General features: G+C 72.7%; 53 protein-coding genes, 1 tRNA gene and 1 pseudogene (2 of these 55 cut by a window edge). 25 read left to right on the forward strand and 30 right to left on the reverse strand.

All coding sequences use genetic code 11. From position 1 onward, the window contains the following. Window positions 1-1,097, forward strand: partial view of an FHA domain-containing protein gene (locus IE239_RS00235; protein WP_190147139.1) — the 3' portion only. It extends 727 nt beyond the left edge of the window; the window shows 1,097 of its 1,824 coding nt (coding positions 728-1,824); the start codon falls outside the window, past its left edge; it ends in the stop codon at window positions 1,095-1,097. 24 nt (window positions 1,098-1,121) lie between these two features. Here IE239_RS00235 and IE239_RS00240 read toward each other — a convergent pair whose 3' ends face one another. Then, window positions 1,122-2,132 carry a methyltransferase domain-containing protein gene (locus tag IE239_RS00240; RefSeq protein WP_190147140.1) on the reverse strand — a complete coding sequence of 337 codons (1,011 nt, stop codon included), beginning with the start codon at window positions 2,130-2,132 and terminating at the stop codon, window positions 1,122-1,124. A gap of 156 nt (window positions 2,133-2,288) precedes the next feature. Between IE239_RS00240 and IE239_RS00245 the strand changes: the two genes are divergently transcribed. Next, complete coding sequence (locus tag IE239_RS00245) at window positions 2,289-2,702, forward strand: globin (RefSeq protein ID WP_190147141.1); 414 nt, start codon at window positions 2,289-2,291, stop codon at window positions 2,700-2,702. A 78-nt stretch (window positions 2,703-2,780) separates the two neighbouring features. Here IE239_RS00245 and IE239_RS00250 read toward each other — a convergent pair whose 3' ends face one another. From IE239_RS00250 to ettA, 3 genes are read right to left on the reverse strand one after another with little or no spacing between them, the layout of a single operon-like run. Further along, window positions 2,781-3,461, reverse strand: coding sequence for a DUF8010 domain-containing protein (locus IE239_RS00250; RefSeq protein WP_190147142.1), 681 nt, complete (start codon window positions 3,459-3,461; stop codon window positions 2,781-2,783). Continuing rightward, window positions 3,458-3,880, reverse strand: coding sequence for an acyl-CoA thioesterase (locus tag IE239_RS00255; protein ID WP_190147143.1), 423 nt, complete (start codon window positions 3,878-3,880; stop codon window positions 3,458-3,460). Before IE239_RS00255 ends, IE239_RS00250 begins: the two co-directional genes overlap by 4 nt. Before the next feature lie 6 nt (window positions 3,881-3,886). Then, entirely contained in the window at window positions 3,887-5,551 is a 1,665-nt protein-coding gene (ettA, locus tag IE239_RS00260; RefSeq protein WP_190147144.1) for an energy-dependent translational throttle protein EttA, read from the reverse strand. Window positions 5,552-6,768: 1,217 nt separating this feature from the next. Between ettA and IE239_RS00265 the strand changes: the two genes are divergently transcribed. Next, complete coding sequence (locus IE239_RS00265; protein ID WP_373308027.1) at window positions 6,769-7,995, forward strand: serine hydrolase domain-containing protein; 1,227 nt, start codon at window positions 6,769-6,771, stop codon at window positions 7,993-7,995. 356 nt (window positions 7,996-8,351) lie between these two features. On the opposite strand, the gene IE239_RS00270 is transcribed toward IE239_RS00265, so the two are convergent. The 4 genes from IE239_RS00270 to IE239_RS00285 form a co-directional block, all read right to left on the reverse strand. Next, entirely contained in the window at window positions 8,352-9,770 is a 1,419-nt protein-coding gene (locus tag IE239_RS00270; protein WP_229877627.1) for a TQXA domain-containing protein, read from the reverse strand. Between the two features lie 326 nt (window positions 9,771-10,096). Beyond that, entirely contained in the window at window positions 10,097-10,579 is a 483-nt protein-coding gene (locus tag IE239_RS00275; protein WP_190147146.1) for a single-stranded DNA-binding protein, read from the reverse strand. A 295-nt stretch (window positions 10,580-10,874) separates the two neighbouring features. Continuing rightward, complete coding sequence (locus IE239_RS00280) at window positions 10,875-12,764, reverse strand: GTPase (RefSeq protein WP_373308028.1); 1,890 nt, start codon at window positions 12,762-12,764, stop codon at window positions 10,875-10,877. Window positions 12,765-13,196: 432 nt separating this feature from the next. After that, window positions 13,197-14,804: a dynamin family protein gene (locus IE239_RS00285; protein WP_190147148.1), complete on the reverse strand. Its 1,608-nt coding sequence runs from the start codon at window positions 14,802-14,804 to the stop codon at window positions 13,197-13,199. 320 nt (window positions 14,805-15,124) lie between these two features. On the opposite strand from IE239_RS00285, the gene IE239_RS00290 reads away from it, so the two are divergent. The 4 genes from IE239_RS00290 (at window position 15,125) to IE239_RS00305 (ending at window position 21,069) form a co-directional block, all read left to right on the forward strand. Beyond that, window positions 15,125-15,197 (forward strand) — tRNA-Arg (locus tag IE239_RS00290). A gap of 552 nt (window positions 15,198-15,749) precedes the next feature. After that, window positions 15,750-15,974 (forward strand): cold shock domain-containing protein, encoded by a 225-nt coding sequence (locus tag IE239_RS00295; protein WP_190147149.1) that lies wholly within the window; start codon window positions 15,750-15,752, stop codon window positions 15,972-15,974. A 658-nt stretch (window positions 15,975-16,632) separates the two neighbouring features. After that, entirely contained in the window at window positions 16,633-17,412 is a 780-nt protein-coding gene (locus tag IE239_RS00300; protein ID WP_190147150.1) for a calcium-binding protein, read from the forward strand. A gap of 273 nt (window positions 17,413-17,685) precedes the next feature. After that, the gene (locus IE239_RS00305; protein WP_229877628.1) at window positions 17,686-21,069 is read left to right on the forward strand and encodes an ATP-binding protein; all 3,384 of its coding nucleotides are present in this window, start codon (window positions 17,686-17,688) and stop codon (window positions 21,067-21,069) included. Here the strand turns inward: IE239_RS00305 and IE239_RS00310 are convergent. The 4 genes from IE239_RS00310 to IE239_RS00325 all read right to left on the reverse strand — a co-directional run bounded on the left by IE239_RS00310 (window position 21,050) and on the right by IE239_RS00325 (window position 24,994). Beyond that, complete coding sequence (locus IE239_RS00310; protein WP_190147151.1) at window positions 21,050-21,688, reverse strand: hypothetical protein; 639 nt, start codon at window positions 21,686-21,688, stop codon at window positions 21,050-21,052. The two genes, IE239_RS00305 and IE239_RS00310, sit on opposite strands and share 20 nt — an antisense overlap. Window positions 21,689-21,812: 124 nt before the next feature. Further along, window positions 21,813-23,693 (reverse strand): serine/threonine-protein kinase, encoded by a 1,881-nt coding sequence (locus IE239_RS00315; RefSeq protein ID WP_229877630.1) that lies wholly within the window; start codon window positions 23,691-23,693, stop codon window positions 21,813-21,815. Between the two features lie 378 nt (window positions 23,694-24,071). Next, entirely contained in the window at window positions 24,072-24,320 is a 249-nt protein-coding gene (locus IE239_RS00320) for a hypothetical protein (RefSeq protein WP_190147152.1), read from the reverse strand. A gap of 188 nt (window positions 24,321-24,508) precedes the next feature. Continuing rightward, on the reverse strand, window positions 24,509-24,994 hold the full coding sequence (locus IE239_RS00325; protein WP_190147153.1) for an SHOCT domain-containing protein: 486 nt from the start codon (window positions 24,992-24,994) through the stop codon (window positions 24,509-24,511). A gap of 560 nt (window positions 24,995-25,554) precedes the next feature. On the opposite strand from IE239_RS00325, the gene IE239_RS00330 reads away from it, so the two are divergent. Further along, entirely contained in the window at window positions 25,555-25,743 is a 189-nt protein-coding gene (locus IE239_RS00330; protein ID WP_190147154.1) for a hypothetical protein, read from the forward strand. 225 nt (window positions 25,744-25,968) lie between these two features. On the opposite strand, the gene IE239_RS00335 is transcribed toward IE239_RS00330, so the two are convergent. The 8 genes from IE239_RS00335 to IE239_RS00370 form a co-directional block, all read right to left on the reverse strand. Then, on the reverse strand, window positions 25,969-26,532 hold the full coding sequence (locus tag IE239_RS00335; protein WP_190147155.1) for a Pycsar system effector family protein: 564 nt from the start codon (window positions 26,530-26,532) through the stop codon (window positions 25,969-25,971). Further along, window positions 26,529-27,443, reverse strand: coding sequence for a hypothetical protein (locus IE239_RS00340; RefSeq protein WP_190147156.1), 915 nt, complete (start codon window positions 27,441-27,443; stop codon window positions 26,529-26,531). Before IE239_RS00340 ends, IE239_RS00335 begins: the two co-directional genes overlap by 4 nt. Further along, entirely contained in the window at window positions 27,440-29,827 is a 2,388-nt protein-coding gene (locus IE239_RS00345) for a hypothetical protein (protein WP_190147157.1), read from the reverse strand. The genes IE239_RS00340 and IE239_RS00345 overlap by 4 nt, the downstream gene beginning before the upstream one ends. After that, a complete protein-coding gene (locus tag IE239_RS00350; protein ID WP_190147158.1) occupies window positions 29,824-30,759 on the reverse strand; it encodes a hypothetical protein in 936 nt (311 codons plus the stop codon). Before IE239_RS00350 ends, IE239_RS00345 begins: the two co-directional genes overlap by 4 nt. Window positions 30,760-30,885: 126 nt before the next feature. Then, entirely contained in the window at window positions 30,886-31,581 is a 696-nt protein-coding gene (locus IE239_RS00355; RefSeq protein ID WP_190147159.1) for a Crp/Fnr family transcriptional regulator, read from the reverse strand. 143 nt (window positions 31,582-31,724) lie between these two features. Continuing rightward, entirely contained in the window at window positions 31,725-32,279 is a 555-nt protein-coding gene (locus IE239_RS00360; RefSeq protein ID WP_190147160.1) for a hypothetical protein, read from the reverse strand. 22 nt (window positions 32,280-32,301) lie between these two features. Continuing rightward, window positions 32,302-33,135 carry a 4'-phosphopantetheinyl transferase family protein gene (locus IE239_RS00365; RefSeq protein ID WP_229877633.1) on the reverse strand — a complete coding sequence of 278 codons (834 nt, stop codon included), beginning with the start codon at window positions 33,133-33,135 and terminating at the stop codon, window positions 32,302-32,304. A gap of 35 nt (window positions 33,136-33,170) precedes the next feature. Further along, window positions 33,171-33,551, reverse strand: coding sequence for an S-adenosylmethionine decarboxylase family protein (locus IE239_RS00370; protein ID WP_069773010.1), 381 nt, complete (start codon window positions 33,549-33,551; stop codon window positions 33,171-33,173). A gap of 431 nt (window positions 33,552-33,982) precedes the next feature. On the opposite strand from IE239_RS00370, the gene IE239_RS00375 reads away from it, so the two are divergent. From IE239_RS00375 to IE239_RS00390, 4 genes are all read left to right on the forward strand, one after another. Then, window positions 33,983-35,815 carry a GNAT family N-acetyltransferase gene (locus IE239_RS00375; protein ID WP_190147161.1) on the forward strand — a complete coding sequence of 611 codons (1,833 nt, stop codon included), beginning with the start codon at window positions 33,983-33,985 and terminating at the stop codon, window positions 35,813-35,815. Continuing rightward, window positions 35,812-36,894 carry an HAD-IIIC family phosphatase gene (locus tag IE239_RS00380; RefSeq protein WP_190147162.1) on the forward strand — a complete coding sequence of 361 codons (1,083 nt, stop codon included), beginning with the start codon at window positions 35,812-35,814 and terminating at the stop codon, window positions 36,892-36,894. Before IE239_RS00375 ends, IE239_RS00380 begins: the two co-directional genes overlap by 4 nt. After that, window positions 36,891-37,169 carry an acyl carrier protein gene (locus IE239_RS00385; protein ID WP_190147163.1) on the forward strand — a complete coding sequence of 93 codons (279 nt, stop codon included), beginning with the start codon at window positions 36,891-36,893 and terminating at the stop codon, window positions 37,167-37,169. The genes IE239_RS00380 and IE239_RS00385 overlap by 4 nt, the downstream gene beginning before the upstream one ends. Before the next feature lie 139 nt (window positions 37,170-37,308). Then, complete coding sequence (locus IE239_RS00390) at window positions 37,309-37,602, forward strand: chaplin (RefSeq protein WP_190147164.1); 294 nt, start codon at window positions 37,309-37,311, stop codon at window positions 37,600-37,602. A 93-nt stretch (window positions 37,603-37,695) separates the two neighbouring features. Here IE239_RS00390 and IE239_RS00395 read toward each other — a convergent pair whose 3' ends face one another. The 6 genes from IE239_RS00395 to IE239_RS00420 form a co-directional block, all read right to left on the reverse strand. Then, a complete protein-coding gene (locus IE239_RS00395; protein ID WP_190147165.1) occupies window positions 37,696-38,562 on the reverse strand; it encodes a tyrosinase family protein in 867 nt (288 codons plus the stop codon). Next, window positions 38,546-39,046: a tyrosinase cofactor gene (locus IE239_RS00400; RefSeq protein WP_190147166.1), complete on the reverse strand. Its 501-nt coding sequence runs from the start codon at window positions 39,044-39,046 to the stop codon at window positions 38,546-38,548. Before IE239_RS00400 ends, IE239_RS00395 begins: the two co-directional genes overlap by 17 nt. 245 nt (window positions 39,047-39,291) lie before the next feature. Then, on the reverse strand, window positions 39,292-39,882 hold the full coding sequence (locus IE239_RS00405) for a vitamin K epoxide reductase family protein (RefSeq protein WP_190147167.1): 591 nt from the start codon (window positions 39,880-39,882) through the stop codon (window positions 39,292-39,294). Between the two features lie 4 nt (window positions 39,883-39,886). Continuing rightward, a complete protein-coding gene (locus IE239_RS00410) occupies window positions 39,887-40,387 on the reverse strand; it encodes a DUF5949 family protein (protein ID WP_190147168.1) in 501 nt (166 codons plus the stop codon). A 292-nt stretch (window positions 40,388-40,679) separates the two neighbouring features. Further along, a complete protein-coding gene (locus tag IE239_RS00415; protein ID WP_190147169.1) occupies window positions 40,680-40,967 on the reverse strand; it encodes a hypothetical protein in 288 nt (95 codons plus the stop codon). 244 nt (window positions 40,968-41,211) lie between these two features. Continuing rightward, complete coding sequence (locus tag IE239_RS00420; RefSeq protein ID WP_190147170.1) at window positions 41,212-41,451, reverse strand: chaplin; 240 nt, start codon at window positions 41,449-41,451, stop codon at window positions 41,212-41,214. Window positions 41,452-41,908: 457 nt separating this feature from the next. On the opposite strand from IE239_RS00420, the gene IE239_RS43215 reads away from it, so the two are divergent. Genes IE239_RS43215 through IE239_RS00465 form a run of 9 tightly spaced genes read left to right on the forward strand, consistent with a single transcriptional unit; the run spans window position 41,909 to window position 51,753 of the window. Next, on the forward strand, window positions 41,909-42,118 hold the full coding sequence (locus IE239_RS43215) for a hypothetical protein (RefSeq protein WP_373308029.1): 210 nt from the start codon (window positions 41,909-41,911) through the stop codon (window positions 42,116-42,118). Window positions 42,119-42,170: 52 nt separating this feature from the next. Then, window positions 42,171-43,346, forward strand: coding sequence for a glycosyltransferase family 4 protein (locus tag IE239_RS00430; RefSeq protein WP_190147172.1), 1,176 nt, complete (start codon window positions 42,171-42,173; stop codon window positions 43,344-43,346). Then, window positions 43,343-44,758 (forward strand): exopolysaccharide biosynthesis polyprenyl glycosylphosphotransferase, encoded by a 1,416-nt coding sequence (locus tag IE239_RS00435; protein WP_190147173.1) that lies wholly within the window; start codon window positions 43,343-43,345, stop codon window positions 44,756-44,758. Before IE239_RS00430 ends, IE239_RS00435 begins: the two co-directional genes overlap by 4 nt. Window positions 44,759-44,766: 8 nt before the next feature. Further along, window positions 44,767-46,254 carry an O-antigen ligase family protein gene (locus IE239_RS00440; protein WP_229877636.1) on the forward strand — a complete coding sequence of 496 codons (1,488 nt, stop codon included), beginning with the start codon at window positions 44,767-44,769 and terminating at the stop codon, window positions 46,252-46,254. Next, window positions 46,251-48,131 carry a murein biosynthesis integral membrane protein MurJ gene (gene murJ / locus IE239_RS00445; RefSeq protein WP_229877637.1) on the forward strand — a complete coding sequence of 627 codons (1,881 nt, stop codon included), beginning with the start codon at window positions 46,251-46,253 and terminating at the stop codon, window positions 48,129-48,131. The genes IE239_RS00440 and murJ overlap by 4 nt, the downstream gene beginning before the upstream one ends. Continuing rightward, entirely contained in the window at window positions 48,118-48,858 is a 741-nt protein-coding gene (locus tag IE239_RS00450; RefSeq protein WP_229877639.1) for a polysaccharide deacetylase family protein, read from the forward strand. Before murJ ends, IE239_RS00450 begins: the two co-directional genes overlap by 14 nt. After that, window positions 48,855-50,018 (forward strand): glycosyltransferase, encoded by a 1,164-nt coding sequence (locus tag IE239_RS00455; protein WP_190147174.1) that lies wholly within the window; start codon window positions 48,855-48,857, stop codon window positions 50,016-50,018. The genes IE239_RS00450 and IE239_RS00455 overlap by 4 nt, the downstream gene beginning before the upstream one ends. Then, window positions 50,015-50,662, forward strand: a complete 648-nt coding sequence (locus tag IE239_RS00460) for a YveK family protein (protein ID WP_190147175.1) — start codon at window positions 50,015-50,017, stop codon at window positions 50,660-50,662. The genes IE239_RS00455 and IE239_RS00460 overlap by 4 nt, the downstream gene beginning before the upstream one ends. Beyond that, entirely contained in the window at window positions 50,659-51,753 is a 1,095-nt protein-coding gene (locus IE239_RS00465) for a GNAT family N-acetyltransferase (RefSeq protein ID WP_190147176.1), read from the forward strand. The genes IE239_RS00460 and IE239_RS00465 overlap by 4 nt, the downstream gene beginning before the upstream one ends. A 48-nt stretch (window positions 51,754-51,801) precedes the next feature. On the opposite strand, the gene IE239_RS00470 is transcribed toward IE239_RS00465, so the two are convergent. Together IE239_RS00470 and IE239_RS41665 are read right to left on the reverse strand one after the other, a co-directional pair. Beyond that, on the reverse strand, window positions 51,802-53,244 hold the full coding sequence (locus IE239_RS00470) for a glycoside hydrolase family 26 protein (protein ID WP_190147177.1): 1,443 nt from the start codon (window positions 53,242-53,244) through the stop codon (window positions 51,802-51,804). Between the two features lie 347 nt (window positions 53,245-53,591). Then, window positions 53,592-53,708, reverse strand: coding sequence for an LPXTG cell wall anchor domain-containing protein (locus tag IE239_RS41665; RefSeq protein ID WP_229877682.1), 117 nt, complete (start codon window positions 53,706-53,708; stop codon window positions 53,592-53,594). 900 nt (window positions 53,709-54,608) lie between these two features. On the opposite strand from IE239_RS41665, the gene IE239_RS41670 reads away from it, so the two are divergent. After that, window positions 54,609-54,761 carry a hypothetical protein gene (locus IE239_RS41670; protein ID WP_229877696.1) on the forward strand — a complete coding sequence of 51 codons (153 nt, stop codon included), beginning with the start codon at window positions 54,609-54,611 and terminating at the stop codon, window positions 54,759-54,761. 39 nt (window positions 54,762-54,800) lie between these two features. Here IE239_RS41670 and IE239_RS42885 read toward each other — a convergent pair. After that, window positions 54,801-55,001 (reverse strand): annotated as a pseudogene (locus tag IE239_RS42885) (chaplin); the annotation flags it as partial. Window positions 55,002-55,128: 127 nt separating this feature from the next. Then, the gene (locus IE239_RS00480; RefSeq protein WP_190147178.1) at window positions 55,129-55,356 is read right to left on the reverse strand and encodes a chaplin; all 228 of its coding nucleotides are present in this window, start codon (window positions 55,354-55,356) and stop codon (window positions 55,129-55,131) included. Between the two features lie 343 nt (window positions 55,357-55,699). Here IE239_RS00480 and IE239_RS00485 point away from each other — a divergent pair, with 343 nt between their 5' ends. The 3 genes from IE239_RS00485 to IE239_RS00495 all read left to right on the forward strand — a co-directional run. Next, window positions 55,700-56,104: a rodlin gene (locus tag IE239_RS00485; protein WP_190147179.1), complete on the forward strand. Its 405-nt coding sequence runs from the start codon at window positions 55,700-55,702 to the stop codon at window positions 56,102-56,104. A 106-nt stretch (window positions 56,105-56,210) separates the two neighbouring features. Continuing rightward, complete coding sequence (locus IE239_RS00490) at window positions 56,211-57,260, forward strand: LCP family protein (RefSeq protein ID WP_190147180.1); 1,050 nt, start codon at window positions 56,211-56,213, stop codon at window positions 57,258-57,260. 129 nt (window positions 57,261-57,389) lie between these two features. Further along, window positions 57,390-57,671 carry the 5' portion of a rodlin gene (locus IE239_RS00495; RefSeq protein WP_190147181.1) on the forward strand. Its footprint extends 117 nt past the window's final position, so the window shows 282 of its 399 coding nt (coding positions 1-282); it begins with the start codon at window positions 57,390-57,392; the stop codon falls past the right edge of the window.

Raw genomic sequence — 57,671 nt, forward strand, 5'->3', positions numbered from 1 at the left:
GCCCGCCCACGGACCCCTTCGGACGCGAGCCGTCCGGCCCGCCCACGGACCCCTACCGACGTGAGCAGCCCGGGCAGTCCTCCGACCCCTTCGGACGCGAGCCCGCCGGCGACCCCTTCGGACGCGAGCCCTCGGGCCCCGGCGGCCGTGCCCCCGGCCAGGGCGGTCCCGGTCAAGGAGGTCCCGGCCAGGGCGGTCCTGGTCAAGGCGGTCCTGGTCAAGGCGGTCCGTCCGGCTTCGGCGGCGCCCCCTCGCGGCCCGTTCCGCCGCCGCCCGGCCCCACCCCCGCGGGCGGCCCCGGCTTCCCGGGCCAGGGCGGCCCCGGCAACCCCGGTGGCCAGGGCGGTCAAGGCGGTCCCGGTGGGCAGGGCGGTCCCGGTGGCCAGGGCGGCTTCGGACAGGGCACCGGTCCCGGAGGCCAGGGCGTTCCGCAGGCCTTCCAGCCGTCCGGTCCGTCGGCCCCGTCCGGCTTCCCCCAGGAGACCGGCCGTCCACAGCCCGGCGGCCGGCCCTTCGGCGGCGGTGACGACGACTGGGTGCTCTCCCCGCCGTCGAACCGAGGCCCCGGCCAGGGCGACCCCAGGAACCCCGGCCCGGCCCAGGGCGGCGGTGGCTACGGCTACCCGCAGCCCGGCGCCACCCAGGCTCCGCCCCCGCCCGGCCCGTCGTTCCCGCAGCATCAGCAGCAGCCGACGACCTGGACGGCGACGATCGGCCCGGACCGCGCGTACTTCATGGCGATGATGCACCGCTCCGGCCCCGAGGCCGCGGGACTGAACCTGCCTTCGTACTCGCCCGAGCAGCAACGCACGCTCACCGGCAACCAGATCACCATCGGACGCCGTCGTCACTCCACCGGCGAGACCCCCGACATAGACCTGTCGGTGCCGCCGGAGGACCCGGGGGTCTCGCACCAGCACGCGGTGCTGGTCCAGCAGCCGGACGGCAGCTGGGCCGTCGTCGACCAGAACTCGACGAACGGCACCACGGTGAACGGCTCGGAAGAACCGATCCAGCCGTTCGTCCCGGTCCCCTTGCAGGACGGCGACCAGGTACACGTCGGCGCCTGGACGACGATCACGATCCGCCGCGGCTGAACGCGGCCCGTCCGGGGTCTGTTGTCAGGCCTGCGCCGCGGCGGGACCCGACGAACCCGGCAGGGGCCACGCGTACGGCCCCTCCGGCGCGTCCAGCCAGGCCCACGCGTGCCCGGGACCGACCGTGATGCCGTAGCGCTCCCGTCCCGGCATGCCCTCGCGCTCCCACAGGACGTACGCGTCCCGCGGGTCGAGGGCGTCCCGGGTCAGGGCCAGCAGGAAGCGGAACCGGTCGCTGTGCCTGGCCCGGTGCGGCACCCCGGCGAGCGCCACCGGTTCCGGATCGTGCCGGTCCGCCCCGCGCAACGGCACGAAGAAGGCGGCGGTGCGCAGGAAGCGTCCCTCGGCATGTCCGGCGTCCCGCACGGTCAGCACGATCAGACCGGTGGCCAGCGGCGCCAGGACGAGCGCACCGGGCGTGCACTGGGCGAGCCAGGCGGACGGAATCGACCCCGTCATGCAGGTCGCGATGATCCGGTCGAAGGGGGCGCGTCCGGGGACACCACGCGCCCCGTCGCCGGTGACGACGGCCGGCCGGTATCCGGCGTCGGCGAGGTGTCTGCGGGCGGACTCGGTGATCTCCGGATCCAGATCGACGGTGGTGACGTTCGCGTCGCCGAGCCGGTACGACAGCAGCGCCGCGTTGTAGCCGGTGCCAGCGCCGATCTCCAGGACCCGGGCACTGTCCTCGACCCGCAGCTCGGCCAGCATCAGCGCCATCAGCGACGGCTGGCTGCTGGAGGAGAGCAGGGCGCCGTCGCGGATCCGAGTGGCCAGCGGGACGTCCTCGTAGGCTCCGCGCAGCCACCGTTCCCTGCTGCGCGGGTCGGGGCTCTCGCACCAGCGCCGTTCGTAGCCGCCGGCGCCGCTGACGTAGTAGTAGGGCACGAAGAGGTGACGGGGCACGGTCGCGAAGGCCTCCCGCCACCGCGGGTCGGCGGCGAGGGCGCCGCTCGCGTCGATCTCGCGCACCAGCGCGGCCCGCTCCGAGACGGCGAGGTCCGCGAGTCCGCCGCCGAGTTCGTGCTCACCCATGCCACCACTGTGCGGGGCGGCACACTCCGAGGCGAACCTGGCCGCACGTGCGCGTGTCGGCGGCCGGTGATCGCGACCGGACGCCGGTGATCGGTGATCGGGGTCCGGTGGCACCGGTCCTGCGGCCTTGCGTCCTCCGTCCTCGCGTCTGAGACCATGGGAGGCGTGAAAGAGATTCGGCGCGGCACGCTTCAGGAGCAGACCTTCTACGAGCAGGTCGGTGGGGAGGAGACCTTCCGCCGGCTGGTCCACCGCTTCTATCAGGGAGTCGCCGAGGACCCGGTCCTGCGGCCCCTGTACCCGGAGGAGGACCTGGGTCCGGCCGAGGAGCGGTTCGCGCTGTTTCTCATGCAGTACTGGGGCGGTCCGACGACGTACAGCGAGCACCGCGGCCACCCGCGACTGCGCATGCGGCACGCGCCCTTCGTCGTGGACCGGGCCGCGCACGACGCCTGGCTGAAGCACATGCGCGAGGCGGTCGACGAACTCGGCCTGTCCGAGGAGCACGAGCACACGCTGTGGAACTACCTGACGTACGCGGCGGCTTCGATGGTGAACACCCCGGAGTGACCCCCCGAGGGGCATCCTCGACGTCGCCGGACGCCGGCGTGAACCGTCACATCGCCCGGGCCGACGGGATCCGTGAGGTCAGCGGACGCTGACGTCGAGCACTCCCAGGCTGCCCGGCCGCCGTACGGCGATCGCCCCGTACGGTGTGCGCAGCCGCAGCCACGCGCCGCGCGAGAGCAGCGCGAGGTCCCCGGAACGCGTCGAGGGCCGCAGGAAACCCAGCGACCGGGCCGCGTGCACGGCCCGCACGGGAAGGCCGGTGTCGCCGACCGTCCGGGACCAGATCTCCCGCCCGATCCGGTCGAGTTCGGCTCGCGTCCGCAGATCGGCGGCCAACTCCTCGGTGCGCGAACGGAATTCGGCAACGGCCGCGCCGACCGTCGCCGACAGCGCGTCCGGCGGGGGCAGCGCCGGACCGGTGCGCCAGCCGCCGCGCGGCGGCAGCACACCGGCCCACGGTGGCCCGGTGACGGCGGCGGGGACGGCGGCCGTGGCGGCGTTCTCGTCGACGGCCTCCAGCAGCTCACCGGCCGACACGGTCACGTCCAGCGTGACGTCCAGGCCGTTCTCGTAGGGCTTGGCCAGCCGGACCGCGCGGACGGCGAGCACCTCGAAGGACGGCGGCCGGCCGAAAACGGCGAGCGCAGTGCCGGCCGCCTGCAGCCGCACGGCCGCCCCACGGTCGTAGTGGAGCAGCCGGGAGAGGAAGGCCGCGAGGTCCGCCGCCTCCCCCTCGTCGGCGAGGTGGAACGCCGTCATGCGGCGACGGCCTCCTTGCCGGCCTCCTGGGCGTCGTCCCGGTACTCCGCCAGGAACTCGCGCTCCTCCGCGGTGAGCCGGCGCGGACGCTCGGCCTCGAAGTCGAACGGCACGACCACCGTCGAGGCCCGGACGTAGACGTGGTCGCCGTCCTTCACCTCGGAGGTGATGGTGAAGGACGCGGCCCTGATCTCCGTGATCCACAGCTCGATGTCCACCGGCGTGTGCCGGTGGACGAGCTGCCGCTTGTAGTCGATCTCGTGGCGCGCCACCACGGACCCCTGCCGGAAGTCCTTCTCCGGACGGAACAGGAAGTCGATACGGGCTTCCTCCAGGTAGCGGATGAAGACCGCGTTGTTGACATGGCCGTAGGCGTCCATGTCGGACCAGCGCAGGGGACAGCGGTAGAGGTGGCGCAAGACCGATCAGCCCCGGGTCAGCTTCTTGTAGGTGGCGCGGTGCGGACGCGCGGCGTCCGGTCCCAGCCGCTCGACCTTGTTCTTCTCGTACGACTCGAAGTTGCCCTCGAACCAGAACCACTTGGAGTCACCCTCGTAGGCGAGGATGTGCGTCGCGACCCGGTCCAGGAACCACCGGTCGTGGGAGACGACCACGGCCGCACCCGGGAACTCGAGCAGCGCGTTCTCGAGGGAGGACAGGGTCTCGACGTCGAGGTCGTTCGTCGGTTCGTCGAGGAGGAGCAGGTTGCCGCCCTGCTTGAGGGTGAGCGCGAGGTTGAGGCGGTTGCGCTCACCACCGGAGAGCACACCGGCCGGCTTCTGCTGGTCCGGGCCCTTGAAGCCGAAGGCTGAGACGTACGCGCGGGACGGCATCTCGACCTGTCCGACGTTGATGTAGTCCAGCTCGTCGGAGACGACGGCCCACAGCGTCTTCTTGGGGTCGATGTTCGAGCGGCTCTGGTCGACGTACGAGATCTTGACGGTCTCGCCGACCTTGATGGATCCGGAGTCCGGCTCTTCCAGGCCCTGGATCATCTTGAACAGCGTGGTCTTGCCGGCGCCGTTCGGGCCGATGACGCCGACGATGCCGTTGCGCGGGAGCGTGAAGGAGAGATCGTCGATGAGGACCTTCTCGCCGAACGCCTTCGAGAGGTTGTTGACCTCGACGACGATGGAGCCCAGCCGCGGGCCCGGCGGGATCTGGATCTCCTCGAAGTCCAGCTTCCGCATCTTGTCGGCCTCGGCCGCCATCTCCTCGTACCGGGCGAGACGGGCCTTGGACTTGGCCTGCCGCCCCTTGGCGTTGGAGCGCACCCACTCCAGCTCTTCCTTGAGCCGCTTGGCGCGCTTGGCGTCCTTCTGCCCCTCGACCTTGAGACGGGTCGCCTTGGTGTCGAGGTAGGTGGAGTAGTTGCCCTCGTAGGGGTGGGCGCGACCGCGGTCGAGCTCCAGGATCCACTCGGCGACGTTGTCGAGGAAGTACCGGTCGTGGGTGACGGCGACGACGGTGCCGGGGTACTTGGCGAGGTGCTGCTCCAGCCACTGCACGGACTCGGCGTCCAGGTGGTTGGTGGGCTCGTCGAGCAGCAGCAGGTCGGGGGCCTCCAGCAGCAGCTTGCACAGCGCGACGCGGCGGCGCTCACCGCCGGAGAGGTTGGTGACGGGCCAGTCGCCGGGCGGGCAGCCCAGGGCGTCCATGGCCTGCTCCAGCTGGGTGTCCAGGTCCCACGCGCCTGCGTGGTCGAGGTCCTCCTGCAGCTTGCCCATCTCGTCGAGCAGCGCGTCCGAGTAGTCGGTCGCCATCAGCTCGGCGACCTCGTTGAAGCGCCTGAGCTTGCCCATGATCTCGGCGGCGCCGTCCTGCACGTTCTCCAGAACGGTCTTGGACTCGTCGAGCGGCGGCTCCTGCAGGAGCATGCCGACGCTGTAACCGGGCGACAGGAACGCGTCGCCGTTGGAGGGCTGCTCGAGCCCCGCCATGATCTTGAGAACGGTGGACTTACCGGCGCCGTTCGGCCCGACCACACCGATCTTCGCGCCGGGCAGGAAGCTCAGCGTTACGTCGTCAAGGATGACCTTGTCGCCGTGTGCCTTGCGCGTCTTGCGCATGGTGTAGATGTACTCAGCCAAGAGAAACCGTCCGGCAGCTTGAAATCAGGCAGTGGGCAGATACACCCCATCTTGCCGGACGGCTACCCCTGGGGGGAAACCCGTTCGGTCGAGGCTCTGTGACCTGGGGTTTCACTGTTGACAGGTGCGGGACGTCTGCGGCGGTTGCTGTCGAGTGGCCTCGGGGAACCTCGGACGGCCCGGAGACGGCCCAGGATTGATCACCACGGTCCGGCCGGTCGGCCACGACGGCGGGCGCGCCGACCGACCACGCACGCGTGTGCCACGCCGCACCCCCACCGGCCTCAGCCACGCTGCCGAGCCGTCGACCAGGGCAAGCCCCGCCGGCCGGGTCGTGGGACGCCCCGATGTCCACCAACCCAGAGCTCTCAGTTTGGGAAGCTGAGGGCATTTGGGACTCATACAGGCGTTGACCTGCAACGGAGCTGCGGCAGACTCCTACGGGGAGGCGACTTGCCTCGCCGGTGGTCCCCGTGGTTCCCCGCACAATCCGGCACGTGTCCGGCACGCCCGATGCCGGACACGTGCGGCAGGCCCGGAGTCGCTGGCATCCTCCACGTCGAGGAGGAGTCGTAGCACTGGTGGGCAAGGGCGCAAGGCGCATCGTCGTCGACGGTACGGCGTACCGCTGGCGGCTGCGACGGCGGCCAACCTACTTCCAGGGCCTGGCCTGGACACCGTGCACGTTCGCGGTCGAGCATGCGGACACTCCGGGGACAACGCTCGTTGTGGCCACAGACCAGCCGCACTTGAGTAACTGGATCGGACGCGAAGCCAAGCCGGTACTGCCGTCCGACGTTGCCCAAGTCATCAAACAAACCTGCTGGTCAGAGCACGGTCTTTCGCCCTGGCGGCGAAACCCCGCTCCCTGCCCTGCTCCGCAGGAGTCCGTTTCCTTTCCGCCGTGAACGGCGGAGCATCCACGGAGGAACTCGATGACCGACAGACTGCCGAGTCGGCCAGATGAGACGACTTGGAGGTGACTGGTACGGAGGCTGACCCCCTCCCGTGTTGGGTGGTTGTCCTCATGGCACTCCCGGGGCGTCAGCGACAGAGTTCTCCTTGTCCGGCAGCGCCCCGGTGAGAAACCGGACGGTTGTCAATCATCAGGCCCGTTCGGGCCGACCTTGCTTTCGGGAGTTCACATCATGGGTACACACACGTCGTCGACGCGTCGGCGTTTGCGAGCGGCACTGGCATTGGCGCTTGCCACTGCCGTGACCGCGACGGTCGCGGCTACGGCTTCCGCCACCCCCGCCGGCGCGGTGGGAGCCGGTCCGGGCGTCGACACGACACCGCCGGCGATGCAGTTGGCCAAGCTGTCCCAACAGGCCGCGGACGCCGGTTCCCTGGGTGTGATCGTGCGGGTCGACGGGGGCAGGGGACCGGCCGTGGAGATCGCCCGACAGGCCGCCTGGACCAAGGCCGACCACATACTCAAGGCCAACGACCAGTTCCGGATGGCTTCCAATACCAAAACCCTGACGGCCACCCTGATCCTGCAACTGGTCGCCGAGCGGAAGGTCGGCCTCGCCGACCCGGTCGAGAACTGGCTGCCCGGCGTAGTCCCGGGTGGGGAGGCGATCACCATCAAGATGCTCCTCAACCACACCAGCGGCCTGAACGACTTCCTCCTCCACCCCGACTTCCTGCCCTCACTGCTCGGTCTGGACCGGCGCCGATGGACGCCCGAGCAGTTGCTGGCTCTGACCACCGCCCAGAACCCCCCGGGTGAGCAGTGGTCCTACAGCAACGCCAACTACCAGGCACTCGGCCTGGTGCTGGAGAAGGCCACCGGGCAGCGTCTTGCCGACCTCATCGAGCAGCGGATCACCCGGCCACTGGGCATGACGCACACTTACCTGGCCACCGACGCGGGCTGGCGAGCCGGCCATGACCACGCGACCGGATACGAACCCGACGCCGAGCACCTCGCACCGATCCTGCCTCCCGGCACACCCGAAGGAATCGGGTTCGCCGGACCGGAACGAAACGACCACGTCAACACCACGGACATGGATGTGAGTTCCTGGACCGGGGCTGCCGGCGGCATGGTCTCCACCGCCCAGGACTGGGACCGTTTTCTGACCGCTCTGATGTCGGGCAGACTGCTGCCCCCCGCCCAGATGAAGCAGATGCGGACCACCGTCGCACAGGACCCGGCGGACCCGAAGGGCGACCGTTACGGGCTGGGCCTGATGGAAGTACGTACCCCCTGCGGGACCGTGTGGGGCCACACCGGCGGCCTCCCCGGCTACTCCAGCGAGATCTATACCGACGGCACCGGCCGCCGCAGCGTCACCGTCCTGAACTCCACCAACTTCGGCGTCCAGCTGCCCGCAGCCGCCACCGCGAACAAGGCCCTGGTCAACGCCGCAGCCTGCACCATGCTCGGCAAGCCCGTCCCCACCACGACCACCACGACCACCACGCCAACCCGCTGAGCCCTTCCCCCTTCTGCGACACACGGCGGCACGGGACGGGGGCCTCCTCGACCGTGTCACCTGCAACGGCGCCACCGATCGAGACCGAAACCGACTCCTACCGCCTCGCCGATGCCCGAGCCGGAACCAGAGAACCCGCCAAGGCGGCGGGCGGACCTGTGCCGCGGCCGAGCCGACGGCCTGCCGCCCTCTCGATCGGCGGCCCATCGGGCATACCGCCGGTCCGCTCGCGTCGTGGACGCCGACGGCGCAACCTCGGAAAGCTCCATGCCGGCAAGGCCACGACAAGCTCTCCGGCAGGCGAGCCGGCGACGTCCGGGGGGCGGTCGGGCAGGGGGTGTCAGGCGGAGGTCGGGTCAGTCGTGGGGGTGTGCGTCCTTGCGGCCGATCAGGACCAGGGCCGCTCCGCCGATGATCACCAGGCCGATGGCGGTGCCCGCGATGAGGGGGGTGGCGCTGGTGCCGCCCGTCGCCGCGAGGTCGACGCCGTTTCCGGCGGAGACGCCGCCCACCGTGGCCGGGCTCGGCTCGCTGAGGGTCTGGGTGGTCAGGCCCGCGGTCTCGTCGGCCTGGGTCCTGCAGTCCAGGACCCCGGTGAAGCGGTGCTCGACGCCTTGCGGGCCGGTGATCGTGAAGTCGTAGGCCTGATCCTCCTGGAGCGGGATCGTCACCGTCCGGGACGCACCGGCCGGGACCACGTGGTCGACGCCCATCAGCTCGAAGACGAAGGTCTCGTCGCCCCGGTTGACGGCGGTGAGGTCCACGCCTGTCTTCGCACAGTTCTTCACCGCGGACAGGACGGGGAGGGCGCCCTGCCGCGCCCAGACCGCGCTCGCCGTCGCCGACACGGTCGACTCGCTGGAGCCGGCCAGGATCTGGGTCTGACTGCGGCTCTCGGAGGTGAAGGCGCGGCCGACGGGAACGGTCGTGGAGGCCTGAACGGTCAGCTCGGCCGAACCGGGTGCCGCGTCGGCGGGCACGTCGAAGAACAGCTGGCCGCCGTCCGTCACGGAGGTGACCACCGTGCCGTCCTTGCCGACGATCCGGACCCCGCTGGTGGCGGCGTTCAGCGGAGGCGCCACCGTCACGGCTGTCGCCCCGGTGTGCACCGTCACCGGGCCGAGCAGCTCACCGGGCCGGCCGGAGACGGCGGGCACGTCGAGGGTGAGGGATGCCTGGGGCTCCGCCACCGGGCGGGCGGCCTTCTGGAGGTAGTCCGCGAGCCGCTCGGCCTGCGGGTCGACGGCGTCGACGTCGGCGACGTCCGTGTAGCGCCAGATGGCCACCTGGGTGCCGGCGGCGGCGTCCTGCTCCGTGAGACCGCCCTCGATGCCGGCCCTGTGGGCGAGCGAGGCGAGGTCGTTCACCTGGGGGTAGGAGTTCTGCAGGATCCAACGGACGCGGCCCGCGTTCTTGTTGGCGCCGAGCGAGGTACCGCTCCACGAGGTCTCGTGGTATCTGGCGTCCCGCTGGGTGGGGTTGTAGAGGTCGACGCAGTAGGTCTGCAGGGTGCCGCCGCCCTCGACGGACATCTCGAACAGGCCGGCCGGGACCTCCTGGTCCCCGCCCTCGGCGTGGATCACGGCCGCGCCATAGGTCTTGAGGCCGCCTATCGTCGCGGTGGCCCCGCCCTGACTCTGCGTCATCTCGGCTGCCGTCGCAGAGCCCGCGCCGGCGACGACGCCCGCCGCGACGAAACCGGACACCAGCGTCGCCATGGCGAGACGGACCGCGCCTCGTCCGCGCGAGAACCGCGCGGAGAACGAAGAAATCACACAATTCCCCTTCGAGCAGGACCCGTTGACGTGGGGGGCACGGTCCTACCTGCAGAATCCGAAGCTCCGTGAGCCACGTCCGGCATCCTAGAGAGGCGGCGCACCTCGCTTACCGGTCATCTCAACGGATCAGCGATCCGACTCGGAATCGTTATCCCCAAGATCGCCGACCCGGCCGGGCTTATCGACAAATACACTCGACGGTCCGGAGCGCATTCGCCGATAAGCCGCAACCCGGTCAGCGCCCGCACCCACGCTTCCCTGACACTGCGTCACCGTTCCGTTCCCCCACGCAGCCGCCGTCCCGGGCCGCGCCGGACCTCGGCTCACGTCACCCCCGCCGGCTCGCGGCGCCGTGAGGTGTCGGGCTCCGGCTGCGCGGGCTCCGCGGCCGGGGTCTCCCAGTCGGGCTCGGGTCGCGGCGGCGTGCCGCCGACGGCAGGCTCAGGGCGGCCCGATCGCCGGAAGGCCGACGTGCCCCGGGCGAGGTCATGGCCGATCGCCACGGCGTCGATGTCCGCCGATGTCCAGCCCTGCTGTCCCTCGCGCGACTCCGTGCGCACCTTCAGCCTCCCCTGCACGACGACAGGGTCGCCGACGTTCAGCGAGGCCATCGCGTTCGAGGCCAGCTGCCGATTGGCCCACACCGTGAAGAAGTTGGTGTGCCCGTCGGTCCAGGCGCTCTTCTCGCGGTCCCAGTAGCGCGAGGTCACCGCCAGGCGGAACCTCGCCGACGCGCCCGCCGCCAGCTCGCGGAAGACCGGCCGCGTCGCCACATTGCCCACCGCGCAGACCATCGTCTCGTTCACTCGAACCCCTCCCTCACCGGGCGGTCGCGCCGCCCGGATGCGCCTACGGGCCCGTCCCGTACGGCTGCGTCCGACGCGACGGTTGTGGCTCGGTGAGCCGCGTCCCGTCGCCTGTCTCACGGCGACCGCGTCCGTCGCGATCGCCGCGAAGCCAGACTGCCTCCGTCGAGCCGGGCCCGCCGAACGCTGTGGATCACCCCCGGCCTGTGGATATCCCGGTCACCCGGACGAGGGACACAGGTCTTTCATCGGCGGATCGCACCCGGGGAAGACCTGACGTCATCGCGCCCTGACGTCATCGCGCGGCGGCCTCCACCTCCGTGACCCGTGTGTACTGCTCCCGGACCTCCCGGTACCGCAGCAGTTCCGAAGCGACGGGATCCAGCACACGTGCCCGGCCGCACCCGGCCGCCGCCTCCCGCAGCCGGCGTTCGGCGTCCTGTCCGTAGCGCCGGGCCGGGCCGCGAGCCGCCATCCGGCAGCACCACTCGACCAGCGGGCCGCCCACGATGCCCAACACCATCAGCAGCACCGGAACCCCGAGATTCGGCGCGAGAACACCGACGATCTGCCCGACCAGCCACAGCCCGCCGACGACCTGGAGGAGCGTCATGGACGCCTGCGCCATGACGGCCGCCGGCCACCAGCCCGGCCGCGGCGGCCGTCCGGGCGGCAGTCCGGCCCGCGCCGCCAGCTCGTCCAGCGCTTCGGGCAGACCCCGGGCGCCGCGTACGGCTGCCTCCCGCACCGCCTGAGCCCAGGGTGTGGGCAGTCCCGCCGAGGCCCGCTCGGACAAGGCGCGCACCGCCTGCTCGACGCGTTGCCGTGCCGTGATCTCCTCGTCGGGCTGAGGGGTGACCGCCAGCCGTCCGGTGGGAGGGTCGCGCCGGTCCTGGTGCCAGCGCCACAGCCGCAGCCACGGCGTCCCGCACGCGCGCCCCGCGTTGCGCAGCCAGGCCCGCTCGGCCGCCTCTCCGGCCGCGATGGCGCCCACGGCGTCCGCGAGACGGTCGGCGAACTCGTCCCGCGCCTCCTCGCTGAGCCCGGTGCGCCGCCCGGTGGCGTAGACGGGACGCAGCCCCCAGGCGGCGGTGTCCAGGTCGGCCGAGATGCGGCGGGCCGCCGCGCCGCGCTCCGCGACGAACTGGCCGAGCAGCTCGCGCAGTTCCGGGAGACCTTCGCCGGTGAGCGCGGACAGCGCGAGCACCGTGGCGCCGGGCTCGCCGTACTCGCCCAGGGCGACGCCGTCCTCGTCCAGGAGGCGCCGCAGATCGTCGAGGACCAGCTCGGCGGCCTCGCCGGGCAGCCGGTCGACCTGGTTGAGGACGATGAACATGACCTCCGCGTGGCCCGCCATGGGGCGCAGATAGCGCTCGTGCAGGACGGCATCGGCGTACTTCTCCGGATCGACGACCCAGATCACCGCGTCGACGAGCGCGAGGACACGGTCGACCTGCTCGCGGTGCTGTACGGCCGCCGAGTCGTGGTCGGGCAGGTCGATCAGGATGAGCCCACGCAGCTGTTCCTCCGCGTCCGGGCTCTGCACCGGCCGCCTGCGCAGTCGTCCCGGGATGCCTAGCCGGTCGACGAGGGTCGCCGTGCCGTCGCTCCAGCTGCAGGCGATGGGCGCCGAGGTCGTCGGCCGGCGTACGCCGGTCTCCGAGATGGCGACTCCGGCGAGGGCGTTGAACAGCTGCGACTTCCCGCTTCCGGTGGCCCCCGCCAGGGCGACGACCGTGTGCTGCCCGGACAGCCTGCCCCGGGCCGCCGCCTCGTCCAGGACCCGGCCGGCCCGGGCGAGCGTCTTGTTGTCGAGACGGGCGCGGGAGAGCCCCACGAGCTCGCGCAGGGCATCGAGGCGGGACCGCAGATGCCCGTCGTACACGAGCGGGGTCGTGGGCAGGGACCCTCCCCCTCCGCCTCCCGCGCCCCCTCCGCCTCCCCCGCCGACGCCACCGACACCGACACCGCCACCGCCACCGCCCCGGGCCTGCCTGACGGCTGCCTGTTCGGCGGCGGACGCCTCGGTCGCCCGACGGGCGATGAGACCGTCGTCCCAGGGCGCCCCGCCCTCCGCGGAAGAGTCGGCAGAGGAGCCCTGACCGGAGCCCGTGCGGGCGGGTGCGGCCGCGGCCGAGGCGCCCTCCCCGGCGCCTGCGTCGGCGACGGCGTCGTCGCCGGGCACGCGCGTGTGGCGGGCGGCCTCACGTTCCGCGCGGCCGATCCGACCGGCGCGTCCCTCCCGCGCGAGGGAGCGGTCATCGGCCGTGTCGCTCTCCTCGTCGTCCGGATCCGGACGACGGCGGCGGTCCCGTGGCTCTTGCAGATCCCGCAGATCCCGCCGGCCTCGGGAAGCCTCAGGATCCTCGTCCCGAGTCTCCGCAGCAGGGCTCTCCGTCTCCCCCGAACCGCGGGCCTCCGCCTCCCTCTGCGCCTGATCGCCGCGGCTCCCGCCGTCCCCGGTTTCGCGGTCGTCCTGGTCGTCTCTGTCACCCATGTGATCCGCGCGTTTCCCGTGATCCGTGCGATCCGTGCAGTCCGTGTGATCGCTGCGATCGTTGTGATCTGTGGGGCCCGTGCGATCCGTGTGGTCCTGGTCAGCGACGGCGGTCACCGGTCACCTCTCCTTCTGCAGTACGGACAGCGCGGCGATGAGTTCGGCCTGGGGTTCGGGGTGGACTTCGAGTCCGTCGAGGGGGGCGAGGCGGCGCTCGCGCTCGGTGAACACGACGCGGTCGAGGTGCTCGGTGAGCAGCCGTCCGGCCCGGTCGCGCAGCCGCAGCGCCCCGTGGGCGCCGATCCGCTCGGCGAGTCTCTCGCCCGCGGAGCGCGCCCTGCGGCCGCCCAGCAGGGCGGTGGCGACGAGGGCGGCGACGGCCTCGGGATCCGGCGCGACACCGCGTTCCAGGCCGCGGACCTCGTCCTCTGCGTACTCGTCGAGCTCGCGCCGCCACCGTCGTACCGCGAGGCCGATCCGGTGCTCGACGCTCTCCGGGTCCGCGTCACGGTCCGCCAGCTCGGATGCCTCAGCCGCGGGTTCACGCCGCCACGCCGCGTCGACGCGCTCGTCGGCGGCGGCTACGGCGCACAGCAGGAGCGCGGCGAGGCTCTCCGACAGGGCGTCGAGGAGTTCACCGGCGGTGCAGTCCAGGGGGAAGGCGCGCCAGCGTTTGAGGGCGTCGCCGGCGAGCACGGCGCCGCTCTGCAGTCGGCCCCGCAGGCGGGTGTACTCGCTGTCGTACGCCACTTCGACAGCCGAGGTGAGGCGCAGGGCCGCGGCGTACTGCGCGGCGGCGGCGCCCGCGAGTTCGGGCATGCGGGCCTTGAGGGAGTCGAGGACGCCATGGGCCGTGCGGGTCAGGGCATGGCGGCGGGCACCGGAGTCCTGGGTGTGATGGACCAGCCAGTTCCGCAGCGGCGCCACCGCGGTGGCCGGCAGCAGCCCGCCGCCCCAGGCCGACTCGGGCAGTTCGGGGACCGTGAAGCGCGGGACGGCACCCAGACCGGCCTTGGTGAGCAGGGCGCCGTACTGCCGGGACACCTCGGCGACGACCTGGTGGGGCACGCGGTCGAGGACGGTCACGAGCATGGCGCCGTACTCCTTGGCGGTACGCAGCAGATGCCAGGGCACGGCGTCGGCGTAGCGGGCGGCCGTCGTGACCATCACCCAGATGTCGGCGGCGCAGATCAGTTCGGCGGCGAGGACGCGGTTGTCGGCGACGAGGGAGTCGATGTCGGGTGCGTCGAGGAGGGCGAGGCCGGGCGGGAGCGTGTCGGCGGTCTCGATGCGCAGCACGCGTCTGCCGTCCTCGCCCGGGAGCAACAGGTCCTCCATGGACTCCTGACGGGGCGTCCACACGCGGGTGAGGCCGGGCAGCACGCGCATACCGCTGAACCAGTGCTGGTCCTCCGGGTGGCACACGAGCACCGGAGTCCGCGTCGTCGGCCGCAGCACGCCCGCTTCGCTGACGCGGCGGCCCACCAGCGAGTTGACGAGGGTGGACTTGCCCGCGCCGGTGGACCCGCCCACCACCGCGAGCAGCGGGGCCTCCGGTTGCCTGAGCCGGGGCACCAGGTAGTCGTCGAGCTGCGCGAGGAGTTCGTCGCGGTTGGCACGCGCGCGTGGAGCGCCCGCCAGGGGCAGCGGAAAGCGTGCGGCGGCGACACGGTCGCGCAGGGCGGAGAGTGCGTCGAGCAGCTGAGGCCGTACGTCCAAGGTCACCACACGCGAAGAATGCCCAATTTCAGGGGATTTATGAAGCATATAGGCATGTCTGCGCGCCGATAGGACACAACGGACGGAAGGTGCGACTGGGACAGAGGCGCAGGCCAGGCATAACGAGTGCACAACACCCGAGTCGCGGGACGCCAAAAGCGATGCACGATTCGCACCTGCCTGCGATTATCAGGACCGCTTCACCGAACCTCCACATTGAGCCACGGAGGCGAAGCAACCGGGACAAGGAACCGGGAGCCCTATCCTTGTCCCCGGCAGCGTGACGGATCGGCCCACACCCGGGCAGCACGTACGAGGCCACCACACCGGCCCCCGTAGCTCAGTGGATAGAGCAGGCGCCTTCTAAGCGCTTGGCCGCAGGTTCGAGTCCTGCCGGGGGCGCAAGTCTCCGCCCTCCCATCGGGAGGGCGTTTTTGCTGTTCAGAGCACGTTTCACGCGACACGGCGAAGCCCCGGACACTCCCCCGACGATCATGGGGAGGTTCCGGGGCCGTCCGGCTGTCACCGGGTTTTCGCGGGTGGCCCTGTCGAATACGTGTCGAAGTTTTCGGCGGGAAGCCTCAGTCTCCGCGGCCGACTCGGGAAGATCTCCAGCGGCCTCCAGCCGCCTTTTCAGGTCAGGCAGCTGCCCCTCGACACACCGTGCGTAAGTGGCCAGCAGGACCGGCACGCTGTTCCCGGCCCATTCGGCGACCTGAGCGGGCGGGATCCCGTCATTCAGCCACTTGGTGAGGCGCGTGTGCCGGTTGTCGTACACACGCCTCCCCGTGGGTTCTCCGAGATCGTGGTGGTCGCACCGGTGGTCGACCGGCCCGCCCTCGAGTCTCTTCCGGATCGGCAGGTCGGCTCATCAGGGGACGCCCCTGAGCAAACCCTGATCGAACCCGTACACCACTTCTCAGGACGCGATCCGGTTCCCCGTAGAGTCGCTGCATGGTGACTGCGACTGTCCGTGAGTGGTACGACGAGGAAGGGTGGGGGGTACTCGACTCTCCCGAGACACCCGGCGGTTGCTGGGGCCACTACGCCGACATCCAGACGAAGGGCGTCCATACGCTGTCGCCGGGGCAACGTGTAGATCTCCGGTGGGAAGCCCCTGGCTTCAAGCAGGACGGCTACGACTACCGGGCAGTGAAGATAGTGCCTCGGCCGGCCTGACATCCACATCTGGCATCCACCTCTGACATCGACAACGGCAGACAATCGACTACGGCAGCCAGCAGCAGCTACGAGCGGCCCTTGACGGCCATGCCTTCCAGGCATTCGAAGCTCCTGAAGCCCCGTCGAACTGGTCGGCATACGCGTGCGTGGTCGGTCGACCCGCCCGCCGTCGTGGCTGCCTGTGCCCCGTCGACTGCCCGCCCGATTCGGCCCCCTGGGCGGGCGGGATCACGTCGCGGCGACGCAGGCCGGAGCCAGCCCGCCCCCTTCGCTGGTGCGGCCGCAGGTCCGAGGGGCCGGGGCTCGGTCCACCGAGAGCGCCGGGGCGACTTGCGGGCCGCTTGATCCGGCTTGAAGCGTCCGTTGCACCGCGGCGCCTGCCGGATCTACGACGGCAGGGCGACCGTTTCGGACAGGTGACCGGCCTCCGGTCCGCTCGTAGCCGCCCGGACCACGACCGCCGGCATGCGGGCCCGGCGCAATCGAGCCGCAAGACGGGCAGCGGATGCTTGCTGCGCGAGCCGAGGGCCGCGCTCCACCGTCTGCGAACGCGCTGGTGGGTGGGATGCGCGGCGTCCGTCCTCGGCAGCATCCGTCCCAGATCCACTGGGTCCTGCTCGCCACACGGAGCGGGTCGATCATCTTTGGGAGAATCATGCGCGTCCGCGCTTTCACCGCTGCTCTGTCGGGAGCCCTGGCCTTCTGCGCCTTCGGCGTCGCACCCGCGCAGGCCAGTCCCGTCAGCCCCACCACGATCACGGCTGTCACGGTCAACGGTGGTCAGCCCATCGCGGTCGGCACCACCACGAAGACCATCAGCGCCGCCGTGCTCGGCACCAACGACTCCGGGATCGGCGCCGGGACCGTCCTCCTCTGGCATGGCGCCACCGACTACGCGCACCGGGACGCCACCCTGTCGGATCCGAACCTGGGCGTGTGCTTCTCCCCCGGCGCCTTCGGGTACTGCACGTCGACGATCGGCATCACCCCGGCCCTGGACAGCGACAGGGCTCTGTACAGCAACTCCCTCGCCGGAACGTGGAAGGTCGCGCCGTTCCTGTGGGGCGCCAACCATCAGCCGGGCTACTCGTACCAGTACTCCACCGTCCAGGTGCTGAGGCAGGCGAAGCTTTCGGCCGACGCCGCTCCCGAGCCGGCGTACGTGGGCCAGACGATCAACGTCTCCGGCAGGCTCGTCCGCGCGGACTGGGAGACCGGCGCGTACGCGGGCTACGCGAACCGGCCCGTGCAGCTCCAGTTCCACAAGACGGGGAGCACCGGCTTCGTCACTCTCAAGACGGTGACGACCGGTTCGGACGGCGTCCTCAACACCACGGTCAAGGTGTCCGCCAACGGCTCCTACCGGTTCGCGTTCACCGCCGACGCCACCACCTCCGCGGTCCAGTCGGTCGAGGACGTCGTCAACGTCGGTTAGCTGTTCTGTCCGGAGCCACCGTCCGTATCGCCCTGCCCCCCGGCCGCAGGGACCGCCGCCTGACCGGCGAGAACACCGCGTCCCGGCGCGACCGGCGCCTCGTGCCGAACAGCGCCTTCCAGCAGCGGACACGGGAAGAGGAGACCTCTGACCGCTCGCTGCTCCGTGCTCGAAGCGGGCACGGCCGTCGGCTCCGCAGCGTGTCACTATATGTGCGGATCACGACAGGGGGCGATGATGCGCGACGGGCTGCATATCAGCGTGTTGGGCGAGGTGAGAGCCACGTTCCAGGACCAGGTCGTGGATCTGGGAGGGCTTCGGCAGCGCGCTGTGCTGGCTCTCCTGCTGGTGGCTCGGGGCGGGATCATCACCAGTGACCGGCTGGTCGACGGGGTGTGGGGCGGGTCGCCGCCGCCGAGGGCGCAGGGCGCGCTGCACGCGTACGTCTCGCATCTGCGACGCCGGCTCGAACCCGGGCGGGAGGCCAGGTCCCGCAGCGGTTTCATCGTCAGTGAGGGCTCTGGCTACGTCCTGCGAATACCCGACGAAGCAGTCGACGCATGGCGCTTCGAACAGTCGCTCCGGCATGCCGCCACGATCACCGACCCGGCCGAGGCGGTGCCGGTTCTCGAAAGCGGACTGGCCCTGTGGCGAGGACCGGCGTTCGCCGAGTACTCGGCAGAGCTGTGGGCCCGGGGGGAGGCCGCACGGCTGGCGGAGCTGCGTGAGGTGGCGCGTGAGCGGCTGCTGGCCGCACGTCTGGAGCGTGGTGAGGACGCGGTCCTCGTGCCGGAGATCGAGGCACTGATCGGACACGATCCCCTGCGCGAGGAACGCTGGCGTCTGCTCGCCCTCGCCCTCTACCGTTCACACCGGCAGGGCGACGCCTTGAGCGCGTTGCGGCGCGCCAGACAGGTCCTTGCCGAGGAACTCGGAACCGATCCCGGCTTCGCTCTGCGCACCCTCGAAGCGGACGTTCTCGCACAGTCACCCGCGCTCGACCGGCCCGCGCCCGCCGGATCCACGCGCCGGGAGGCCCCGGCTGCGACCCCGGACGGGACGCGGACACGGCCGGCCGGTGTGCCAGGACCGGCTTCCCAGGGCGCGGACGTCCTGGTGGACCGGGACCGGCAGCTGACCGAACTGGGCGACTGTCTGGCCGGTGCGCTGAAGGGCAGGGCCGGCATAGTCCTCGTGGAGGGCCCCGCCGGTATCGGCAAGAGCCGCCTGCTCGCCGAGGTCCGCCGGCTGGCCGCCGAACATGACGTGCTGACGCTGACCGCACGCGGCAGCCAGCGCGAGAAGGACTACGGCTACGGCGCCGTGCGCCAACTCCTCGAACGGCTGGTCGTCAGACGCGGCGGCGAACTGATGACCGGAGCCGCCGCCGCGTCCACCGCGGTCTTCGACCCCGACGCGGCCGACCACGGCCACGGCCACCAGCCCGACAGCTACGCGGTCCTGAACGGTCTCCACCAGCTGACCCTCAGGCTCGCCGCCGAACGCCCCCTCCTTCTGGCCATCGACGACCTGCAGTGGTGCGACACCGGCTCGCTCCGCTTCCTGGCCCATCTCGCGGGCCGTCTCGAAGGACTCCCCGTCCTCATCGCCGTCACCCTGCGTACCGGCGAACCGCACCATGACGGGGAGCTGCTGGCCGAACTCGCCGACAACGCCGCCGCACTGCGGATCCATCCCACTCCGCTCACGCCGGCGGGCGTCGCCGACGTGGTCCGCGGCGCGCTGGGCGAGCCCCCTGACGCGACGTTCGCCGACGCCTGTCACCGGGCCACGTCCGGCAACCCCCTGCTCCTGCGCCAGTTGGTGCGGGCGCTCCAGTCACGTGGCATCCGGCCCGAGGCCGCCCAGGCCGGCACGGTCATCTCCGTGGGATCCAGGGCCGTCTCCCAGCTGGTCCTCAGCCGCCTCGCCCGGCTGCCCGCCGACGCGACGGCCGCGGCCCGGACGGTCGCCGTCCTCGGCGACGGAGCGACACTGCCGGACGTCGCCGCCGTCATGGAAGTGTCCGAGAACGAGGCGGCGGACGCCATCGCGCCTCTGGTCCGCGCCGAAATCATCCGCGACCACTACCCGTTCGGCTTCGTTCACCCCCTCGTGGGAGACGCCGTCTACCGGGACCTGCCGCCGGGCGAAAGACAGCTGCGCCACGAGCGGGCCGCCCGCATCCTGCACGCCGCGGCCTCGCCCCCCGAGCAGACCGCGGCCCACCTGCTGCTCACCCCGCACCGCGGCGACCCCTGGGTCGTCGACATGCTGCGCACGGCCGCCCGGGAAGCCGCGGGCCGCGGCGCCGCCGACGCCGCCGCCACCTACCTCACCCGCGCTCTGCGGGAGCCGCCCGGCCCCGCCCTGCAGCCCGACGTGCTCCTCGAACTCGGCCGCGCCGAGACCCTCGGCAACGGTCCCTCCGCGGTGGAACACCTGCGCCAGGCCTACGAGACGCTGACCGACCCGCCGCGCCAGGCCGCCGCGGCGCTGCTCCTCGCCCGGATACTGGTCTTCGCCGGCCGGCAGGGTCAGGCGACCGAGTTCGCCCGGCGTGCCGCCGCCCGGCTGCCGGCCGAACTGACGGACGAACGGCAGGGCCTGCTGGCGCTGGAGCGGATGAGCGCCTACATGCACGGCCTGGACCGGCAGCCGTGGCGCAGTCCGCGGGACGCCGTCATCGACGGCGACGGGTCCGGCGCCCGGATGCTCGCCGCCTACCTGTCCTGGGAGGCGGCCCAGGACGGGAGTGAACGCAGCGGGGCCGTCGCGCTCGCCCGCTTCGCCGTCGCCGACCGCGTACTGCTGGACGCCGGGGAGGAACTCCTCTGGTACGCCGCCGCCATCGTCCTGCACCTGGCGGACGAGGAGGTCGGCGAGCTGTGGGGCGCGGCACAGACCCGTGCCGACGAGCGCGGTTCGTTGTTCTCCGTGCTCTCGACCCACATGTGGCGGGGTTTCACACAGTGGGACCAGGGAGATCTCCGCGGGGCGCTGAAGTCCCTCACGACCTCCGTGGAGCAGCACCGGACCTGGGGCCTCGGTCCCGGCGCCTCACGAGGCTGGGACTTCCTGACGGGAGTCCTGCTGGATCTGGGCGACATCGCCGGCGCCCGCGCGTGCCTGGAGCGGATGCGCGCCTTGGCCGGGGACGGCGAGGGCGCCCTCCTCATCGGAGAGACGCAGGCCAGGGTGCTCATCGCGGAAGGGCGTCACGAGGAGGCGCTCACCAGCCTGGACGCCGCCCGGCAGCTGCGGCTGTCCGTGGTCAACCACGCCTGGTGGCCGTGGGCGCCGCTGCGCGTCCAGGCGCTGGCGGGCGCCGGCCAACGGGCCGAGGCGGAGTCCCTCGCCAGGGAGCAGCTCGCGCTGGCCCGCCGATGGGGCGCGCCGAGCATGCTGGGCCGGTCCTTGCGGATGCTGGGCGAGCTGCTCGGCGCCCACGGGGTGCCCGAACTCCGGCAGGCGGTGACGCTGCTCGCGCCCGGTCCCGCACGTCTCGAACATGCCCGCGCCCTGTACTCCCTGGCGGTCCACGCCCCCGCCGAGGAGGCCGAGTCCGCCTTGCGCCAGGCGTATCCCATCGCTGAGCGCTGCGAGGCCGCCGGACTCGTCCGGTCGATCGGCGACCTCATGGGCAGGCGTAGGTGAAGGTGGCCGACGCGTCTGCCGGGTCGGGCGACAGGACCTCCAGGGTGGCGGTCGCCCGCACGGTCCCGTGGCCGTCGAAGGTCCAGCGCAGGGCGACGTCCGTCCGGTGCGCGTCCTTGGCGACCTGCTGCCGCAGAACGCCGGAGACCGTGCCGTCGCTGCGCTTCCAGCGGTAGCTCACCGTGCCCGCACGGCCGTTGGTGTGCAGGGTGCCCACGACGGTGGCGGTGCCGTCGCAGGCCGGACCCGCGGAATCGGTGTGGACGGTGGCTCCGGTCACGGCGAGCGCGGGTGCGTGCCGCTGCCAGGCGAGGTAGGCCAGCACCGCGATCAGCACGACCGCCGGCAACAGCCAGCCTCCCAGGACGCCCCTGCGTTGCCGACGTCGGCGTGGGACGTCCCGCGGGTCCGGGTTCGGGTGCGGGTCCGCGGATACGGTGCCGTGCCAGAGGGCGGCCACCCGGTCTTCGGCGGTGTCCGTCAGGGTGGGGACCGCGAGGACGGAGCGGGCCGTCTCCTGCGCCCCCGGTGTGAAGGGTTCCGGAGCGTGGAGTGTGGCGGCGAGGGCGGCGGACGTCAGCCGTACGGTGCCCGCCTCGTCCCCGCGCGGAAGACGCACGGTGCTCTCCTCGGGGCGGTCCTGAGGCGTTTCCCGAGGCGTTTCCCGAGGTGCTTCTCGAGGCGTTTCCTGAGGTGTCGTCATCCGGCGCCCTCTCCTTCGTACGGTGTGGATTCCCGGACTCTCAGCGGGGCGGGTTGCAGCCGGAGGGCGCCGAGAAGGTCACGAAGGCGCCGTTGCCGGAGTCGGCGGCCGGGCTGGTCGAGACCTTGACGCCGAGGTAGGGCGAGCGTTCCGGGGTGACGAACGTGTGGGTGTACCTGCCGGAGACCTGTGTCCGCCCCTCGGGAAGGGAGACCGCGTAGGTGGCGGCCACCGTCCCGACGGCCCTGGCGGAGTATCCGGTGAACCAGGTCAGGCTGAGCGTGCCGTCGGCGGCCCCGTCGGTCAGTACGGTCACGGAAGCCACCACGGCGCACCCGGAGCCCAGCGGACCGCTCGCGTCGATCTTCACGGAGACGACATGGAGTTTCGGCGCCGCGGTGGCGGAGGGCACGATGACGCCCCCGCCCGAGGTACCGCCGCTGCCCGTTCCCCCCGAGGTGCTGGTGCTCCCGCCGGACGACCCGCCCGAGGTGCCGCCCCCGGTGGAGCCGGAGCCGGACGGGGCTCCGTCTCCACCGCCACTCGACGAGGCACCGGGAGAGTCGTTCTGGCCCGCGGGGCCGTCCGTGCCCGGCGGCGCCTCGCCCCCGGCCGAAGGCTCGCCGGTCGCCTCCGGTGGTGAAGCGGACGCACTGGGCGCGCCGGTCGCCGACGGCTCGTCGCTCGCGGCCGTGCCGGACGAGGCACCGCCGGCCGGAGCACTGCCGGACGGGGAACCCGTCGTCGGCGGGCCGGACACCGCCACCGGTTCGTTCACCGGATGGCCGCTGCCCACGGCGCCCGCGGTCACCGCGACCCCGCCCAGGAGCAGCGCGCCGGCGGCCGCCCCGGCCAGGGCCTTCCCCTTGCGGGTCAGCGGCGGACGGCTGCGTCCGCTCCGCACCGGCCTGGGTCCGGGCCCGGTGCAGGGGGTGGCGCTTGAGCTGAGGCCGGGGTCGGGGCCGAGGTCGGTGGTGGCCAGAGCCGTGGCGCCCGAGGCGCCGCCGGGGTCCGCGCAGGGGAACAGCAGGGGCAACAGGGCCGCCAGCGCGGCGAGTTTGCGCTGCCCGCGCTCCTCCCAGTCCTCGCCGTAAGCGGCTGCCGCCACGGCTTCGAGTTCGGCAACGAAGTCGGCGGCGCTCGCCGGACGCTTCCCGGGCGTCTTGGCGAGACCGCTGCGGATCAACGGGCGCACCCGCTCGGGGGCGAGAGCGTCCGGGACGGGCGCCTCCATGTGCTGTATCGCCAGTTCCATGACGGTCTCGCCGGCATAGGGCTTGGCGCCGGTGAGGCACTCGAAGAACGTGGCGGTCGCCGCGTACACATCCGTCGCGGGACTCGCCGGCCGGCCGGTCCACTGCTCGGGCGCCATGTACATGGGCGTACCGGCCGATTCACCGGCTTTCCCGCTGGGCACCGCGATGCCGAAGTCCACCAGCTTGGACGTCCCGTCCGCGGCGATCAGGACGTTGTCGGGTTTGTAGTCCCGGTGCACCACCCCCGCCGCATGGGCGGCGGCAAGCCCGAGCAGCGATCCCTTGAGCACGGCGAGTGCCGCCTCGGGCTCGGTGGCGCCCTCCTGCCGGAGCAGTGCGCGGAGCGGAACACCGTCCACCAGCTCCATGACGATCGCCGCGCCGAAGGACGTCTCCACGTACTCGTGGAACTCGACCACATGGGGGGACCGAAGGGCGCCCAGCAGCCTGGCCTCGGCGCGGAACCCGGCGAGGAACGCGCTGTCGCCGCGCAGCCGTTCCGAGAGGTACTTGATCGCCACCGGCGACCCCGTCCCGTCATGCCGGGCGAGCATCACCCGGCCGCTCGCGCCCGACCCCAGTTCCCTCGACGGCGTGTATCCGGGAACCGTCCACGGCTCCGCGCCGGGTCCGTCGGCCGTGGGGAAGACCTGCGGCCCGCTCATGCGACACGTCTGTCGGCGGCGAGGCGGGGGAGGAGCGCCTCGGACACCCACGAGCCCCACGCGCGCGGGCCGTGAACCTGCGCTCCCTGGAACACTCCGCCACGGTGGGCACCGCCACGGTGAGCGCCGACGTCCGTCGGATTCAGCATTTCTTCCGTCCTCGTTCTGTTGGATGCGCGTGAGTCGCCCGCTGTGCGCATGGTTCGCTCTCGGCCTTGCGGCTCACTTGCATCCGCTCCGAAAGTCCGGAACGTCCGGCACATCAGCGACGCCCGGGACATCAGTGAGGTCCGGAACATGTGTGACGTCCGGAACTTCGGACGGGTGCGTCCCGGTGCCGTGGCTGCGCCGGAGAACCGGACCAGGCGGCCCGGAGGCTCACGCGGCCGAGCGTCGGCCGATCAGCAGGAACCACCACCCGGCGCAGACGCCGGTGAAGACCGCGCCCTGCATGATCCACACCCGCGCCGAGGCGCCCGTGGGGCACTCGGGCACGTCCACCTCGGACAGGTACGGCCCGCCCGAGACGCAGTCAACGGTGAAGACCGTCCGGTAGAGGCAGTACCCGAAGACGGCCAGGGACGCGAGCACGACGAACGCGGCGGTGGTGCGCAGAAATGTCTTCATATCCGAAGGCTCCCGTGGTTCCGGGTCCAGGCCGCGTAAAGTGCCTGCCCTGATCGGCGCTTATTGCCGCATTCTCGTCATGGTGTTTGTCGCCGCGTTCCGATCCGATTCTGAAATGGCCGGGAAGCGCGTGTTCCGGGTGCGGTCGGCATGGCGGCGTCCCGCCTTTCCCTCGCGGGCGGAGCCCGTCAGAGCCCGCCCAGGATTCTCGCCTTGGCCTGCTCGAATTCCGCAGGCGTCAGGGCGCCCGAGGCCAGCAGCGCACGCAGCCGTTCGAGCCGCGCGAGTGGATCGCCGGCCGGTGCAGGAGGCTCGTCCGCGGCGGCCTGGTGGAGCGACAGAAGGCGGATCATGCCGGCGGCCTGCTCGGCCGGCACGGCGTACCGGCGGGCGGGGCGAGGACCGGCGGTCACGTCGTCCGGCGCGGGCGGCTCGGGGGCGCCACCCCGAAGGCCCGCCCCGAGCAGAAAGACGCCCAGAATTCCCGCGATCAAAGATATCGGCAGCGCGAACGCCCATCGAGCGGTTCCCGCAGGGCATTCCCGCTGCGAAACATAAACCCCGCCCGACGCACAATTACCGGCGCGCGCCAGTTGATAGAAACTGTAGGCGGCGACCGCCAGCGACACGAGGAGCACAAGGCCGCCGACACCGGCGCGCAGAAAGGATTTCATGATCCCGGACCTCTCGAACAACGTAGCGTGCGGGCCGGCGAAGGGCGTCGGCGTCCCGTCCGCAGAACACGGGAGACGGCGCCGGGCGAGAAGAGCTCCGTCGACGGCGCCGTCGGATCGGCTGTCACGAACAGTCCCTTCGACGCTGGCGGGTCCGGGCCGGTGGAAGCGCGGAAAGGCAAGACGCGGACGTGGCCTGCGTCGTTCCGGCTCGGGCCGTGGCCCGTTCCGGTGGACGAACCCCCCGGCCGAGCCAACTCTTCGCCACCCCCCTTGCGGTGGACTTGCGACTGGCTAGCGCTCGGCCGGCCGGCCCGCCGGAGCCGGGAGCCCTTCGCCTGCCCGGGCCCTTGCCGTGGCCGACGAACGCGATCCCGACGGAAGCCGCAACCACCTCGGGCTGCGCAAGAGCGATGCAAGGAGCGTGCCGGAACGTCGGTGACGAGCGGCGAGGGACCGGTGCACCGGCGCCGGAGAGCATTCCGCCCGCCCCTCACGCCACCGCGCCCCGAGCGACCAGGCACGCCTGGAGCTCGCGGGCCTTCCACCTCTGGAGAGTCATGCGAATACGCACGATCACCGCCGCCCTGTCGGGCGTCCTGGGTCTCGCTCTGCTCGGAGCCCCGGCAGCACACGCGGCGGGAAGGGACTACGGCACCACGGCCGCCCCGGCGACCCACAACCCGCCGACGTACGCCGTCCCGCCGGACCCGTACCTCGCCGTCCCGCCGGACCCGTACTTCGTGTAGGGAATCGCACGGCGAACGCGCCGCGACGGCGTTCGGCGCAGTGGGCGGGCAGAAGGCACCGGCCAGGCCGTCGGGTTCACCGGCGGCGACGTACGCCCGGTTCCGAGGCCGTCCGGCTGGCACCGGCGTTCTCGGGGGTGGCCGGCTCGCATGCGTGTCGGGTTCTCGGCGGGAAGCCCGCAGCCCGCGTCGGGCTGCGGGGTCTCGACGCACGCGTGGGAGTCGTCACGAGGCGTACAGGGCGGCCGCGAACTGCGGGAGCGCCGCGAACAGGATGAAGATGCCCCGCTCCACCCAGCGGTACTTCCTGCGGATGATGTCGCTGGTGACCAGCAGGGAGGCGAGCAGCGGCCCGGCAGGATCATGTGCGGCGCGCTCGAAGGCGCGGCTGAGCCGCCGGCTGCCCATCCCCGCCTCGATGTGTCCGAAGTACCCGGGGCCGGCGGTCTCCTGCCCGCTGCCGGCCCGGTGGCGCGGCATGATGGCGCACACGAAGCAGAGGACGGCCAGGAGCGAGGTGACGACGGCGGTCCACCTCAGGAGCTCGGGGCTCGGGGAGACGCCGATGAAGGCGCCGAGCACCGCTCCCGTCAGCCCGAGCAGGACGGCGGCCTTCGTGTCCGCCCGCCCGATCTCCGCCCGGTTCGCCGTCAGGAAACGCTCCATCGCCGCCACGGTCTCCTGGGCGTCCGCGTACCGGGCGCCTGTGGCGGTGCGCCGCCGCTGACGGAGCGTCCGGTGCAGTCGTCGATGACGCTGCGGCAGCGGTCGTGCGGCGGCGCCCGTCACAGCGTCCTCCCGTCGGCCACCCCGTCCGGCCCGCCGCCGTAGGTCCACGCGTCCTGCTGCTTGGGAACGCGCCGTCCGACTGCGTGGAGGCGGTCACGCAGCAGTTCGGACAGCTCCCCGCGCTCCTCCTCGGAGAGCTTGCCCAGCAGCCCGGCCATCTCGTCCTGCCAGGTGGTCTCCTGCCGGATCAGGCTCTGGTTGCGCACGGACCAGTCCAGTACCTGGCTGACCTGCTCCGGGTGCCGGAGGAGCCACAGCGCCGCGAGGGAGACCGGCCCGTTGCGCACGGCCTCGAGGCAGAACCGGTACTCCTCCCGGCGATCGGCCGTCCAGGCGAAGGGTGCTTCCGTGGCGCCCGCCCGGCCCAGGCGCAGTTCGCCCTCCTCCTCCCGGGCCTGGACGTCAGTGACCCGGTAGGTGAGGCCGGCCTCGTCGAGCGCGTACGACGCCGCCAGGTGCTGCGTCATCGCGGAGGCGCTGAGCCCCTGGCCGTCGGCCTCGCAGGTTTCCGCCAGTCGATGCAGGCGCCGGTTGAGATCCCTGCGGACCTCGTCCCAGCCGTCCGTGGGCCGGGTCCGTACGACCTGCGCCGGATCGTGTGCCCACCACAGCAGGCGCACGTCCACGGCCTCCGGCCCGTACGGAGTCGCCAGGCTGACGGCCTGGGTCGCCGGCCGCTCTTCCAGGTCGACGTGGAAGGCCCCGTCGTAGCGGCCGAACAGACTGGCCGCCGCGGCGTCGCCCGTGGTCCCCACGCCGCGCTCGCCCGGCCCCAGGACGTGATGGACACCGTTCGCGGCCACGAGGACCAGGGCCCGGTCCCGGCGTCCGGACCAGCGCTGCCGGAGGATCTCCCGCCAGGGGGCGTGGGTGGCCCGGGTGCAGACGGGGCGGTTTCTCTCGGTGGTCACGGTGTCCTCCCGTACGGTCGCGTGGGGCGGTTCGCAGTTCCCGGGGACGGCGCCGGGGGCGGCGCCGTCGGCTCACCGGTGCGCCATGCGTTCAGGGCCTGGCGAGCGATGTGCTGTCCGGCGATGCCGGGATCTCCGTCCCGGTCGATCATGACGAAGAGGCGCAGGACGCCGTGGCGCATGTCCTGGGCGAGCATCGTCAGAAGGCTCTCAACGGCTGTCGTCTGCCGGTCGTCCCAGGCGGCCACCCGACACCGCAGGAACAGGGCCTGGCACATCGGATCGGACAGCTCGTCGTCGTTGACGATCCGACGGGTCAGATCCACGACGGGACCGGCGAACTCGCCTCCGGTCAAGACCTGTTCCTGGCACCAGGCGTCCGTGGCCAGCAGGTGGGGGAAGATTTCCAGCGAGAGCCGGGCGACGTCGGCGCCCCTTGTGCCGGCCCATCCGGTGAGGTGCCGGAAGACCGTCGGCTGATTCCCCGTCGCGAAGAGGTTCACCAGGGCGCGGCGGACCACGTTCCCGACCGCCGTCTCCTGCCGGTTCCCCCGGCCGCGGAAGACGTTGCGCAGCAGCCGCATCGCCTGGTCGGGCCGGGCCGCGCCGAAGCCCGTCCCGCACGCCTGCGCGACCGTCCAGCGGACCTGCCAGCTGGACTGGACGCTCCACTGGGCGAGGCGGTACTTGACCTCGCCGGCGACGACGGGATCCTCGGCGGCCATGCCCAGCGCGTACGCGGCGACAGCCCTGCCGGTGGCCCGGTCGGACCCGGCGAGTTCACGGATGTGCAGCAGAGCCCTGCGGCCGCCGCCCCACCGGGCCGCCATACCCATGACCCGGCCGACCGGCTCCGTCAGGTCGCTCTCGGCGTTGACCTCGCCCATCCAGTTCGTCAGGAGTCCGGAGAGCCGGCCGTACTGCCGCCACACATGCCGCAGCACCGCCTCCCCCTGCCGGTGGCGGGTGAACCTCACCGGTTCCACCACGTAGGTGTAGCCGTGCGCCGAGTGGTACTCCCTGGTCCCGTACTCCGCACGCACCGTGTGCAGCAGGTCGTCCAGCGAGCGCCGGAAGACGAACCGCGGGTTGGGAAGCGGCCCCTGCGGGCTTTCGGTCCCGTCGTGCCGCTGTGCGCCCGGCTGTCCGGCCCCGCCGCCGGTCGAGGTCCGGCCGGCGGCGCCCTCGAGAAGGACGGAGTGCAGTCGGCCGTCGGCGAGGTCGACGAGGCGCTCCGCCTGTTCGCGCACGATGCGGTGATCCAGGCCCTCGAACACGCAGGCCGCCAGGAGGAAGGCGAGGCCGTCGGGGTCGTCGCGGAGGCTTCTGAGGAGGTCGGGGACCTCCTCCTCCGCGAGGTAGCTCAGACGGTCGCGGATATCGCCGGACGTCATGCCCCCGTCAGCGGTCCGGATGACCGCGTCCACGAGTTCGCGGACCTGCGCGGGCATCAGCCGGCCCGCGAGCAGTTCGTCCAGCAGGCCGGGCTCCAGGCCGGCGAGCAGGCGGTTCCGTTCCGTCCGGTTCGGCACCTCGGCCTCGAGGCGGGCCTCGAACACCGCCCGCGGCGGCGGCGAAACACAGCGCACGGGTGTGACGTGGAGATCACGCGCCAGGCTCCGCACGACGACGGGGTCGTCGTGCAGCACGATCACCATGCGCGCGTCGGCGTCGTCCAGCAGGCGCCGCAGGTTGCCGACCGTCGCGGGCTTCAGCGGACGGGCGGGGAACAGGCCGTCCACCAGGTATCCGCGGGTGTCGGCGTCGGTGGGGCGCCAGGCGGCGAGGTCCTCGTCGCTGTCGACCGCCCGCAGGTTCATGCTGCGTCCCGCGTGGCGGTGGAGCAGGTTCAGCGCGGCCGTCCGGCGGCCGGTTCCCGGCTCGCCCGACAGGAACAGCACCCGCCTGTCGAGTTCCGCCATGGCCGCGGGAAACCACTCCGGCTCGGCGAACCCGGTCACCGCGTCCAGGATCTCCGTCGCCGAGACGGGGCCCTCGTGGGCCACGAACCGCGGCCCGCCGCCGGGTCCGGCGGGGCCTGCGCCGATGTCCACGCGCTGACCGCCGTGCACGGAGCCGGTGTTGATGTTGGCGTTCGCCGCGTAGATGGCGAACGTGTGCCTCAGGCCGTCGGCGCCCGGAGCGCCGAGCGGTCCGTCGTCGAAGCCCTCGCCGAAGCCGTCGTCGAAGCCGTCGTCGAAGTCCTCGTCGAAGGTCCCGTCGCTCGGTTCCTCGTCCTCGTGCGCGGGGTCCCGGCCGCTGTCCCCGGACCGGGCCGCGTCCGCAGCCCCGGAGGCGGCCTCCTGCGGCCCGGGGCTCACCCCGGAGGCGGAGAGCGCGGGCGCCCGGGCGGGCGGGGCCTGCTCGTCGGCGGCCGCGCTCACCGGTCGCCCACGTGCTTGTCGCCGTGGACGGTGTCGCCCTGGTTGCCGTGGACCGTCCCCGCCTTGTCGCCTCGGACGTAGTCACCGCCGATGTGGTCGCGGCCCGCGTCGATGCTGCTGACGCTCTGACCGCCGTACACCGTGCCGTTGTTGACGTTGCTTCGGTCGGCCCAGACCTTCGACCGGGGTGCCGCGGCGCCTTCTCGGCCGGCCGTGCGCCGGCGGGAGCCGCCGTCCGGCCGGGGCTTCTCCTGGTCGTCGATGACCTGGTCGCCGAGGACACGGCGGTCGTACAGGCTGCCGGACGGCGTGGGCACGTAGAGCCAGGCCCGCTGGGCGAACGTCTTGCCCTCGACCGTGGCCGGCACCTCGATGAAGTGGTCCGGATGACGCCCGGTGTACCCGCCGGCCACCACGTCCTGGTAACACCGGTCCGAGAGAATCGCCGCGACCTGGGTGACGTCGGCGCTCGAAGCCGCGAGCACGGCTTTGACGGGCCGGGAGTCCAGCAGCCGGTGCGTGTCGTTGCGGGGTGTGCCGTTGCCGTCGAACTCGTCGCCCGTGTCGGGCAGCGGTCCGATGTGGAGGCTGGCCCGCAGGCGGATCCGCACGACTCCCGCCGAGTGCGTGTTGAACTCCGTCAGCACGTCCTGGAGGACCGCGAGCCAAGGATGGACGACGAACGGCATGACCGCCGGGTCGAACCCGAACACGTAACCGTCGCCCGTGGAGTCGGGGAACCGCCGGTCCTTCCAGACCTCCGCGATCCCGGCGCGTTCCGACGCCGCGTGCAGAAGCTCGGGGATCGCGCGGCTGATGGGCCCGTGCTGAACGGCCGGAAAGCCGGTGAAATCCTTGGCGTCGACGGCCAGGATTCCCCGGTAGGGGGGAAGCGGGCGACTGTGGGTGTAGGGCTGGTCGGGGTGCGACACGGAAACTCCTCGCGCGTGCCTCGTACGTCGTGGACGACCTCGAGCCTGCCGGGAACGGGGGTGACCGTGTGCCCGAGGAGTGCAGAAGCGGCGTGACCCACGCCACACTCGGCATCGGCCGTCTCCCTACGCTTCCCGGACGACGGTGAGCCGCAGAGCCTGGACGTCCTCGACGAGGATCCGCCTCCGTCCCGCGCGCACGCCGCAGGAGGCGAGGGCGTTCAGGGCGGCCGTGACGGTGTTCCGGGACGTCCCCAGGTGCTGGGCCAGCTCGTGGCGGGTCAGCGCGAGTTCCACGGGGCCGCCCGTGCCGTGCGCGAGGTGCGGCTGTGCCGAGATGTCGATCAGGTGCACCAGCGCGGCGGCCAGCAGGGCACGGACGTCGCCACCGCCGCGAGCCTCGTCCGACTCCCTCAACCGCGTGAGGGCGTACCTCACCAGCAGGGGAAACAGACCGTGCCTGCTGACGAATGCCAGGAACTCCGCTTTGTCCAGGACGCCCACGACGCACGGAGAGATGGACTCGACGTTCGCCGAGCGGACCCCGTCGTCCAGCACGGCCACCTCGCCCAGCAGTTCACCGGGGCCGCGGAAGGCGAGCAGCGACAGATCGCCGTTCCGCTCCCGGCGGATGACCTTGGCCACGCCCGTGACGACGGCGAGCACGTGCGTGCCGGGTTCGCCCTGCCGCAGCAGCACGCTGCCCGCCGGATGCCGTCGTTCGAAGCAGTGCTCCAGCAGGTCGGCCCAGACTCCCTCTCCGGTGAAGTCACGAAGGCTTCGCCGTGACGGCGGGGGATCCCACGCCTCGTCCCCGGTCACGCCTCCTCCCCGGTCACGCCTCTGCCTCGGCCGCACCCGGCTCGGTTCCCGCCCGCGCTCCGGAAGCAGGAGAAGCAGGAGAAGCAGACCCGCCACGGGGACCGCGTCCGGGCGCCCTCTCCTTCAGCTGATGCAGCGTCATGTCAGTCATCATGCTGCATCCACAGGGAGTTGGAGCAGCGTTCGGCGCCCTCCTGTGAGGCGCACTCGCGCGTGATCCGTCCGCGCGCCCGGCCCCCGTGCCCGGCGCTTCCCGGGGGCCGGGCGATCGACCGCCGGCGGGACAGCCCGTCATCAAGGTCGTGCCGTGAACCGGCTCCGGCTCCGGCTCCGGCTCCGGCTCCGGCTCCGGGCCACGCAAGCTCCTCCGCGGACGGCATGAGCAGAGGGTCGGCAGGATGAACCGGCAGGCCGCGGGCGCTCCCGGTCGGCACGGCCTCGGGGCCGGGGGAAGCACCGCGTCTCGCGGCGGGAGCCTGCGCCTGGTTGAACTGCTCGATCTGGTCCAGCGCGGTGATCGTCACCACGACGTCCGACGGATCGCCCCAGTCGACGTGCAGCAGGAACTCCACGCCTCCCGTCCCGCCCGCGTCACCGTGCGGGCCGACGTTGGTGACGTAGACGGGCGCGGCGCCGAGCCGAGGCCGCCCTGTCGTCTTGAAGCCGTCGCCGAAGGGCGGGTCGCCGAAATGCTGCACACCGATCGTCGTCGACGGGACGTCAGCCGCCCGGAAGGATCCCCGTGGCGGTCGCGCTCCGGACGTACTCGGCGAGCGCGGCCGAGCCGTCCCGCACAGTGATCCCCACCCCGGCCGGCGCCCCCGTGACACCCACGGCCTCCTCGGTGCCGACGCCGGCACGAGCACGGACCGGCGCGACCGCCACCGCCGCGGGGTGCACCTCGTCCACGAGCAGGTCCGTCAGGCTCAAGTCGGGCCGTTCGTCGAGCTGTTCGGGCCAGGCGAGCACCGAGGGCGGCTGTTCGGGGCGGGAAAGTTCCAGGCCGCGCAGCGGCACCGCCAGGCCCACGCCGAGCGCCTTCAGCACGGCCTCCTTGCGCGTCCAGGTGCATAGAAAGGCGGGCTTGCGTTCGGCGGGCGGGCGGCCGTACAGCGCGGCGAGTTCGGAGTCGGCGAGCGCGACGCGGGCGGCCGGGTCGAGGTCCAGGGCGATGTCCGCCTCCTCGACGTCGAGGCCCACGCGGGCGTTCTCACAGACGGCGACGCCGATCACCGCACCGCTGTGGGCGACGGAGAAGTCGAGCCCCGGCCGTGCCGAGTGCGGCCCACCCGGCGGCAGGTCCAGCCGGACCTTGCCGTGCGGTCCGCCGCAGCGCGGGCACAGGCGACGCAGGGGGACGTCCCCCGGGGGCAGGCCGAGCAGTCCGCCCAGGGCCAGCCGGCTCAGCGCGCAGCCGACCAGGAACCGTTCACGGCCCGCCCGGCCGACGGTCGCCTCGTACCGGCGTCGCTCCACCGGGTCGAGAACAGCGAGCAGGCCCGGGTGGGCGTCGGCCAGGCCGGCCCACCACACGTGCACGGGGTGTGCGGGCACGGCGTCTCGTCCCGGCGGCGGAGGGGAAGGAGCCGTCAGTGCACGGCGCGCAGCATGCGCGTCACGTTGATGCGCGTCGGCGAGAGGCCGAGTTCCACGCTCTGCATCATTCGCTCGCCGTTCAGCCGGCCGTAAGCGAGCAGATCCACGTTCGCCAGACTGAATTCGGGCCAGGTGTGAATGCTCAGATGCGAGGCGGAAAGCAGGAGAATCGCGGTGACGGCGCCGTTCGGGAAAACATGCGACGCCTCACCGAGCACCGTGGCGTTTCCCTTTTCGGCGGCCGTGCGCAGCACCTGGAGGAGGCGCTCCTCGTCGGTCAGGATGCTGTGATCGCTCACCCATACGTCGACGGCATAAGAGCAGAGATCGTCGACGTTTATACCCTCGGTGGCGAGGCTGGCGGAGTTGGTCATGGGGAACCGGGGGTGACGAAACGCTGCCCCCGTCTCCTTTCATATAGGCGCTCGGTGGTGCCCAGGGTAGCATCCGGGGCGCGAGGCGGCTCGCGCGCGCACGGCGTCGAGCGGGCCGGAGGGCTTCCGGCCCATTCGGCGGCCAACCGGCCCGAGTCATTCCGGAAAGCATTTCCCCGATTTCTTCGCACGTTCCCGGAAAACACCCCGGGCGATATCCGGGAGAGCGGCGCGGCGAATGTCACGGAATCATTTCCTGCGTGCGCCGATTCCCCGCCGTTGCGTTTACCGTTTCACCGCCCCGGGTGCGGGACCGGTCGGCTCCCCACCTGGCCGTATACTCGATGGTCCCGGAATCCACCGATCAGCTTGCCTGGAGCAGCATTGTGACCAACGCGCGTCGGCACCCTCGGAGCACCCCCGCCGATTCCGTGCTCACGGAAGTCGCGGACGCCGTCCGGCTCCAGGAAGGCCCGCCCGGGGTGCGGTCCGTCCTGCGCGCCCTGCGCCGGCTCGCCCCCGCGTCCACGAAGGAGCTCAGCCGCGCGACCGGCCTGCCCGTTCCGATCGTGGCCGCCCTGGGCAACGAGCTGCGCCGCCGGGGTCTCGTCACCGAGGCGCGCCCGTCCCGGCTGACCGAGGCGGGTGCGGAGCTGGTCGCCCGGCTGGGCATGGACCTCGTCCTCGACGCCACCTGCCGCACCTGCGACGGCCGTGAGCTGGTCATCCCCGACGTGCTGGACGAGGCCGTGACACGGCTGCGCGCGCTCATGGCGTCGGGTCCCGCCGCCGACATGTCGATCGACCAGTCGCACTGCACGGCCGAGACCAAGGTCCGGCGGGTGCTGGCGCTCCTCACGGCGGGCGCGCTGCCGGGCGGTTCGCTGCTGCTGATCGGCGACGACGATCTGGTGTCCCTGGCCGTCGCCGTCGTGGGAGACGTGCTCGGCGGGCCGATCGTCGAGCGGGTGACCGTCGTGGACATCTCGCCGGAGATCCTCGAACACATCCAGAAGACGGCGGCCGCTCTCGGCACCCGCGTCGAGACCGTCCAGCACGATCTGCGTCATCCGCTGCCCGCCGGGCTCCACGGGCAGCATGACGTGGCCATGACCGACCCGCCGTACACCCCGGAGGGGGCCCGGCTCTTCCTCTCCCGCGCCGTGGAGGGCCTGCGGCCCGGTCCGGCGCACAGCGTCTTCTTCTCCTTCGGCGGCAAGAGCCCGGACGAGATGCTGGAGGTGCAGCGGGAGATCATGGCGCTGGGCCTGGTCACCAACGGCTATGTCCGCAACTTCAACGAGTACGAGGGCAGCGGCATCCTCGGCGGCGTCGGCTTCTTCCAGCACCTCCTCACCACCACCTCGACGTCCTCCCGGCAGGGCGAGTTCAGCGGCCCCCTGTACACCGGAGACAAGCGCACCCGGCAGCGCGAGTACACGTGCGCGGCGTGCGACGCACGGATCCTGGTCGGCCCCGGCGCCCGCTGGACCTCGGTCGCCGCGCTGCGCGGGGACGGGTGCCCGCAGTGCGGCAAGGGGCCGTTCCGACCGGGCCGTCTGGTCCCGGCGGAGGAGCCGCCGGCGCCGGCCGGACCGGCCCCGGCCCAGCCGTCCTCCGCCGCCCCGGCCGCCGTCACCGGCGCGACCGCTTCCGTCGTCACCGCCGCCCCGACTGCGGCCTCCGCCGTGACCGCTTCCGTGGCCCCGCCCCCGGCGGCTCCCGCCCCGCGCACGTACGGCTGGCGTCCGCCGACCGAGGCCGATCGCGCCGCGCTCGCCGAGCGGGCCCGCCCGTACGTCACCCGGCAGGCCGACGAGCGCGATCTGCCGGCCATCGGACGGTTCGAGGCCGAGATCGCCCGTGTCTCCTTCGGCGAGGACGCCATCGACGACCCCGCCCGGTGGGAGTCCCGCCTCGGCCGTGCCATGGAGAAGTCGAAGGAGGGCATGATCGTCGCGCACCGCCCCGGCGAGGAACCGGCGGGCTGGTGCTGGGTGAGCATCAACCAGAACGCGATGACGGGCGACCGCTACGCCAACTTCCGTTCCCTGGCGGTCTCCCCGGTGGACAACCGCGGCGACGTCGCCGAACTCCTGCTCACCGCGGGCCTGGAGTTCTGTCTGGCCAACGGCATCACGGAGGTCGTCGGCCGGGTCCACGTGGGCAACGTCCCGATGCGCACGGTCTACCGCAAGTTCGGCTTCGACCCGACCAGCCTGTCGATGAAGCTGTTCCTGCCGAAGGAGGACGGCGTCCGATGAGCGGCACGGACGGTTTCGACCCGGACCGGGTCAAGTGCGTCGTCTGGGACCTCGACGGCACCCTGTGGGACGAGATCGCCGTCGAGTCGGACACCGACGCGCTGCCCACGCCCCGCGCCGGGACGCTCGCCGCGATCGACGCGCTGGCGGCCCTCGGCGTGCTCAGCAGCATCGCGAGCCGCAGCGCGCCGTCGGTGCTCGAGCGGCTGGAGAAGGCGCCGGCACTGCGGAGCCGGTTCCTCGCGCCGCAGGTGTCCTGGCAGGACAAGAGCGAGTCGCTGCGCGCGATCGCGAAGGACCTCGGCATCGCCGTCGACGCACTGCTGCTGGTCGACGACTCGCCCTACGAGCGCGCCGAGGTCGAGGCCCTCCTGCCGGGGGTGCGCACCCTCGCCCCCGAGGACGTCCCCGCGCTGCTGGCCGCGTTCGAGGGCCGGGAGGTCACCCCGGAGTCGCGGGAGCGAGTGCGGCGCTACCGCACCGAGGAGACCCGCCGGGCGGAGGGCGAACGCTTCCAGGGCTCGCGCGAGGAGTTCCTGCGCCGGTGCGACATGCGCCTCACCGTCGGTGCGGCCACGCCCGGCGAGATCCCCCGCGCGCTGGAACTCGCCGCCCGCACACACCGCCTGAACTCCTCCGGTCTCACCCCCGACCGGCTGCGCGAGCTGGCCGCCGCGGAGGGACACGAGCTGTACACCGCTTCCATGACGGACCGTTTCGGCGAGTACGGCGTCATCGGCGCCGCCCTCGTCGACCGCAGCGCCCCCGGCCGGTGGTCCGTCCCGCTGCTCGCCCTGTCCTGCCGGGTCGCCGGCCGGGGGGCGGCGGCGGCGTTCCTGTTCCGGCTGATGCGGCGGGCCCGCGAGCGGGGGGTGGAGGAGTTCCGGGTGACGCTGCGCCCGACGGACGCCAACCTGGAGATGCGCATGCTGCTCCGCCAGGCGGGCCTGCGCCGCGTGGACGAACCCGGTGACGGCGCGTCCGCCGACTCGGCGGTCCTGGGCAGGAGCCTGCACGACGAACTGCCCGAGCCGCCCGCCTGGCTGCGGGTGACCGAACGAGAGGACGCAGAGGCGTGACGGACACCCGGGACCGGGGCGCGGTGGAACGCGAACTCCGTTCGATGATCGCCGAGGCCGCCCGCCTGGACGAGGCGTTCGTAGCGGAACTCCCCGCCGACACCGACCTGTTCGGGCCGCGGATCGGCCTCACCTCGCTGGCCGGGGTGACCCTGCTGGGCTCCGTCGACCGGCGCTTCGGGGTGGACGTGGCAGCACTGGACCTCAGCCTGGACAGTCTGCAGTCCATCGCCACCCTGAGCGACTTCGTCACGGCTCACCTCCAGCCCTCCTGACCACCCGTCTGTACGTCCGCCCCGTTCAAAAAGGTGATCCGCACGGTCGTGCCGTGACCCTGCGGGGGCGGCGGCGTTGAACGGGGAGCGCGACGGCGCACCCTGCCGTCGCACGAACCGATTCCCTAAGGAGAACGTGATGTCTCGCATCGCGAAGGTGGCCGCTGTCGCCCTCGGTACCAGCGCCGTGGTGGTCAGCGGGGCCGGGCTGGCCATGGCGGACGCGGGCGCCAACGGTGCTGCCATCGGCTCGCCGGGTGTCCTGTCGGGCAACGTCGTCCAGGTTCCGATCCACGTCCCGGTCAACCTCTGCGGCAACACCGTCAACCTCCCCGGTCTGCTGAACCCCGCGTTCGGCAACACCTGCGCCAACGTCAGCGACCACGGCAAGGGCGGCGCCAAGCACGGCGGCCACAACGGCTACGGCGACTGAGCAGCCTTCCCCAGGAGAGCCCCGGCACCTCGAGCGCCGGGGCTCTCCGCTGTTCTGCCCTGCCGCCCCGCGGTGCGGGGCCGTCCCGTGCGGTCAGGCGTACCGGTAGATCCGGGACACGTCGTCCAACTGGCTCGGGGTCATGTCCCAGGGGGGCAGCTTCTCGTGCCGGGCCACGACCCGGCGGTACTGGCTGCTGCCCGGACCGGGCGGGCCGGCCGGCAGGTAACGGTGCTCGCGGTGCCGGCTCTGCCAGCGGGTCCACAGCAGGTCGACGAAGGCGTGGTGGAGCCAGAAGACGGGGTCGTTGACGGAGGCGCCGCTGAGCATGGCCCCGCCGACCCACCGGTGCACCCGGTTGTGGTTGCGCCAGGCGGCGCTGCCCGAGCCGGAGCCCCAGCCCTCCAGCCTGTTGCGGAAGCCCCGGGCGACCGTCGAGTCCCAGGGCGCGACGTCGTAGACGGGATCCCGCAGTGCCGTCTCCACGTCGCTCGCGGTCGGCAGTGCGATCGGACTGCCGGCGCGGCCGAGGTCCCGGGTGAGGAACTCCCCGTCGGTGACGTTCTCCCTGATGGTCCAGTCTCCGGTGGCGTACGCGAACGGACCGGTCGTCACCTGGTGGTCGGACCGGCGTCCGTTGCCCCCGAGCAGGTCCTTCGTCCACGGCACGGCGGTCGTGGCACGGTCGCGCGTCCAGTCCCAGTACGGCACCGTCACCGCCGGGTCGACCCGGCGCAGGGCGGTCTCCAGGTCCAGCAGGAACCTGCGGTGCCAGGGAAGGAAGGAAGGCGTCATGTGGGCGCTGCGCAGACCGCCTTCGCCGTCGGAGACGTAGTGGTCGATGTGGATGCGCACGAACTCGTCGTACTCGCCCCTCTTCTTGATCGTCAGCAGCGCGTTCACGAAGCGCCGCCGCTCGGCGACGGTGAGCGTGCTGACGTCCTTACGGATGTAGACCATGGTGTCCCCCCGTGTACGTGTGGTGTGCCGGCCCGTCCTCGCGCAGGCGCTCCCCCGGGCCGAGCTCGTCGACCGCGGCGCGGACCGCCTCCCGTGGGGTGGCGTACGAGCGGTAGTGGTCGACCATGCTCAGCCAGGTGCCGTCGGCGCGGCGCATCAGGTGCAGCGGGCGGCCGTCGACGGTGACCTCCCACTCGGCGCCGGCCTCGGCGGCGGGCCCCCACGAGGTGAGCGCTCCGCGGATGCGCCGGCCCCGGTAGGTCTCGTCGAAGGAGAAGGCCGCGGGGCCGCCGGGCGCCGGGCGCGGGGGCCGGGAGGCCGCGACGACCGGGGTCATCGCGAGGGCGGCGGAGGCTCCGAACAGCCCGCGCAGCAGGTCCCGGCGCCGGGCGCGGCGCACCGGCCCGGATCTGGCTGTTGCTGTGGGTGTGGCTGTGTCTGCCGGAACCGTGCTCACGGGTACTCCGTCCACGCTGACGGCCATGGTGTGCTCCCTCGTCCGGGACCGGTGGTCCGGTGCGGTTGTCTGTGGGGCTAACCGCCGAGGCGGCCGCCTGGTCACCGCTTGCATCCGAACGGCCCGCTCCGGACGGCGGATCGGGGTGACTTCGGGGTGGATCCGGGGGCGGATCCGGGTACGTCGGCGGGCCCGGAGGACGACGTCCGGGCCCGTGTTCGCGGAACGACATCAGTGCGCGATCACCCCGATCGCCACCATCCAGCGGTGCGTCAGCTCGTCCAGAAACTCCACCAGCGGGTCAGGATCAGCATGCCGACGACCCCGATGTGCAGCAGGGGCGGCGCCCAGGCGAACTCGCCGAGGAAGTCCCGCACGCCGGCCGGCGCCGGCAGGAACCCGTGGCGCACGTCGAACGCGACGGCGTACCAGAACGCGAGGATCGTGGCGACCCACGCCAGGCAGCACCACAGACACAGCGCGTTGACCCGGTACAGGGACTCGAACTGCAGCCAGGACACGAACCCGATGCCGAAGAGGCAGCCGGCGGTGGACGTCAGCCAGTACCCGCGGGGGAAGGCGGCCCGGGCCAGCAGGCTCGCTCCGACGCACAGGACGATCCCGTAGGCCACCAGGCCCAGCGTCGGGTTGGGGAACCCGAACACCGAGGCCTGCTCGCTCCGCATGACACTGCCGCAGGAGACGACGGGGTTCAGGCTGCACCCGGGCGTGAAGCCGGGGTCCTCCAGCAGCTTGAACTCGTCGAGGGTGATGCCCCAGGAGGCCGGCAGCCCGGCCGCGCCGGCGAGGACCAGCAGCACGGCGTACGCCCGGCCGGCGCCCGCGCGACCGGCTGCGGCCATCGCATCAGGCGCGCAGCCGACGGACGGGCAGGACGACGTGCGCCGCCGCCGTCAGGGTCTCTTCGGCGCCCGCGAACGCGGCCAGCGCCTCGGGCGGGACGGCCCGGCCGGGCGTGGCCTCGGGCCAGGCGCGGGAGGTGAAGACGAGGTAGGCGAAGCCGCGCTCGTCGGCGGCCGCGAGCCACTCCGCCGTCGGCAGGCACTGGGCGTTGAGCCCCGGCATGTTCAGGACGGCAGCGCCGGACGCGACGAGCAGGCCGAACGGCAGACGGGGCCGTTCGGTGCCGTCGACGACGTCCCCGCCGACCGGCATGCCGTTGTCGGCGAGCAGCCGCTCGACGGCGGCGGCCGTCCCCCCGGGCCCCTCCGCGGTGTCGCCGAGGGAGTAGGCCAGGAGGTAGGGCATGTCACGCCCGTCAGGGGCTTCGCCGCTCCACGGCACCACGACGAGAGTGCCCAGGTCGGCCATGCGGAAGGGGCGGGTTGCGCTTGGGGTTGAGGTCACCGCGCGACCCTATCGGCGGGCCGGCGGACGGCCGGACGTGTTCTCACCCGACCGGGGGACGTCGGCGGGTCGCTCCACACGAACGAGGGACGCGCCGCTCGACCCGCCTCGAACAGCGCCGGGGCCGGTCCGTCGGCGACGGGACCGGCCCGGGTGGTGTCCGCACAGTCCCGCCCGGTTCGCGACCTCCGGCAGACGACGCCCGGCACGGGACGCCCGGCACGCGGCGTCCGGCACGCGCTCCCCGGAGGCGGAGGGATGCGCCCTCGGCGACGTGCGGGCGGGGAGCGTCTCAGCGGTGCAGCGGCAGTCCGCCGAGAAGCGGGTTGTGGGTGTTGAGCGCGCCCGTCACGCCCTTGACGCTGCTGAGCACGGAGTTCTTGTTCTCGGTGTCGAGGGCGTCCGACTGGTGCCGGAGCGGCATCGCGTCCTCCAGGTCGACCGGCCCCCTGGCGAGGGTGTCCACCGCGCCGTTGAGGCTGGTGGGCGTGAGGTCGTCGGGGGCGGCGAACGCGGGCGCGGCGAGGCCGGCGAGAGCCACGGATCCGGCAACGACAGCGGCAGCCTTCAGGGACTTCATCGGATTCCTTTCTTCGGCGACTCGGCAACTCGGGTCGCCGGGGCACATTCTGACGTCGTGCCTAACGAGGCCTGCCGGGCGCGGAAACCGGGTGCGCGGAAAGTTTCCGTCGGGGCCCGCCGGGCGGGGCGGGCCGCCTTCCCCTCGTTCGGGGCCCGGCTCACGGGGACGCGAACGGCCGCCCTCCTCGGAGAAGGGCGGCCGTTCGGCGAATGGCGTGTCGTGACCTCTGGGGGAGGTGACGTCAGTCGTTGACGCAGGTGTTGCCGAACGCCGGGTTCAGCAGGCCGCCCGCGTCGATCGTGTTGCCACAGACGTTGACGGGGATGTCGATGGGCAGCTGGAGAACGTTGCCCGACAGCACGCCCGGGGAGTGCTTGGCGACGCCGTTCGCGCCACTGTCGGCGGCGGCGATGCCGGAGGCGCCGGCGACGGCCGCGGCGGCAACGGAGGTCAGGACCAGGCCCTTCGCGATACGCGACATGGAGAGGTGCTCCTTGGGGGTTTTGACACAAACACCTGGGCGGGATGCCCGGCGCTGAAGTCAACGCGTGGGGCTGACGGGGGTTGTGCCGCCGAATGAGTGATGTCTGCGGAGATCAAGGTTCACCAGACCGACACAGATGTCCGGTTTGAGGGCATTAATCCATACAGAGGTTAGAGTTGCGCCGCATCCGACCCACCCCTATAGCAAGCAAATCGCACGAAGGGCACCGCCGGTGATGCGCACTTCTCTGGGTCCGACGCCGCGTCGCGCCGCGGTCGGCGCCCTCGCCCCCGCCGCGCGGCCGCGCGGGCTCCGCGTCCCCGCGGGAGCGGGCGGCCGGGTCGGGCCGGTCGCCCACGACGGCGGTCGCGGCCGTTCGGGTGATTCGCTCACGCTCTCGACCGGTGGCCGGACAGCCGTCGCGCTCACGAACCCGGTCGACCCATCTGACGATGTGCTGAATTCCACGATCAGCGAGCCGGGGGAGGCTCCGGCGGCGCGTGTACCGGCGTACGCCGACACCCTCGGCCACGACTCCGACGTGTTCGATCTACGCAGGGGTTTACGGTTCGGCGGTGACCAGCCGACGGTCAGGCTCGTTGCCCACCGGGACGCGGCGTGGGCCGGGGCGCTCTTCGTCGCCGTCGACACACGGAAGAAGTAGTCAGGCGCGTTCCCGCACGTCCGAGCGCCACCGTGAGCGAGGAAACCGCGCAATGCACCAGCCAGAACCCGATGAGAGAACCCGGGTCCTGCACCTCACCCAGCCGGTGGACGGCGGGGTCGCCCGGGTCGTGACGGACCTGGCGCGGGCCCAGCTGGCGGCCGGTCTGCACGTCACCGTGGCCTGCCCGGCCGGCCGGTTCTCCGAAGACCTGCGGTCCCTGGGCGCGGACGTCCGGCACTGGGCGGCGGCCCGGTCCCCGGGTCCCTCGCTCCCCGGCGAGGTGCGGCGGCTCGTGCGCCTGCTCGACGAGGTACGCCCCGATCTGGTGCACGCGCACAGCGCCAAGGCCGGACTGGCCGGCCGGCTCGCACTGCGGGGGCGGATCCCCACCGTGTTCCAGCCGCACGCCTGGTCCTTCGAGGCCGTCGGCGGCGCCACCGCGGCGCTGGCGCTGCACTGGGAGCGGTTCGGGGCCCGCTGGGCGGACCGGCTGGTGTGCGTGAGCGAGGCGGAGCGCGCGACCGGTGTGCACGCCGGGATCGCCGGGCGGTGGAGCGTCGTCCCCAACGGCATCGATCCCGGACGCTTCCACCCCGCCCCCGTCGACACCGTGCGCGCCTCCCTCCTGCCCGGGCTCGACGCGGCCGCCCCGCTGGTGGTGTGCGTGGGGCGGCTGTGCCGGCAGAAGGGGCAGGACGTGCTGCTGCGCGCGTGGGACGCCGTCGCGCGCCGGACGCCCGGCGCCCGGCTGGTGCTGGTGGGCGACGGACCGGACACGGAGCGGCTGTGCCGCGGGGCCCCGGAGTCGGTGCTGTTCGCCGGTCCCGTCGCCGACGTCGTGCCGTGGTACCAGGCAGCCGACCTGGTCGTGCTGCCCTCGCGCTGGGAGGGCATGGCGCTGGCCCCGCTGGAGGCGCTGGCCTGCGGACGGCCCGTGGTGGTCACCGACGTGGACGGCGCCCGGGAGAGCCTGCCGGACGCACTCGCCCCCCGCTGCCTGGTGCCCGCCGACGACCCGGCGGCGCTGGCCGAGGCCGTCATCGCGCTGCTGCTCGACCCGCTGCTGCGCGAGTCGCTCGGTCACCAGGGGCGCCTGCACGTCCTGGCCGCTCACGACGTGCGGCGCATGGCCGAGGCGGTCGCGGGCGTGTACCGCGAGCTGCTCACGACCACACAAGGGGCGCGCGTCGCGCCCACCGAGCGCAGGGAGTCCATCCACTCGTGACCGCGGAAAGCACCTTCCCCTCTCCTGGCGCGCAGCCGGGATACGCGTCCGTCTCGGTCATTCCGCGGCGGGAGAGCGCGACCGGATTCAGGTTCCCGGCCCGCCGGCCCCCCGCGCGGCCCGCGTCCCCGCTCCCGCTGCTGATCACCGACGGCATCGCCGCGCTGGCGGGCACGCTGGCGCTGACCGGCGCGCAGCGCCGACCGCTCCTGGCGGCCGTGCTGGTGACGGCGACGATGCTGCTGCGCCCGCAGCGGGTCGGTCCGGTGGCGGGTGTCCTCGACGAACTGCCCGTGGTCTGCGCCCGGATCGGGGTCGGCTGGCTGGCGCTCGCCGCGGTCGCCGGAGCGTGGCACCCGGCGCACGCGCTCTCGGCCCGCACCCTGCTCCTCGGCTGCGCGACACAGGCCGTGGCCTGCTGCGCCGGCCGCGCGGTCGTCCATCTGCTGCGGCGGCGGGCGCTGTTGCGCCGCCCGCGCGCCGCGCTCGTCATCGGGCCCGCCGCGACCGCGCAGCGGGTGGCCGCCGCCGTGCTGCGCCATCCCCGGTGCGGGGTCCGTCCGGTGGGGATCGTGTCCGAGAACCCCGACGGCGTCGACGGACTGCCGGTGCTGACCACCGGTCAGGAAGTGCAGCGGGCCCTCATCCAGAACGGCGTCCAGGACGTCCTGTGCGTCCACCCGGCGGTGCGCGGCGTGCAGGGCCCGCTGCTGCGGGCGCTCACCGAGTCGGGCTGCACGGTGTGGGAGATCGACGCCGACACCCCCTCGTACGCGAGCCGCGAGCAGCTCGCCGGGTTCTCCTGCCGCCGTCTGGAGATGGGCGCCCGGCACCGGGTCAGCCCCGGCAAGCGACTGCTGGACGTCGCGGTGTCCGGGACCCTGCTGCTGCTGGTGAGCCCGCTGCTGCTGCTGTGCGCGACCGTGCTGCGGCTGACCGACGGGCCCGGGGTCGTCTTCCGGCAGGAGCGCATCGGCAAGGACGGCAGGCCTTTCACCCTGCTGAAGTTCCGCACCCACCGCCCGGTCGACGAGCACGAGGCCGCGACCCGCTGGAGCGTGGCCGGCGAGCGTGAGATGAGCCGCTTCTGCCGCTTCCTGCGCCAGACGTCGATGGACGAGCTGCTGCAGCTGTGGAACGTCCTGTGCGGCGACATGAGCCTGGTCGGCCCCCGACCCGAACGGCCCTTCTTCGTGGGCCAGTTCAGCCAGAGCTACCCCGGCTACGCGGCCCGCCACCGCATGCAGACCGGCATCACCGGCCTCGCCCAGGTGCACGGGCTGCGCGGCGACACCTCCATCGAGGACCGGGCCCGCTTCGACAACGCGTACATCGACAACTGGTCGCTGTGGCAGGACGTGTGCATCCTGCTGCGCACCGCGGCCGCCCTCGTGCGACCGACCGGGAGCTGAAACCGCCGATGACACCAGGACCCGCCCGGAGTCTCCCGCCCGCGCTGCGACGCCTGGCCCGGCGTCTCGCCGCGCTGCCGGGGTCGCCCGCGTACGCTCACGCGGGCGCCGCAGCTCCGGCGTGCGACGCACCGCACGGAGCGCCGCGACACGCGTCCCCCGGTCAGCCGGAGGCACGCCCCGGACCGGCCCTCGCCCTGCCGCTGACGCCCGCCCGGACGCTGTCGCCGGTCCTGCCCGTGGTCGCCGTGGTCGCCCTGCTCGGCCTGCCGCTCGCGCCCGGCGGCGAGGGCGGCGCCGGACCGGCAGACGCGCTGTCCGCGCTGGTCGTGCTGTTCTGCGCGGTCCGGCTGCTGCGGCGGCGACGGCGTGCGATGTCCGGGACGGCCGCCCTGCTCCTCGGACTGCCGGTCGCCGGGCTCGCGCTGGCCGCGATGGGCGCCTCCTCGCCGGGCGCGGGCCTCACCGGCCTCGGCCGGTATCTGCAGATCTTCGTCCTCGTCCCGGCGGCCGTCGTGCTCCTGGTCCGCGACCGGGCCGACTTCCGGCTGCTGGCCTGGTCGTTCGTCGGCCTGGCGGGATGGCAGGGGGCGGTCGGCGTCCACCAGTTCGTCACCGCGACCGGCGCCTCGTACCAGGGCGAGACGATCCGGGCGGTCGGCACGTTCGGGCCGCAGGACGTGATGGGCATGGCGACCGTGGTGTCCTTCGGGCTGATCTGCGCGATCGGGCTGGCGCTCGGCCGGTCCCGTGCGCGGCAGCGGGCGGTGGCCGCCGGCTGCGCGCTCGCGCTGCTGGTGCCGCTGGCGCTCTCCTTCAGCCGGGGCGCGTGGATCGCGACCGCGCTGACCTGTGCGGTCCAGCTGGTCCTGGCCGGACTGCGGCGGGCGCTGAAGATCGGCGCGGTGGCGCTGGCGGTGGGGGTGATCCTGGTCGGCGGCTTCGGAGTCGGCTCGGCGATGCTCCAGGAGCGCGTCAGCAGCATCACCCAGGTCGCCGACGCGCCCGACCAGTCCGTCACCGACCGGTACACGCTGTGGGCGGCCGCGATCGGCATGTGGCGCGAACGGCCGCTCACCGGCGTCGGGTTGAAGGGATTCCCCGAGCACCGGGACGCGCACGCCTCCCTCGCCCTGTCCTCGGGCAGCGACACCGACGGCGCGGGCTCGGGCTTCGTCCGGCAGCCGCTGCTGTCCCCGCACAACATGTACCTGCTGGTCCTGGCCGAGCAGGGCCTGATCGGGCTGCTCGCCCTGGCGGGCGGCTGGCTGGCGCTGCTGGCCCTCGGGCTGCGCGGCTGGTCCCGTGTGCGGCGCTCGGGCCCCGGCCTCGACTGCGCGCTCGTCGCCTGCGGCCTTCTGGTCTGGCAGCTGACCGACTTCGCGTACGCCGACATCGGCGGGCCCTCGACCGTCCTGACGGCCGTCGTCTTCGGGCTCGTGGCCTGGTGGGCGCTGGCCGGCGGCGACGGCCGCGAGGAGGCGCTCGCGCGATGACGGTGATGCCTCCCCGGACGCCTCGCACGGACGGCCCCACGTCCGTGCCGCCGGCGCGGGACGCCGCACAGTCCGGGGGCGCGACCGAGTCGGCCGCAACGGCCGACACCACCTGGGCCACCGGGACCACCGGTCCGGGCGAGCCCGCCCGGACCGCCCCCACGGCGGACGCACCCTGGCCGACCGGGCCGACCGAGGCAGCTCGGACGGTAGAGGCCGCCGGGACGGTAGAAGCGCCCGGGACGGCCGAGGCGGCGGCCCGGCCGGTCGCAGAAGCCGCCGGGCGGGTGGACGGGCGCTTCGGGGAACTGCCCGTGGCCTCCCGCCGCTTTCTCGCCAGGGCCGCTCTCGTCACCGCCGCCCTGTCCGTGGCCGGCGCCCTCCTCGGGCTGCTCCGGGACCAGGCGCTGGCCCGGCTGTTCGGGGCGGGCAGCGACACCGACGCCTTCCTCGTCGCGTGGACCGTGCCCGAGTTCGCGGCCACCCTGCTCATCGAGGACGGACTGGCGTTCGCCCTGATCCCGGCGTTCAGCATGGCGCTGGCCCACCGTTCCCGGGGCGCGCCGGGCGACCCGGTCCGCGCGCTGGTCGCCGGCACGCTGCCCCGGCTGTCGCTGGCCTTCGTCGCGGTGGGCGCCCTGCTGGTCGGCACCGCGCCGCAACTCGTCGAGGCCCTCGCCCCGGGCCTGCCCGACCCCGCGCTCGCCGTCGACTGCACCCGGCTCACCGCGACCTGCGCGGTGAGCTTCGGGCTCGCCGGGTACTGCAGCGCGGCCCTGCGCGCGCACCGGCGGTACGTGGCGCCGGCGGCGATCTACGTGGCCTACAACGTCGGCATCATCGCCGGGATGTACGCGCTCGGCGGGCACTGGGGGGTGCGGTCGGCGGCGGCCGGGGTCGCGATGGGCGGTCTCCTCATGGTCGTCGTCCAACTCCCCTCGCTGTTGAGCCAGTTGAGAAGGCGCACGGTCGACGGGGAGCGGGCCGTCGCGTCCGAGGAGCCCCGGCCCCTCGACACCGCGCTGCTCACGACCGTCCTGCTGTTCGCGCTGTGCCGGCAGTCGCAGGTCCTCGTCGAGCGTTTCCTCGCGTCACAGCTGCCGGCCGGTGCGATCTCGCACCTCAACTACGCGCAGAAGGTCGCGCAGATGCCGATGATCCTGTCGGTGATGGTGTGCACGGTCACCTTCCCCGTCGTCGCGCGGGCGCTGGCCGAAGGGGACGTCGAACGCGCCCGCGGCCGGGTGGAGCGGGATCTGGCGCTGGCCGCGTGCATCGTGCTGCTCGGCACGGCGGCGGTGGTCGCCTGTGCGCCCCAGATGATCGAAGTGCTGTTCCAGCGGGGCGCGTTCACCGCGCGGGACACCGCGGCGACCGCCGGTCCGATGCGGGTGTACGCGCTCGGGCTGCTCGGCCAGACCCTGGTGGGCGTGCTGGTCCGCTCCTACTTCTCGGCGGGCCGCGGCACCTGGTACCCGGTCGGCGCGATGGCCTGCGGGATCGCCGTCACGTCCTGGATCGGCGCACTGAGCGTGCACTCCTGGGGCGTGTACGGGATCGCCGCCGCCAACGCGACCGGCATCACCGTCACCGCCCTGGTGCTGCTGGCCGGGACGGGACCGCGCAGCGTCCCCGTCCGCGTCCGGGGCGTGCTGCGCGAGCTGAGCCGGCCGGTGCGGGCCGCCCTGGTGGCGACCGTGGCCGGGACCCTCGCCGCCGACCGGTGCGAGAGCGCGCTCCTCGGGCTCCTCGTGGGCGGGCTCACCGTGACCGTCGTGTTCCTGTCGCTCGGCCGGGCCCTGGGCGCCCAGGGCATCGTCCGCGCACTCCGTTCCGTCCGTTCCGCGACCCGAAGGCTCTCCCATGGCCGCTCCTGACCGCCGCGCCCCCGCCGCCGTCCCCTGGGTGGCGATGTACCACTCCGTGGGCCACTGCGCCGAGGATCCGTACCGCGTCACGGTGACCCCCGAGCGGCTGGAGAAACAGCTGCGATGGCTGCGCCGGCGCGGGCTGCGCGGCGTCTCCGTGGCCGAACTGCTCGCCGCCCGCGCCCGCGGCGAGGGCCACGACCTGGTGGGTCTCACCTTCGACGACGGTTACGCCGACTTCCTCACCGGGGCGCTGCCCGTGCTGCGCCGCACCGGCTGCACGGCCACCCTCTTCGTGCTGCCCGGCCGGCTCGGCGGCGACAACGCCTGGGATCCGCTCGGCCCGCGCAAGTCGCTGCTGACCGCCGACGGCATCCGCCGCGCCGCCGACGAGGGCGTCGAGATCGGCTCGCACGGTCTCACCCACCTGGACCTGACCACGGCCGACGACCTCACGCTCAAGGCGGAGACCGTCGAGAGCCGGACCCGCCTCGCCGGGCTGCTCGGCGCCGAGCCCGACGGCTTCTGCTATCCGTACGGGACGATCGACCGGCGGGCCGTGGACGCCGTGCGCGAGGCCGGCTACGTCTACGCGTGCGCGATCGACCCGGGCCCGCTGAACGGCGTGCACGCCCTGCCCCGGGTGCACGTCGGGGAGAAGGACAACTCCCCGCGCCTGTACCTGAAGTACCGGCTGCACCGGCTGCGCCGGCGTCCCGTGGAGGGACTGCGGTGAAGGCCCTGCACATCATCACCGGACTCGGCGTCGGCGGCGCGGAGCAGCAACTGCGGCTGCTGCTGCGGCACCTGCCGGCGCGGTGCGACGTGGTGACGCTGACCAACCCGGGTTCGGTGGCCGACGGGCTGACCGAGGACGGCGTCAGGGTCGTCCACCTCGGCATGGCCGGCAACCGTGATCTGGGCGCGCTGCCCCGGCTGGTGCGGATCATCCGCTCCGGCGGCTACGACCTGGTGCACACCCACCTCTACCGGGCCTGCGTCTACGGCCGGCCGGCCGCCCGCCTCGCCGGGGTCCGCGCGATCGTCGCCACCGAGCACTCGCTGGGCGAGTCGCAGCTGGAGGGCCGCGAGCTGACCTCCGGGGTGCGCGCGCTCTACCTCGCCAGCGAACGGCTGGGCCGCACCACGGTCGCCGTCTCCCCCACGGTCGCCGACCGGCTGATGAGCTGGGGCGTGCCGGCCCCCCGGATCGAGGTCGTCCCCAACGGCGTCGACCTGGCCCGCTTCCGCTTCGACCCGGACGCCCGCGTGCGCACCCGACGGCGCCTCGGGCTGCCGGACGACGCCCGCGTCGTCGGGGGGGTCGGCCGTCTCGCGGCCGGCAAGCGCTTCGACGTGCTCGTCCACGCCCTGGCCCGCCTCCCCCGCGACCACTGGCTGCTGCTGGTGGGCGGCGGGCCCGAGGAGAGCGTGCTGCGGCGCCTCGCACACGACGCGGGGGTCGCCGACCGCGTCCTGTTCGCGGGCGAGCGCCCCTGCGTCCCCGACGGCACCCCCGGCCCGGACCTGCCGTCCCTCTTCGACGCCATGGACGTGTTCGTGTCCCCCTCGCCCGAGGAGACCTTCGGCCTCGCGGCCGTGGAGGCGCTCGCCTCGGGACTTCCCGTGCTCTACGCCTCCTGCCCCGCGATCGAGGACCTGCCCGCGCCGGCCGCCGGCGCCCGCCGGGTGAGCGGCGGCGCCGAGGCGTTCGTCCGCGCGCTGACCGGTCCCGGTGCACGGTCCCCCGGCCCGCGCACCGTGCCCGACGCCGTCCGCCACTACGACATCACCCGCAGCGCCGCTCAGCTCATGGACGTGTACGCGGCCGCCCTCACCGGGCCCACCCGGTCGTCCTCCGCTTCCCCGACACCTCAGGGAGTCAGTTCCCCATGACCGAGAACCCCCGTCGTCCTGCCGCCCTGCGCCGTGCCGAGGCGCTGCGGTCCTGGTCCCTGCTCGCGGCCGGCGTCGTCGCCGGCGGTCTGCTCGGCGGCGCGTACGGAGTCGTCAAGCCGCCCGTGTACACGGCCACCGCCTACGTGGTCGTCGTGCCGACCGCGAAGTCGGACCCGGCGTCCGCGCTCGGCTTCGCGCAGGCCTACGGGCGCGTCGCCACCCAGCTCGCCGTGCTCGGCGACGCCCAGGTGTGGGCGGGCGTGCCCGTGAGGACGCTGCAGCAGAGCGTTCGGACGGCGACCTCGCCGGACGCGCCGATGGTCGCGATCACGGCGGCCTCACCGCGCGCCGACCTCGCCGCCGACATGGCCAACGCGGTCACCCGCGCGCTGACCCGGCACGCCAAGGGCGCCGAGGCCACCACCAACGTCGAGCTGCAGCAGTTCGCCCGCGCGGTCCGGCCGACCGCGCCCTCCTCCGCGTCCCCGGCGGTGACCGGGCTGGTGGGGGCGAGCGCGGGCGGGCTGCTCGGCGGTCTGGTCCTGCTGGTACGGCCCAGGCGGGGCGCGCGGGAGGAGGCCGGGCGCCCGGCCGCCGTCCCCGGCCCGGCGCTCGCCGCCGACGCCCACGGAGCACTGTGAAACCGACGCTCACGACCGAACTCGTCACCGACGAGCGGGACTTCGCCGAACTCGCGCCCGCCTGGGGCCGCCTGTACGGGCGGTGCGCCACGGCCACCCCGTTCCAGAGCCACGCCTGGCTGCACTCCTGGTGGCTGTCGTACGGGCGGCGCGGCCGGCTGCGGCTGCTGCTGGTCCGCGACGGCGGTGAGCTCGTCGCCGCGGCCCCGCTGACCGCCGTCCGCCGCCCGCTGCCCGCGCTCGTGCCGCTCGGCGGGTCGATCTCCGACTACGGTGACGTCCTCGTCGACGACGAGCGCGGCGGGCGGGCCCTCGACGCGCTCACCGCAGGGCTCGCCGGGGCCGCCCGGACCGCGCTGGTCGACTTCCGCGAAGTACGGCCGGGCAGCGCGGTGGAGCAGGTCTACGAACGCTGGCACGGGCCGCGCCGGCGGGTGAACGACTCGGTGTGCCTGGAGCTGCCGGCCCTGCCCATGGAGGATCTGGTGGCCCGGCTGCCGTCGGCGAAGGCCCAGCGGGTGCGCGCCAAGCTGCGCAAGCTGGCCGCGCTCGGCGTGGAGCGCAGGGCGGTGCGCCCGGAGGAGGTCGATCCGGCGCTGCGGCGGCTGCTGGAACTGCATCGACTGCAGTGGCGGGAACGCAAAGTGACGGGAGAGCACCTGCGCTCCCGCTTCTGCGAGCACCTGGTGCGCTCGGTCGGACCGATGGTGCGCGCCGGGGACGCGGTGGTCACCGAGTTCCGGCTGGACGACGACGTCGTGGCCGTCGACCTGACCCTGCTGTCGCGGCGGCTGGCCGGGGGCTATCTGTACGGCGCCCATCCGCGGCTGCGGGAGAGCAAGGCGGACGTCGCGGTGATGCTGCTGGACGCGTGCGCCGAGCACACCCGGGGCGAGGGACGCGCCGCCCTCAGTCTGCTGCGCGGCAACGAGCCGTACAAGCACCACTGGCGGCCGGAGCCGGTCGTCAACCAGCGGCTGCTGCTGGCCCGTCGGCGCACCGCCCCGCTGCTGTCGGCGGCCGTGTGCGACGTGGCCGCGCGGCGGCGCGGCAAGGAGTTGCTGCTCCGCCTGGAGGAGCGGAGGGAGTGAGCCGGTGGCGACAGGTCCTGACGCGGGCCTGCGCCTCCGCACGGCGGTTCACCAGTCGGGCGACCACCGGTTCGGGCGGATGCACAGCTTGCCGCCGAGCCAGTACTCGACCCAGTCGCCGAGGTCCATCGGTGTGCAGTCCACCGCGGGTTCGCCGGCCGGAGCCGTCGTGGGCGGCACGGACGGTTCCTGGGAGGGCGCCGGGGCCGTCGGCCTCGTGCTCGGCTCGGCGTCGCGGCCGGACAGCAGCGAACGGTAGACCTCGGACGAGCGGGGGTTCTGCGTGCACTGCCACACGCCGTGCGGGCAGTAGTCGGTCAGCGTGTTGTACAGCGGCCGGTGCTCGTCCATCCAGGCGATCATGCGCCGCATGTACTCGGCGTTGTCGCCGTTGCGGAAGAGTCCCCATTCCGGATAGGAAATGGGCTTGCCGTGGGCCTTGGCGAAGTCCACCTGCGCCTGGAGCCCGTACGGTTCTTTGACCTGCTCGTCGAACGACAGGCCGGTCGGCTGGTCGTAGGAGTCCATTCCCACGATGTCGACGGTGTCGTCCCCGGGATAGCACTCGGTCCAGGGAACGGCGTCCTTGCCGCGGGTCGGCGTGAAGTCGAACCGGAATCTCTGGCCCGGCACCGACCGCATCGTCGAGACGATCCTGCGCCAGTACGTCTTCCAGGCCTGCGGGTCCGGCCCGCAGCGATGGGTGTACGTGACGCCGTTCATCTCCCAGCCGAGCACGATCACCGTGTCCGGCACCTTCAGCGCGACCAGCCGCTCGGCGAGGGCCCTGAAGTGGTGATCGAACTCTCCGGCCGCGCCCTGCTGCAGCAGACCGCGCACCTCCGCGTCGGAGACGTCCTCCTCGTTGCGCTCCATCATGGGCACGTTGAGGACGAGCATCCGGTCGTCCTTCTCCAGCCGCCAGTCCGCCCACACGTCGAGGAAGCCGGGCGGGCCCTCGATGTTGTGCCACCGGTCGCCCGGCAGATAGGTGTGGCCGACGCGCAGCTTCGAGCCGCCCAGCCACTCGCTGAGCTCGGCGATCCGGGCCACGCCCAGGGCGCCGTAGTCGAGATAGGCGCCGAAGGCGAGGTCGCTCTTCGCGGCCGCCGCGGACGGGGTCGGCGCGGACGGGGTCGGCGCGGCGGCCACGCCGGACGGACGTTGACTCTGAGCCGACGTCAGCGGCGCGGAAGGCCGGACCCCCGTCGCGCCCGGCACGGCAACGGTTGGGGCGGTCGGAGGGCGCGCCGGAGCGGTCGGGATGCGCGGCGGGACGGTCGGGGCGGGAGCCGGAGCGATCGGAGGGTGCGCCGGAACCGTCGGGGTGTGCGCCGGGACGGTCGGGATGGGAGCGGGAGGATCGGCGACCCGCACCACCCCCGCACCCGCGGCGAATCCAGGTCCGGATGCCAGGACGGCCGAGGCCGCGACCGCCGCCGCGACCACGGCCAGCCGTCGGGACCGTGCGCGTCGCCGCTGGGGAGCCATGCCTGCTCCTCTCTCCACTCTCGCGTAACGCGCACTGCCCGCGCATTACTGACATTCAGTCATATAAAGGTCACACGAAATGGAATCGCGCTACCGCCGTTACGGCTTTCGAGTGCCTCGATCGCCCATATCGGCGAAACGAGCGACCGTGGTGGCAGTCGGCCCGCTCACCGCACAGCGGCCTCGGCTGAGACGGGCGCGACTGGTTCCACGCCGAAGGCCCCGGCGGGCCGAGCGGGGCGACCCCTGCGCCGGGCCGGCTCGAGGCGGCGCCGCCCGTACGCGGCTGAGACGGGCGACGGGGAACGGGTGCCGGACGCGAGGAGAGCGTCCGGCACCCGTGGGGTTCAGCGACGCGACGCGCCCCTGCCGCGCCGGTACAGGAGGGCGCCGCCCGCGATGAGCACCGCGCTGACACCGGAGGCGGCCAGCAGCAGCGCACTGTCACTGCCGGTGTCCGGCAACTGGGGCGGGGTGTGCCCGCCACCGCTGTGCGGAGGGGTGGCGTCCCCGCCACCGGGCGGAGGCGTGCTGTGCTCCCCGTACGGAGGCGGCGTCGAATGACCACCATCAGGCGGAGTGCTGTGCTCCCCGTACGGAGGCGGAGGCGTGCTGTGCTCCCCGTACGCGGGCGGAGGCGTGCTGTGCTCCCCATACGCGGGCGGCTTCGAATGACCACCACCAGGCGGGGTGCTGTGCTCCCCGTATGCAGGCGGCTTCGAATGACCGCCGGCGGGCGGACGCGCGCTGTGATCCCCGTACGCGGGCGGAGGCGTGCTGTGCTCCCCATACGCAGGCGGCTTCGAATGACCACCGGCGGGCGGACGCGCGCTGTGATCCCCGTACGCGGGCGGAGGCGTGCTGTGCTCCCCATACGCAGGCGGCTTCGAATGACCACCGGCGGGCGGACGCGCGCTGTGATCCCCATACGCGGGCGGAGGCGTGCTGTGCTCCCCATACGCAGGCGGCTTCGAATGACCACCACCAGGCGGAGGCGTACTGGGATCCCCGTACGCAGGCGGCTTCGAATGACCGCCGGCGGGCGGAGTGCTGTGCTCCCCGTAGGCGGGCGGCTTCGAATGACCGCCGGCGGGCGGAGGTGTACTGGGATCCCCGTACGCGGGCGGCGTCGAATGACCGCCGGTCGGCGGGGTGTGGGTCCCGGCGCCGCACGTGTCGCCGTAGCCTCCGCAGTCGTCGCCCGGGCCGTTGCTCACGTCGTCGTCCCCGTATCCGGAGGCGGCACCGTGGTCCCCGTATCCGGAGTCGGCCTCCGGGTCCTTGTGGCCGGCGTCGGCACCGGGGTCCCCGAATCCGGAGTCGGCGCTGGAGCCCCCGTCACCGGGGTCGACGCCGGAGTCCTTGTGTCCGAGTCCGAGGTCGTCCTGAGAGACGGCGTCGCCCAGGCCATCGCCCAGGCCGTCGCCCAAGTCGCCGTCCTCAGAGCCGACCTCGTCGTCTCCGTCCCCGGCGTCGTCGGCGGCGTCGTCGACGGCGTCGTGCGGTGCGGCGGGTGAGAGGCGCCGGTTCGTGGCCGACGCGTCAGCACAGGAATCGCCGAACGCGAAGTCGAGCGCCGCGGCGACGTCGGCCGAATTGCCGCAGGCGTTCACCGGTACGTGCGCAGGCGCCTGGGCGTGGCTGCCCGACACGGCTCCGGGCGCCGCCTTGGCGGCCCCCTCCGCCTGCGAGTCAGCGAGGGCGTAACCGCCCCCGCACAGGGACAGGATGCTCGTCGCTGCGGCCGCCGCGACCATTCCCCTGCTCAGGGTCTGTCGCAATCTCGTTGTCTTCCTGCTCGGAGGAGTGGGAAAAGCCGGCCCTGGACGATCGGATCCTTCCAGGGCCGGCTCGGCCCAGCCGTACGGCTGGTGTGATCCGTCGTCAGCGGTTGACACAGACGGTGCCGATGTTCGGGCTCAGCAAGCTCAGAAGCCCGAAGGAGTTGCCGCACAGATTGGTCTGCGTGTGGGTCGGGATCTGCACCAGGTTGCCGGACAGGAAACCCGAGGAACCGATGGTCGCACCGTTGGCCTCGGCATCGGCGAAGGCCGGCGCGGCACCTCCGAGGGCAAGGACCAGACCCGCGACGACGGCAGCGGTCTTCTTCATGGAATTCCCTTCATTGCGGTCACGCCTCCATGGCGGCCGAAACCGAGCGAGCGCAACAGGAACGGCTCGCATCGTGACCTGCGGACTGCACACGAGGGATAGACCGTCGGATTAGCGGACAAACGTTTACCGCCGGGTAATTCACTCGAATGCTTCACCGCGTCCATGGATTCGGGGATTCCGCAAGGACGTAAAGCGCCTCACCTTTTACGGCTCTTCACTCGTCCGACGTGCGGACGCCTTCGCAATATGGGCCATCAGAGTGAACGGGAGCAACCAAACAGGGCGGAGACAGTTGGTCAGAACGCTCCGGTGGACGGGGTTTTTCAGAAGGGAATCAGAAGTGATCAAGAAGGTACTGGCTGCCGCAGCGGTCGCCGCCTCCGTCGTCGGCGCCGCTGCCGCCGCCGCATCTCCGGCGCTGGCCATCGGCAACGACAGCGGCACCACCTCCGCCAGCGGAAACGGCGCCAGCCAGGCGTTCGGCAACTCGGCCACTTACGGCAACATGAGCCCCCAGCTGGCGCTCATCCAGGGATCCCTCAACAAGCCCTGCATCGCCCTGCCGGCCAAGCTCAACACCCCGCTCCCGGGTGGCGGCCCGCTGCTCCAGGACGTCCCGATCCTGTCGTCGTCGCAGAACCAGCAGTGCGTCGAGAACAGCACCCAGGCCAAGGGCGACGACCCGCTGTCTCACATCCTGGACGACATCTCCCTGCTCTCCGGCAACGGTGCGGGCAACCGCTGAGCCCCACTCCGCGAACGGGTTCTCGTCCTGAGCCCCCGGGGTGGATTCTCTGCCCGGACGGCGGGCCGCCGGATCATCGGCGGCCCGCCGTTCTACTGTGCGGCGCGTGACGATCAAGAGACACCTTCGGCCCCGCCGCCTGGCGATTCCCGGAATCGTCCTGGCCGCCACCGGCGCGCTGCTGGGCAGTTCCGCACTGCCCCCACTGCCCGGGTTCGGCGCCCGGGAACACGCTCCGCGCGCGCTGAACATCCTGCTGATGGGAACCGACGAACGGGACAGCATCAGCGTCACCGAGAAGAACGAGTTCCACGCCGGCGGCCATCCCTGCGGCTGCACCGACGTCCTGATGCTGGTCCACCTCTCGGCCCGCCGGGACCGCGTCACCGTGATCGGCATGCCCCGCGACTCCTCCGCGGAGATTCCGTCGTACCACGACGAGGCGAGCGGCGTGCAGAGGCCGTCCCATCCGGCGAAACTCAACGCGGCCTATCAGGAGGGCGGACCGGAACTCACGACCCGCACCGTGCAGTCGATGACCGGCGTGAACGTCGACCGCTTCGTGCAGGTGGACTTCCGGCGCTTCATCGACACGGTGGACGCGGCCGGCGGCGTCGAGGTGTGCACGACACGGCCGCTCAAGGACTCCGCGACCAAACTGGACCTCGCACCCGGCAAGCACCGGCTGGGCGGCGGCCGGGCGCTGGAGTACGTCCGTTCACGCCATGTCGACTCCAGCGCCGACCTCGGCCGCATCCAGCGTCAGCAGCGTTTCCTCGTACAGGCGTTGCGCGGGCTGCAGGCACGCAGGCTGCTCAGTGATCCCGGGCGCGCGCTCTTCCTGACGCGTACGCTGCTCGGGGGCGGCCGGCAGGGGTTCTCCGTGAACGAACTCGCCCAGGAGGCGGTCGCTCTCGGCAGGCTGCCGGCCTCGGCGACAGAGTTCACGATCGTGCCGATCAGCGGCTACGCGCCGGCCTCCCTGGGCATCGGCTCGGCGCTGGCCTGGGACGCGAGGAAAGCGGACGCGCTCTTCGGGAAGGTACGCAGGGACGAGCCGCTGCTCGCGAAGGGCGAGAGCCACGAGCCGCAGGACCCGCCGACCGTCCTCGGCAGCACGGTGCCGGTACGCGGGAGCGCGTACGCGTGTGCCTGAGGGGCGCGCGACCGTCGCGTTCGGTGCGCTGGGCCGATCGGGGCACAGCACGCAACCCCGGGCGGGTGCGGGACGTTGTTGATCTCGCAGCTCCTCTCCCGGAGTCCGCCTTCTCGAAGGGAAAAAACCATGAAGAAGCTGTGGGCAGCCGCGGCCGTCGCCGCCTCCGTGGCCGGTCTCGCGGCCGGGTCCGCGACCCAGGCCCTGGCCATCGGCGATGACAGCGGCACCACCTCTGCCAGCGGCAACGGCGCCTCGTCGGAATTCGGCAACTCGGCCACGTTCGGCAACATGAGCCCGCAGCTGTCGCTGGTCCAGGGGTCGCTGAACAAGCCCTGCATCGCCCTGCCGGCCAAGCTCAACGCCGGCACGCTGGGTCTCGGCGCGCTCCAGGACGTCCCGGTCCTGTCG

It is taken from the genome of Streptomyces humidus, assembly GCF_014649655.1.
In the GTDB taxonomy this organism is placed as follows: domain Bacteria; phylum Actinomycetota; class Actinomycetes; order Streptomycetales; family Streptomycetaceae; genus Streptomyces; species Streptomyces humidus.

Coding starts and splice junctions, on each gene's coding strand:
- IE239_RS00330 (WP_190147154.1), top strand. CDS start 25,555: ATGCGAATACGCACGATCACCGCCGCCCTGTCGGGCGTCCTGGGTCTC.
- IE239_RS00320 (WP_190147152.1), bottom strand. CDS start 24,320: ATGAAGACATTTCTGCGCACCACCGCCGCGTTCGTCGTGCTCGCGTCC.
- IE239_RS00420 (WP_190147170.1), bottom strand. CDS start 41,451: ATGTCGCGTATCGCGAAGGGCCTGGTCCTGACCTCCGTTGCCGCCGCG.
- IE239_RS00325 (WP_190147153.1), bottom strand. CDS start 24,994: ATGAAATCCTTTCTGCGCGCCGGTGTCGGCGGCCTTGTGCTCCTCGTG.
- IE239_RS00295 (WP_190147149.1), top strand. CDS start 15,750: ATGGTGACTGCGACTGTCCGTGAGTGGTACGACGAGGAAGGGTGGGGG.
- IE239_RS00250 (WP_190147142.1), bottom strand. CDS start 3,461: ATGACGGCGTTCCACCTCGCCGACGAGGGGGAGGCGGCGGACCTCGCG.
- IE239_RS00390 (WP_190147164.1), top strand. CDS start 37,309: ATGTCTCGCATCGCGAAGGTGGCCGCTGTCGCCCTCGGTACCAGCGCC.
- IE239_RS00430 (WP_190147172.1), top strand. CDS start 42,171: ATGCACCAGCCAGAACCCGATGAGAGAACCCGGGTCCTGCACCTCACC.
- IE239_RS00315 (WP_229877630.1), bottom strand. CDS start 23,693: ATGAGCGGGCCGCAGGTCTTCCCCACGGCCGACGGACCCGGCGCGGAG.
- IE239_RS00415 (WP_190147169.1), bottom strand. CDS start 40,967: ATGAAGTCCCTGAAGGCTGCCGCTGTCGTTGCCGGATCCGTGGCTCTC.
- IE239_RS00480 (WP_190147178.1), bottom strand. CDS start 55,356: ATGAAGAAGACCGCTGCCGTCGTCGCGGGTCTGGTCCTTGCCCTCGGA.
- IE239_RS00400 (WP_190147166.1), bottom strand. CDS start 39,046: ATGGCCGTCAGCGTGGACGGAGTACCCGTGAGCACGGTTCCGGCAGAC.
- IE239_RS00450 (WP_229877639.1), top strand. CDS start 48,118: ATGGCCGCTCCTGACCGCCGCGCCCCCGCCGCCGTCCCCTGGGTGGCG.
- IE239_RS00405 (WP_190147167.1), bottom strand. CDS start 39,882: ATGGCCGCAGCCGGTCGCGCGGGCGCCGGCCGGGCGTACGCCGTGCTG.
- IE239_RS00470 (WP_190147177.1), bottom strand. CDS start 53,244: ATGGCTCCCCAGCGGCGACGCGCACGGTCCCGACGGCTGGCCGTGGTC.
- IE239_RS00240 (WP_190147140.1), bottom strand. CDS start 2,132: ATGGGTGAGCACGAACTCGGCGGCGGACTCGCGGACCTCGCCGTCTCG.
- IE239_RS00440 (WP_229877636.1), top strand. CDS start 44,767: ATGACACCAGGACCCGCCCGGAGTCTCCCGCCCGCGCTGCGACGCCTG.
- IE239_RS00380 (WP_190147162.1), top strand. CDS start 35,812: ATGAGCGGCACGGACGGTTTCGACCCGGACCGGGTCAAGTGCGTCGTC.
- IE239_RS00300 (WP_190147150.1), top strand. CDS start 16,633: ATGCGCGTCCGCGCTTTCACCGCTGCTCTGTCGGGAGCCCTGGCCTTC.
- IE239_RS00395 (WP_190147165.1), bottom strand. CDS start 38,562: ATGGTCTACATCCGTAAGGACGTCAGCACGCTCACCGTCGCCGAGCGG.
- murJ (WP_229877637.1), top strand. CDS start 46,251: ATGACGGTGATGCCTCCCCGGACGCCTCGCACGGACGGCCCCACGTCC.
- IE239_RS00460 (WP_190147175.1), top strand. CDS start 50,015: ATGACCGAGAACCCCCGTCGTCCTGCCGCCCTGCGCCGTGCCGAGGCG.
- IE239_RS00370 (WP_069773010.1), bottom strand. CDS start 33,551: ATGACCAACTCCGCCAGCCTCGCCACCGAGGGTATAAACGTCGACGAT.
- IE239_RS00245 (WP_190147141.1), top strand. CDS start 2,289: ATGGGAGGCGTGAAAGAGATTCGGCGCGGCACGCTTCAGGAGCAGACC.